A 57,671-nucleotide genomic window follows, 5' to 3' on the forward strand; every position below is an offset into this window, starting at 1 on the left:
AGTCGAACAGACGCACGAGGCTCCATTCATGGCGACGGGCGTCTGCGACCTCCAGCTCGTTTCTCGAGATATAGAAAGGCGTGCGCTCCCATCCATTCGTCGTTTTCACCTCGATCAGTCGTGGCAATCCATCGGGTGCGAAACTGGCAATATCATAGCCTGCGCCATCACCGTCTTCCTGGGACACCCAGCGGACCTTCGCCGCCAGATCTCTCCGCCCCGAGGCCGCAAGATGGGCGCGTTCGTGATGGAAAACGCGCTCTTCGCCGGCTTTGCCAAGCGACCGGTTTCGCTCATCCCTTCCCGCCACGTCAAATCTGCGCGCGATCGCTTCGATCTGTGACAGTTCGGCCGGAGGCGGCGCATTCTGCATCGTCGGCGGCACGCCGAAAAACAGGGGCGGGGCTTCAGCGAAACCTGGATGCATTTTCGCCGCGCTCGCCGTTTCGAACGACGGGTTCCTGGCAAGCCATCGCGAAACGGCCTCCGCCAGTGCCATCTGAAAATTGAACCTGGGTCGGTAACCGTTGACGTAGGGCAGACCGAACCCGATCAGCGCTGCCGAGATGTTGCAGTTCTTGAACTCGATCGAGCCTTTGGACCGGCCAAGGGACTGCTGCAGGCTTCGGTTGTTCATCGCCTTGTTATAGGCGCGACCCGCCAGCTCATCCTTCAGCATGTCGAAGTAGACGGCGACGATCGCGTCGTTTTCCGGATCGGACCAATGCTCAGCGTTCATAGCGCCAGGCTATGATGGCAAAATTGCTTTGTCACGGGAAACCCGTCAGCCGAGCATCTGCAGCCCATGCTTCTGTACCAGCGACAGGAGCTTGAGCGCCGGCCCGCTTGGCCGTTTGGCGCCGGTTTCCCATTTCTGCACCGTCGACGGGCTCGTGTTGAGATAACGCGCGAAGACCGGTTGGCTGACGTGATTGTGTTCGCGCAGAGCCTTGATCGCGTCAGGCGTCAGTTCCTGCGGGATTACAAGGCAGTCTTCATCGAATGTCCGCATTGTTTCCTTGTCGATGGTCCCGGCTGCATGCATACCTTCAACCGCACTATGGATCGCCTCGAAGGCGTCGCTCTTGAACCTGCGCTTAGTCGCCATGATCTATCTCCAGCAGGGCGCCGATCCCAAGTTCCGCCTCGAGGTCGGCAGTCGTCTTGCGACGGTAAAGCTCCGCGAGCTTCCGGAAGGCCGCAAGCTCGTCGTCGTCAATGTTCGCCCGGTCCTTCTTGGCGAAGAGATAGGCGAATACGTGAGAACTCACCGGCCTTTGCCAGAACGATGGACCGATGCATGTTTTCGTTGAGCCGCTTCTTGAAGACGCCGCCGCCGAGATCATCGGCTTGACCAAGGGCAACCTGATGGATTGCCTTCGACAGAGCCTTGTCGGATATCCGCGCCTTCTTTGCCGCTTTTGCGAACCACGCTGTTTTGAACACGCGTTCTGACATTTATCTATATAGCACTAAGTGCTATATTCCTCAAGGTTGAAAAGGGCGTTATGCCGCCTCCCATACCTGATTCAGAATCCGGGCGGCAAGTGCCGCCTTGTCCTGCGGCAGGAAGCGGCCATAGTGCTCTTGAACGACATCCGGCGTGTCCTGGATCGCGTAGCTTGCCTGTTCGTAAGACCCGGTCTGCTTGAGGATATGGGTTGCCAGAATGTCGCGAAGATTGTGAGGGCCGTGCGGCAGCAGACCCTTGATGGCGCCACGACCGGTATAGGGATTGTAGATCCCATAGCGTTGTATCACCGTGCGCCAGGCTTCATAGAACGTTGTGGAGCCGTATGCTGCCTGCTTGCTGGTCTCCTTCACCGTTTTGACGAACAGGGTACCGGGATCGTCTGCCGGTCCGAACAATACGCCGCGGTGACGATCGATATAGGCCTCGAGGTATTTGCAGAGATCGAGCAGGTCCGGCAGGATCAGGCGGAATGGCTTTTGCCCGAAGAAGGACGAACCGGAGTTCTTGAAGGCTACGGAGGGGATGAGCACTTCCCATCCGCGATCACGCTCGCTCCAGCGTAGCTCGCCGCATTTCATGTCTTCCAGCCGCCGTTCGGATGTCGGGAACTGGCCGCGCGGGCAGACGCGAAGCTGGCGAAGGTTCTTCTGCCGAAGCCCCAGATGCAGACCGAGCCGAAGCAGCAGGAACGACCGCACCGCCTCTGCCGCCGCGCGCGGATAGCGGTCTTCGTCCGGCATGCGATTCAATATCTCGTCGGTGATCTCGGCGCGTTCCGTCCGCATCTGGCCATTGCCGGGAAAGGCTGAAGCAGGGCCGGAGGAGAATTCTCGCATCCAACGCCGCAAAACGCTCTCCGCAACATCCAGGTCGCGAGCAGCCTGCCCAACCGCAACGCCCCTTACCGTCACCAGCCGCACCGCTTCCGTTTTGAATTCCCGGCTGAACTTACGTCTCGTCATTTCCATGCTCCAGTTTCTTGGTCACGATCTTATCTTCATGTCCACGAAACCAGCAGCAGCTCACATCTGCCGAAAGCTCTGACGCCTGCCGGAACGCAAGCTGGCACATAAGCTCGGCGGATGCGTGCGAAACGTTGAAGGATTGGAGTAAGCTCCAAGCGAAGATGGTTGTATTTCGGCGATCGGATAAAGCGTCCCGATCGCGTTGCGCAATTCCGGCGGCGCTGTCAGTCCCAAGCGAAAAGGTTGCTCAAGTCCGCTGCAGCACAATCAGAGCATCCGCCGCGACGATGTCGCTGCCATTGCAGATAACGGGATTAATATCCAGTTCCGCGATCTTGTCAGCGTGGTCGGTGGCAAATTCAGAGACGCGGACGATGATCCGCGCCAATGCATCGCGATCCACCCGCGGCATGTTGCGAAAGCCGTCGAGCAATGGCGCGGCGCGTAGTTTTGAAAGCATATCGAGCGCTTGGGACTGACTGACAGGGGCCGGCGCGGTAACACTATCGGCCATCAGCTCGACAAGCACGCCGCCGAGACCAACCAGGACGAGCGGTCCGAAGGCGGGGTCAATGCGCGCGCCAATGACGATCTCGAGGCCTTCGGGCACCATGCGCTGGATGATGACCCCATTGATTCGGGCATCAGGAGCGGCTTTGGCGACCGCGTCGATCATCCGCTCATAGGCGGAAACGGCAGCGTCGGGTGTTTCAAGGCCAAGGGCGATGCCGCCGACTTCGGTCTTGTGGGCGATGTCGGGGCTGTCGATCTTCATCACCAGCCGGCCGCCCATCTCGCTCGCGCAATGACGCACTGCCTCGCTGGTCGCCGCGCGTCGATCTTCGGTCACCGGCACGCCATAGGTTGCGAGCAGCGCCTTGGCCTCCCGTTCGGCAACTACGGCGCCGTCTGACTTCGACAGGACATCCGCCGCCCGGCTGCGGACACGCGCGTCTGTAAGGGGGATGGGGGGATCCTGTTCGATAGCAGCGCGGCGGCGATCCCAGTCGATCCATGTGGAGATCGCGCTGAAGCAGCCGTCCATCGAACGGAACATCGCCAGATTGCGGGCCGTTTCGATCTCGCTAGAGCCGGGGCCTTCGAGCCATCCGGAAAGCCAGACCATGGAGATGACCTTCCCGGCCTCGCCGGCCAGCCGGTCAAGCAGGGCAATGCGCGGATAGGCGGTGTCATAGGCGAGCGGATGCGGAATAACCAGCGCAGCGAAGTCATCTCTGGCGAGCACGGCCTCCACGCAGGCGGTAAGCGACTCGATATTGTTCACGACTTCCGCGGTCACATCGGCAGGATTCCGGACGCTGCCGAAGGCGGGGATATGCGCCCCGAGCGTTTCCAGCACGGAGCCGTCAGGCTGGGGTAGGGGAACGTGCTGGGCTTCGGCGGCGTCGGCCGCGAGAATAGCCGCGCCGCCGGAGGTGGCGATCACCATGGCGCCGTTGCCGCTAGGCTTCCCGGCCTTTGAGAGAAAGGTGGCGGTTTCGATCAACTCCTCGAACCGCTCGATCACGATGCCGCCCGCGCGTTCGATCATGGTTTTGTAGGCGGCATGCGAACCGGCGAGGCTGCCTGTGTGGGAGGCGGCCGCCTGCGCGCCATGGTCGCCGCGGGCCATCTTGCACAGAATGATCGGTTTGCCGGCAAGGGTTGCGCGACGCGCGACCTGCTCCAGGCGGCGCGGATCACGCAGCCCTTCCAGCAGACAGACGATCACCCGGCAATGCGGGTCGTCAACGAGGTAGTTGGCGCAATCCGCCAGATCGATATCGGCGGAATTTCCGCAGGACAGGACATGGCTGAAATAGACTTCGCGGTTCATCGATTGCGCCAGCGAAAGGCCAAGCGCGCCGGACTGGCTGACCAGGCCGATCGTGCGGCGCTCGGCCAAGCAATCGTAACCGCGTTCAAGGTCGAGACCGGTGAGGAATGTGGCGCCGGCGCGCGTTGCAAAATTCACAAAGCCGATCGTGTTCGGGCCGACCAGCGGCACGCCGCTCTCTTTCGCCCGCGCGGCAAGCCTGTCTTGAACTGCAGCTGTTTCACTGTCGCCGGTTTCGGCGAAGCCGGACGCAATCAGGACAACCCCGCCGGCGCCGAGCGCAACCGCCTCCTCGAAGATGGCCTCTACGGTTTTTAGGCCGCTGGCCACCAACACGCAATCGGGCACTTCTGGCAGGGCCGAAAGCGATGGTGCGCAGGGTTTCCCCTCAATCTCCTCATAGCGCGGGTTCACGAAGTATATCTTCCCCTCGAAACCAGCAAGATTTGTCATGAACCGGCCGCCGAAGGAGTTCGGATTGGCGGAAGCGCCTACAATTGCGATGGAGCGCGGGTTGAATAGCCTCGCCAGCTCATCTGCCGGACGCGGTGCGTGCATGCTCGTCATGGGATGTCCTGTGAAATGCGCGATCAGGTGCTGCCCGGCATGAGAGGAGAAGCATGCCGGGCAGGACGTCGTGTTACTGGGAGATCACGATGCCGGCAGCATCGATCGTCTCGGCCGCCGTGGCGGTTTCCTGTTCGATTTCAGCACGGAACTGTTCCGGCGTCGGCACGACCGGCCGCCCCTGAAGCTCGAGCTTGGCGCGGGTTGCCGGATCTTCAGTTGCGGCAACGATGGCCTCGTAGAATGTATCCACGATCTCTGGATCGGTGCCCGCGGGCATGAACACACCGGTCCAGAAGGTAACGTCGAACGCTTCAATGCCCGCTTCCATCATCGTCGGCGTATCGGGCAGGGCTGGCCAGCGCTCGGCGCCGGAAACCGCAAGGGCCGTCAATTTGCCGGCCTCGATCTGAGGCATGCCGGACGGGGTATCGAAGGCAAGGTCGATCTCGCCGCTCAGCAGGCCCACTTCCATGGGCGCCGCTCCCTTGTAGGGAATATGGGTCATTTCCACGTCGGTCTTCTGGGACAGAAGCTCCGTTGCGATATGGATGAGGTTGCCGATCCCGGCGGAACCATACGACAGATCGCCCGGGTTCGCGCGCGCAACCTCGATAAGCGAGGCGACATCCGTCACGTTTTCGGTTCGCTCGTTGTCGGGGTTGGTTACCAGAATGAACGGCGTGGCGACGACCTTGGTGATCGGGGCGAAGTCCTCAAGCGGCTGATACTGGATATCCTTGAACAGGGTCGGATTGACCGTGATCGAACTCGAGTTCGAGAAAAGGACGGTGTAGCCGTTCGGATCAGCCTGCGCGACTGCGGTTGCTGCCAGCATGCCGTTCGCGCCGGTGCGATTTTCAACGATCACGGGTTGGCCCAGCGATTTGGTCAAATTCTCCGATATGATCCGCGCCACGGTGTCGATCGAGCTTCCTGCGCTGAAGCCGACGATGATCTTGATCGGTTCGCTCGGATAGTCCGCTGCGCTTGCGAGTGGTCCCATGGCCAGACCCATAGCTACGCCCACCGCCAGCGATTTAGCATTGATCATTCTCTGTCCTCCCAAAGATTCGGCTGCCGTTCGGTCTGTTCAGCAGTCCATAAGTTCTATTTTTACGGAAGATTGTTATCTTGGCAAGCCTTTCTTGGTGGCCGGCGCCCTCGCCTGGTCCGCCGCAAGCGTGGGATTGTAAAAAAAGTCCTTGATTAATAATCAGAACATATGTTCTATCAAGAAGAACAGTCGAGGAGGGCTGACATGACCAAAAATACGTTCCCCTGGCCCGAAGAGCGGTGGGGCGCGCAGTGATCAGCGCATTTGCAGAGCATAAGCTTCTCATCGCCAATCGCGGTGAGATATCGATACGCATTGCCCGCGCTTGCGCAGAACTGGGCCTGACATCAGTCGCGATCTATCCCGATGACGATGTGTCTGGCCGTCATGTCGTGAGCGCGAGCGAGGCGCTGGAAATTCCCGGTCGTGGTCCGGCGGCCTATCTTGACATCGAGGCGGTGCTGACGGCAGCCAAATCGGCTGGCTGTTCAATGATACATCCTGGCTATGGGTTCCTGTCGGAAAACGCTGCCTTTGCGGCGCGATGCGCGGAACAAGGGATCCTCTTTATAGGGCCTGACGCCGACGCATTGACCACGCTTGGCGACAAGGCGCGCGCTCGCTCGCTCGCAAAGAAGCTCGGCGTTCCCGTTGTCGAGGGACTTGAGGAACTGACTTCAGATGCGGCGGCACAGGCGTTTTTCGAGGCGCAGCCTGCGGGCGCGGCAGTCATGGTGAAGGCTGTAGCGGGCGGCGGCGGGCGCGGCATCCGCATCGTGCGCGGCGTGGACGAACTGCCGGCTGCGATCGAAAGCTGCCGCAACGAGGCGCGCGCCGCCTTCGGCGATGACGCGCTTTATATCGAGCGGATGATCGAGCGTGCCCGGCATGTGGAAGTGCAGGTGCTGGGCGACGGACAGGGCGGCGTCATTCACCTCTGGAACCGGGAGTGCACGCTTCAACGGCGCAATCAGAAATTGATCGAAATCGCGCCAAGCCCGTGGATCGACGACGCGTTGCGCGATGCCATGCTTGCCGATGCGATCGCCCTTGCCGCCGATGTCGGCTATCGCGGTCTGGCGACGATGGAGTTTTTGGTCGACATCGATCGCGGCGATTATGCCTTTATCGAGGTCAACCCACGCGTTCAGGTCGAGCATACTGTCACCGAGGAGGTCACTGGCATTGATCTCGTCGCGACACAGATCAGGCTCTGCGCGGGAGAAACGCTTGCCGAACTGGGGCTTTCTCAGGAGAAGATACCGTCGCCCGCCGGCTTTGCTGTGCAGGCGCGCGTCAATGCCGAGATCATGGAGGCCGACGGCAGCGCGCGTATGGCGTCAGGCCGGATCACTGCCTACGAGGTGCCGACCGGGCCGCGTTTGCGCGTGGATGGCGCCGGCTATGCGGGGCTCACTCTGTCCCCTTATTATGATTCGCTGCTGGCGAAGGTCATTTTGCGCGGCGATGGCGGGTGGCCGAAACTGTGTGAAGGGCTTGATCGCGCGCTCTCGGAGTTTAGAATTGACGGCCCGGCGACAAATATCGGGTTCCTTCGAAAGCTGCTTGGCCGCGACGAAGTCAAGCGGGGCGAGATCACGACGCGCTTTGTCGATCAGCATATCAGCGCTCTTGTTGAGGCAGAGGCGCCGGCGCAGCGTTATGCCGCTGACGGAGGGTCGCAGGAGGCCGCTGCCGGCGGAGGCGCGGATATTGCCGAGGGCATGATGGCCGTTGCCGCGCCCATGAGTGGCGTGTTGATCAAGCTCCTCGTTTGCAAGGGCGATGCCGTGGCCGAGGGCGCGGCGGTCGCGATACTGGAGGCCATGAAGATGGAGCATGTGGTCAAGGCGGAAACCGCCGGCCATGTGCGCGCCATTGCCGAGGAAGGCTCTGTCGTGGGCGAGGGAGACGCGCTTGTCGTTCTCGAGCCCGCAGAAATCGCGGCCCGGGCGGACACCGAAGAAGACGTGTTCGACCCTGATCGTATTCGCCCCGATCTTGCCGAAGCGCTTGAAAGACGCAATGAAGGTCTCGATGCGGCCAGACCCGATGCGGTGGCGCGCCGACACGCTAAAGGCAAACGAACGGCGCGTGAAAATATCGCTGACCTCTGCGACCCAGACAGTTTCGTCGAATACGGCGCGCTTGGCGTTGCTGCCCAGCGCAGCCGTCACCCGGAGGAGCATCTGCGCAAGATCAGCCCGGCCGATGGTCTGGTCGCCGGACTTGGCAGCATAAACGGCGCGGAGTTCGGCCCGGACAAGGCCCGCGCAGCGGTGATGTCTTATGACTACACCGTCTTTGCCGGCACGCAGGGCAATATCGGCCACCGCAAGACCGACAGGCTTCTCAGGGTCGCGGAGCGCGCAAGCCTGCCTGTCGTTATCTATGCTGAAGGCGGCGGCGGCCGGCCCGGCGATACCGACAACCGACCCGGCGTGAACCTTGCCAATCCGACCTTCTGGCAGCTTGCGCGCATGTCGGGCGTCGCCCCGATGGTGGGCATTGTCTCAGGGCGTTGTTTCGCCGGAAACGCGGCCGTTCTCGGCGTTTGCGATGTCGTGATCGCAACCGAGGATGCCAATATCGGAATGGGCGGGCCCGCGATGATTGAGGGGGCCGGTCTCGGCGTGTTTCGCCCCGAGGATGTCGGGCCGACTTCAGTGCAGGGCCGCAACGGCGTCATCGACGTTCTCGTCGCTAATGAGACCGAGGCGACCAGGGCCGCGCGCAAATACCTGTCCTATTTCCAGGGCACGACCAGCGCGTGGAAAGCGCCCGATCAGAGAGCATTGCGTGGGTGTGTGCCGGAAGACCGCAAGCGCGCCTATGACGTTCGGCCCCTGATCGAAACGCTTGCCGACGAGGACAGCGTGCTGGAACTGCGGGCCGGCTTTGGACCGGCGCTGGTGACGGCGTTGATCCGCCTTGAGGGTCGCGCCTGCGGCGTGATGGCCAATGTTGCGGCGGTCAACGGCGGCGCGCTTGATCGCGATGAGGCCGACAAGGCCGCCCGCTTCATGCAATTGTGCGATGCCTACGATCTGCCGATCATAAGCCTGATCGACACGCCCGGCTTCATGGTCGGGCCGGATGCAGAAACGCGCGCGAACGTCCGCCATTTCAGCCGGATGTTTCTTGTCGGTGCGAGCCTCACCACGCCCTATCTCTCAGTGATCCTGCGCAAGGCCTACGGGCTGGGCGCGATGGCGATGGCTGGTGGAAGCTTCCATGAAAGTAGCCAGATGACGCTGAGTTGGCCTTCGGGCGAATTCGGTGCCATGGGACTTGAAGGCGCGGCGCGTCTGGGCTTTCGAAAGGAGCTAGAGGCGATCGAGGATCTGGACGCGCGTGAGGTGCGCTACCGCGAGATCGTCGACGGCATGTATGAGGCGGGCAAGGCGGTCAATATCGCGCCGTACCTGAGCATCGATTCCGTGATCGATCCGGCCGAGACCCGGGCCATGCTCGTTGCGGGACTTTCCGCAATCCCGCAGGCGCATCTTCCGAAGAGTTCAAAGCGACCGATGATAGACGCCTGGTAACGTTGAAATCGCAGGGGAGGGCGATATGGAATCCAGAGAAATAAATCGGGCCGAAACCTGTGCGGCCCTGGCGGTAATGGCCGTCGGTGCATTCCTCGCCTTTGAGGGCAGCGATTATCCGATGGGGTCGCTGCGCCGAATGGGCGCGGGATTCATGCCCGTCGCTATCGGGGTCATCCTGATGCTGTTTTCGGTGGGACTGCTGTTTGAGAACATGTTTGCGGAGCGCGAAGCGCTTCCGCTGCGGTTGCGCCCGATCCTCGCTGTCAGCGCTTCGATCCTGTTCTTCGCCGTCACCGTGCGCTCTGCGGGTCTGATCCCGTCGACGGTGGGAACGATCATGCTCGCCGCCATCGCGGATGCGCCGTTTCGTCCCCTGCGCGCCGCGATTACCGGCGTGGTGATCGGCGTACTTGGCTATCTGGTGTTCGTGTCGGGTCTCGGGCTGTCGCTCGACCCGTTCTGGTGGTGACGCGTGGACATGCTTTCCAATCTTGCAAACGGTTTCTCGGCGGCGCTGAGCCTACAAGCCCTGATGTTCTGCTTCATCGGCGTTTCGGTTGGCACCTTTGTCGGCGTTCTGCCGGGCATCGGTGCCCTTGCGGCAATCTCGATGCTACTGCCTTTGACATATTATCTCGACCCGATGGTCGGGCTGATCATGCTGGCGGGTATCTTCTACGGCGCGCAATATGGCAGTTCCACCGCAGCGATCCTCTTGAACATTCCCGGCACAGCAACGGCCGCGGTCACCTGCCTCGATGGCTATCCGATGGCAAAGAACGGCCGGGCGGGCGTTGCCCTGTTCATGACCTCGATCGCAAGCTTCGCCGGCGGCATCTTCGCAATCTGCATGCTGATGTTCTTCACGCCGGCGCTGGCAAGCCTTGCCCTGAGCTTCAATTCGGCGGAGTATTTTTCGGCAATGTTCCTTGGGCTGATTGCCGCCTCGACGCTGAGCGTCGGCTCGCCTCTCAAGGGTATGGCCATGGTCGTTCTTGGCCTCGCCCTCGCCATCCCCGGCACGGATATCAATTCCGGCCTGATGCGCTTTACCTATGGTCATTACGAGATGGCGGAAGGGTTTCAGCTTGTTGCAATTGCCATGGGCCTGTTCGGGATATCGGAGATCCTGACGATGCTGGTGCGGCGCGAGACGCCGCGCGTGCTGGCGCGTGACATCACCTTCCGCTCCATGCTGCCGACGCGCGATGACTGGAGCCGGTTTTCATGGCCCGCCGCGCGCGGTGCGGTGATCGGCTCGATTGTCGGCGCGCTGCCTGGTTCCGGCCCCTCGATGGCGACCTTCGTTTCCTACGCTGTCGAGCGCCGGGTGGCCAAAGACCCTTCCCGCTTTGGCAAAGGCGCTGTCGAAGGGATCGTAGCACCGGAATCGGCAAATAACGCATCGGTCCAGGCGGCGTTCATTCCGACATTGAGCCTCGGTGTGCCCGGCGATGCGGTGATGGCGATCCTGCTTGGTGCGCTGATGATCCATGGCATCATCCCGGGACCGGAATTCATCCAGCAGCAGCCGACCCTGTTCTGGGGGCTGGTGGCCAGTTTCTGGATCGGCAATGTCGTTCTGCTGATCCTGAACGTGCCGCTGATCGGGCTTTGGGTGCGGCTGCTGACGGTGCCATACCGGGTGCTCTATCCGACCATGCTGTTCCTGATCTGCATCGGCGTCTATTCGGTGCGCTCCAACGGTTTCGATGTCGGCGTTGCCCTGGCGTTCGGCCTGCTCGGCATGTTGATGAACCTGTTGCGCTATCCGACCGCGCCGGTACTGCTCGGCTTCATCCTCGGGCCGCTCATCGAAGAGCATTTCAAGCGCGCGTTGCTGGTGTCGCGCGGGGACATGATGATCTTCATCGACCGGCCAATCAGCGCCGGCCTGCTCGGCGTCGCGGGCCTGCTGCTCCTTCTGTCGATCTGGCAAACGATGCACACGCGGCGCAAGGCGCGTCGCGAAGCAGCTGCAGGTGAAACGGCTGCGACCCAGGAGTTACTTGATGAATAGTACCACCGTTACTTTAACGCGAGACGGCGAAGTCGCCGTTCTCGTGATCGACAATCCTCCGGTCAATGCGCTGAGCGAGCATATGCGTGTTGCCCTCAAGGATTGCCTGGACCGTGCGGATAGCGACGACACCATCCGCGCCGTGGTGCTGGCCGGCGAGGGACGCACGCTTTGCGCTGGTGCCGATATTCGACAATTCGGCGCCCCGCCGAAGGGTCCCTTGTCGCCCGACATTTTCATGCAGATCGCCGCTATGAAAAAGCCCGTGGTTGCCGCAATCCATGGCCCGACGCTCGGCGGCGGTTTCGAAATGACGCTTGCCTGTCACGCACGCGTGGCTTCTCCGGACGCGGAGATGGGCCTGCCGGAACTCAAGCTTGGTCTGATACCAGGCGCGGGCGGCACCTACCGTCTGCCGCGTCTGATCGGCGCTGTCCCCGCGCTGGACCTTATAGCGTCATCGCAGCGACTGAGCGCCGCTGAGGCGCTGGAACTCGGCGTCATCGATGCCGTCGCCGAAGACGTCCGCGCCAAGGCTGTCGATCTGGCCCGCGAACTGGCTGATCGAGAGCAGGCGAGATCGGGAGCTGGTCTGGGCGCATGGGCGGATTTCGATGCCGCCGCGAAGAAGCGGCTTCGCCGCGCGCGCGGTGCCCAGGCCCCGCGCGTCCTCGTGAAGGCAATCGGCAATGCCTTCGATATGGAAGATACTGAAGCGCAGCGCGCCGAGCAGGCGATGTTCCAGGAACTGCGCACCGGCCCGCAATCGGCGGCAATGCGGCATCTCTTCTTTGCTGAACGTGCGGCCGGACGTCTGGCCGATGGTCTGGCGGGCACCGCCCGTCCGCTTCGCCGTGCCGCTGTCATCGGGGCGGGAACGATGGGCGGAGGCATCGCCATGTGCTTTGCCGATGCCGGTCTGCCGGTGACATTGATTGATGCCAGTGCTGACGGGCTTGAAGCGGGGTTGGCGCGCATCCGCAAGAACTACGAGATCTCGGTGTCCCGCGGCCGGATCGATGCGGCAGAGCTGGAACAACGGATGGCGCTGATCACCCCGGCGACGGCGCTTTCCGCCGCATCCGGCGCGGATATCGCGATCGAGGCGGTCTTCGAGGACATGGCGCTCAAGCGCAAGCTCTTTGCCGAACTGGATCAGCTTTTGCCTCATCATACGGTGCTCGCCACCAACACATCCTCGCTCGATATCGACGAGATGGCGGCGGCAACGAAGCGGCCGTCCCAGGTGGTCGGTCTGCATTTCTTCTCACCCGCGAACGTGATGAAGCTTCTGGAGATCGTCCGCGGCGCTGAGACAGACGGCGACACGCTTGCGACCGCACTGATGCTTTCGAAATGTCTTGGAAAACAGCCTGCGATCGTGGGCAATTGTCCCGGTTTTGTCGGAAACCGCATTCTGCGGCAACGTCACCACCAGGCGGAACTGCTTCTCGAACAGGGCGCAAGTCCGCAGGATGTCGATCGCGCGGTCACGGATTTCGGGATGGCGATGGGACCGTTCCAGATGAACGATCTGGCCGGGCTGGATGTTTCCGCGCTGGTGCGCAAGAGCCAGGGCTATCAGCTACCGGTCGCCGATGCGCTTTGCGCGATGGGCCGCCTCGGTCAAAAGACCGGCAAGGGCTATTATCGCTATGAAGACGGACGCACGCCGATCCCGGATCCGGCGGTCGATGCCGTGATTGCAAACGTTGCGGAAAGGCTTGGCGTGCGTCAGCGCAGCTTCAGCCAGGACGAAATTCGCGAGCGCCTGTTCTATCCGATGGTCAACGAAGGCGCGCGTATTCTTGAAGAGGGCATTGCCGGCCGCTCTTCGGATATCGACGTCATCTATGTGCATGGCTACGGTTTTCCGGCCTGGCGCGGCGGGTTGATGTACTGGGCCGACGCCGAGGGGCTCGGCCGGATCGTTGCCGCGCTCAAGGGTTTTGCGGATGAAACCGGCGAAAGCCGCCTGGAGCCTGCGCCATTGCTGCGGCGACTGGCAGAGGCCGGAGAGAGCTTCGCCGACCTTCAATCGAACGGAAAAACGGAGGGCTGACCAAGGTGAAAGCCAATTTCAGAGATGCGGTGGCGATTGCGGGGGTCGCCGAAAGCGAAGTCGGCATATTGCCGCATCGCACCGAAATGCAATTGCATGCACAGGCAGCCAAACGGGCTCTGGACGATGCCGGCATCGCTCTGGCTGAAGTTGACGGCGTTTTGTCGATCGGCTCCTCACGGGGCACGCGCATGCCGTCTGTTCAGGTCGCGGAATATCTCGGTATCATGCCGAGCTACAGCGACTCCACCTCGTTGGGCGGTTGCTCATTCGAGGCCTATGTGCAGCATGCAGCACTCGCGATTGATGCGGGGCTTTGCAACACCTGCCTGATTACCTACGGCTCGACCCAGCGCAGCGGCGGCGCCGGATTTGGCGGCGGCACTGATCCGTGGCTTGCCGCCTCGCAGTTCGAGACACCCTTCGGGCTGCCGATGATGACGGGTGCCTATGCGCTTGCGGCTTCGCGGCACATGCATCTTTACGGCACAACGCGCGCGCAACTGGCCGAGATCGCCGTGGCAGCGCGCAAATGGGCGCAACTGAACCCCGCCGCGCCGCGGCACGAGGACCTCACCGTCGAGGACGTTCTGTCCGCCCCGCTGATCGCGAGCCCTCTCGGCAAGTTCGATTGCTGCCTCGTGACCGATGGCGGCGGCGCGGTTGTCGTCACGCGGGCCGACCGGGCGCGCGATGCCCGAAAGCCGCCAGTCTGGCTGTGGGGGTCGGCGGAGACCCATACCCATTCATCCATCGCCAATATGCCCGATCTTACTGTAACGCCCGCTGCCCGCACGGGGCCGGCCGCGTTGAAAAGCGCGGGGCTCAAGCCCAGCGACATGGATCTGGCCATGATCTATGACAGCTTCACCATCACAGCCTTGATGACGCTCGAGGATCTCGGCTTTTGCGCCAAGGGCGAAGGTGGGGATTTCGTGTCGGGCGGGCGCATAGCGCCGAAGGGCGATTTCCCGATGAATACGCAAGGCGGCGGCCTCAGCTATACCCATCCCGGCATGTACGGCATATTCCTGATCGTCGAGGCCGTCCGGCAGCTTCGGGGCGAGGCGGATGCGCGTCAGGTGAGCGCCGATCTGGCGCTTGTGCACGGAACCGGCGGGGCGCTCTCTGCCGGGTCGACCTTAATCCTTGGAAAGGAGCCGCGTCGATGAGCAGCAAGCCAGTCCCCACCCCCGACGCCGAAACCGCTCCCTTCTGGGACGCGGCCGCCAAGGGCGTTCTGAAAATCCAGAAATGCGCCGGATGCAACGAGCACGTCTTCTATCCGCGCCTGATCTGTCCGCATTGCATGTCGGACGAACTTGACTGGGTCTGCGTTTCCGGTCGTGCGCGCATTCATGCATTGACCGTCGTCCATCGCTCGACCGCGCCATTTCGCGACGACCTGCCGTTCGCGGTTGCCATCGTGGAGCTGGAGGAGGGCCCCCGCATGATGACGCGGGTGCTGACAGATGCGCCGGAGGCCTTGCGGATCGATGATCCGGTCAAGGTGCACTTCGCACAGCAGGCAGACGGCCCGCCCTTGCCGTTCTTTCAGCCGGAATAGTCTTCCTTGAGAAGGAAATTCAGCAGGGACGGGCTTTGCCCGCCCCTGTTTTTTGTTGTCTTCAGCCGAGACCGATTTCCCGCTTGTCGCGCGCGAAGCGCGAAAGCGCGAGATAGCGGTAGAGCCCGTGGACGAATTTGCCATAGGGCATTGTCAGGAAGAAGGTCAGCACCGCACCGAGATGAAGGGCCAGTAGCACGCCGAGAAGTGGCGTTTCTCCAAGGAACCTGAGCGCGAGCCCTGTTGCGCCGGTCACTAGGAGGATGACGATGAAGCCGTATTCCATGCTCTTGAAGCCGGGCGTGCGCAGTGCCTCCAGCCGGGTCAGCTTGGCATGGATCAGGCCGATCGGCCCGATCATCAGGCCAATGCCGCCGGCAATGCCGAGCAGGGCAGGGATGTCGTACCAGACATAGGGCGCCTCGCGGCCCAGCAGGTAATGATAGAGCGTCGCTAGCGAGGTAGAGGCAAAACACAGCAGGAAGCCGTAAAAAGTGAAATGATGCCAGAGCCTGCGGCGATCGGTTGGTTGGTCGTCCTCGTTGAAGCAGCCCTGTCCGCCGCCATCGAGATATGTGAGCCTTGCCGCGTTCACAGACGCTTCCAGATGATCACCGGCATGAAGTTCAGGCGCTCCGGCATCGCGCCAGAAGGCCCGCGCGCCCATGAAGACTGCGAACAGCATGTACACGAAGGCCGCGCCGAACAGCGCGACCATCGCATTATGCGGCATCAGCGCATAAAAGCGACTGTCTTCCAGATGGGCCGTCCACAGTGCGCCCGGATTGTTGGCGGCGACGAAGCCGAGGAGGAACAAGGCAAAGCTCAGCGTAAGCCCCAACGCCAGCGCCAGTCCATGGCGCTCAAACAGCGGTCGGGCTGCGGGTGGCCAAGCGTAATGGGCATAGCTTTCGGTGCGCACCTGCGCCAGCACCTTCGGAACATTGACATCGAATTCGTGCGGCGGAGAGAACTGGCAATCATGAAAGCAGGCGCCGCAGCCATGGCACAGATTGGCCAGATGGTTGAGGTCGCCATCACTGAAGGCGCGCTTCATTTCCATCGCCGGAAAAACCGCACATAGCCCCTCGCAATAGCGGCAGGAATTGCAGACGGTCATCAGCCTGTCGGCTTCAGTGAGCGCAGGGGTTTCATGCGACATGTGATGCGGCCTCCTCGCCCGCAATGCGTCCGAAGACCGAGCCGATGGTCATGCCAATACCTGCGGCATAGCCCTGGCCGAGCACATTGCCCGCCATGATTTCGCCGGCGGCAAACAGGTTGTCGGAAGGCACGCCATCGGCCATCAGCATGCGCGCGTCATGGCCAACCTTCACGCCGAGATAGGTGAAGGTAATGCCCGGGCGCACCGGATAGGCATAATAGGGCGGGGTCTCGATCCGCTGCGCCCAGTTGGTCTTGTTGATCGCCAGCCCTTGGGTGGTATTGCCATCCTTGGCGTTGGTATCAAAGGGTTTGCCGCCGACGACGGCGCTGTTGAAATCGGTGATGGTCCGCTCGAAGACATCCGGATCGAGCTCAAGCTTCGAGGCCAGTTCCCGAAGTGTCGGCGCTGAAATCGGCGGATAGAGCGAAGGCATGAACCTTGGGATGTTCGGCGCATCGAAGATGATGAACGCCTTCTGGTCTGGCTGGTTGGCCACCAATCGGCCCCAGATCGCGTAGCGCTTCGGCCAGATATCCTCGCCCTCGTCGTAGAAGCGCTCGGCGGCCGTGTTGACCACGACCCCGAGCACCACGCAATCGAGCCGGGTGATGATGCCGCCATCATAGCGAGGCGCGCGCGCATCAATGGCAACGGCATGGCACTGGCTGGCATCGCCGATCTGCATCACCCCGTTGTCGATCAGCATCCGCGTGACCGTGCCGCGATTATAGGGCGTGCCGCGAATGAGAAAATTCTCTGCCTTTTCGCCCCAGCCCTGCTTGAGCCAGTCGATATCGGCCTGAAACCCGCCACAGGCTGCAATGAAGGCTTGAGCGCCAATGGTTTCTTCGCCATCGGGGGTGCGAACGGTTGCCGCATGAAAGCGCCGGTCGCGGATGTCGAGAGCGATGACCTCGTGCTCGTACCGGATCTCGACGCCCAGACCTTCGGCAGTGCGATAGAGCGCATTCAGCATCGACCGGCCGCCGCCCAGAAAGAACGAATTGGTGCGCCCAAGGCTGATGGTTCCGCCAAGTGATGGCTGGAACCGGACGCCCTGCTGCTGGATCCAGTCGAGCATGGGCTTCGACTTTGCGATCATCATCCGTGACAACGCTTCATCGGTGTTGCCATCGGTCACCCGCATCAGGTCTTCGAAGAATTCGTCTTCGGTATAGGGGCCCGTCAGCGTGCTGGTCGCCTCGTCATGGGCGCAGCGCATGTTTCGGGTGTGGCGCGTGTTGCCGCCACGGTAAAATTTCGGGGCGGCCTCCACCACCAGCACGCGGCGGCCTTGCCTTGCCGCAGCGATAGCCGCACAAAGCGCAGCATTGCCGCCGCCCACGACAAGGATATCCCAGTCTTCCATCGTCTCAGACCTTGTCCGTCAGGCGCGAAAGGACGGGGAAATATTCCTGCGCGAAACCGGCGTCGCGGGCCTTTTCCATCCGCGTCTGCGCCAGTTCCGCGCCATGGGCCCGAAAGCCGGTTAACGCGGCGAGATCGAGTGCGTAGCTGACGTCCTTCAAAGCATAGTCGGTCGGGAATGCGCCCTTGGGAAAGGCGTCCTTCAGCATCGCCTTCATGCCGTGATTGCGCAGAGCAAAACTGTCCGCGGAGCCTTTTGACATGGTGTCGAACAGAAGGTCCGGATCGACACCGGCGGCCTTTCCGAGGGAGAGCGCTTCGGAAAGGGCGACGACGGTTTCGAACAGTACCATGTTGTTGAGGATCTTCACCACCTGCCCGCAGCCCACGGGGCCGCAATGGGTGATGTCGGTGGCGGCGTGGGCGAGAAGCGGGCGTATTCTCTCGAACACAGCGTCGCTGCCGCCGACCATGATCGAAAGCGTTCCGTCTACCGCCGCCTGGCGCGTGCGGGCGACCGGCGCATCGGCGAAATCAATCCCGCGCTCGGCAAGCTTGCTGTCGATCGTTCGTGTCAGGCTCACCGGCGCGGTCGACATGTCAACGACCGTCAGACCCTTTCGGCCGTTTGCCAGAACACCGTCCTTGCCCAGAATGACCGATTCGACCTGCGGGCCGCCGGGAAGAGAGAGAAACAGGATATCCACTTCGCGGGCCAGTGCCGCCACGCTTTCCGACTTTTTGGCGCCAAGTGCGACAAGCCTTTCAACAGGCTCGGCGGAGAGGTCGAAGACTTGGACCTCCGCGCCGGATTTTTGAAGCATGTTGCGGCAGATGGGTTCACCCATCACGCCGAGCCCGGCGAAGCCGATCAGGGGCGCAGTCATTATCGGGATCCTTGTCTTGTCGGTATTGAAATGATCGATGTTCCGCAAAGCGAACCGAGATAGGCGGTGTCGCCATCGGCGGAAAAATCGATGCTGGCAATATTGCCGAGACGGCTGTTGCCGGCCTCGTAGAAGTGTTCGCGGCCCATCCGGCCTTCCGAAAGCGCGGTCTCGACGGTATCGACCCAATCCGCATCGCAGTCTTCGAGAACAAGCGTCTTCTGCCCATCCGGCGCGATCTTCCAAAGGCGGTTGCTGACGATGCATGTGACCCAGAGATTGCCTGCCGAATCGAAGCGGATGCCATCGGGAAAATCGCCGCGTCCGAACGTGGCGAAGGTTCTGCGGTTGCTCAGCCCGTCAGGCCCGAGATCGAATTGCGTAATCGTCCGGGAGAAGGTTTCCGACACCATCAGGCCGCTGCCGTCGGGCGTCAGCCGGCATTCATTGGAAAAACAGATATCGTCGGCGAGAATTCGGGCGCCGTGTTCGTCTTTGATGATGACGAGTCCGTCGCGCACCTTGTCGGTATAGGCGGCGAAGCGCGGGCGGCTGACCGTACTGACGGTGATGAAGCATCGGCCCTTTTCGTCCGTCATCACAAAATTTGCGGCCGCGAGAAAAACACCATCGACCTCCGTCAGATATGGGGTCAATTCGCCATTATCGGACAGCTTCCAGATGCCGCCGCCCTCGCCGATATTGGCGATCAGGAAACTGCCATCTGACTGGGGAGCAATGCCGTTGGGAATCAGCTCCTCGCCGCCAGCCAGCGCAGGCTCGGGACCGCGCGTGGCGACCTGTCCATCCGGGTTGATGAAGCTGACGCCCCTGCCGCGATGCGAAACAGCAAGGCGTCCATCATCAAGCATGTGAACCGATTCCGGACGGTTGAGCCCGCTGCCGATATGGCGGACGTCATTGAAGGTCAGTTGCGGCGAATAGGCAGGGTCCATTGTTATCTCCTCTTTCTCAATAAAATAGACCGAAAGTTCTGTCCAGCGCAACAAAAATGTCTTGACAATCGGTCTCTCTAATGGACTTATCGGTCTGTCCAGTGGAATTTGGAGGAGGCATGGGCAATATCGCTGACATCATCGAGAGGCTTCCGGCGCTGTTTGCAGCCGAACCAGATCTGGTTCGGCGCGCGGCGCGGGCCGAGATCACAATCCTGCTGCAGGCGGGCGATCAGGCGCGCCGTCTGATCCTGGATCGCGGAACGCTGCTCGTGGCGTCGGCTGACGGCCCAATGGCTGGCTGGGATATCGGGTTCAAGGGCGCGGCGGCTGTCTTTTGGGATCACTGGCAGAAAGTGCCCGGTCCCGATGCCGCCGATATATTCGGCATGCGGCGTCACGGACGTCTGGTCATCGAGGGAAATTTCCTGCCGCTGATGCGGCATCTGCAGGTGGTGAAAGACATTCTGGCGCTGCCGAGGAGCGTCTCGTGACGGCCGCTTTCGATCCCATCACCGGGCGTTATCTCCGGCTCGAAATCGGCGGGCGCTCGCACCGCGTCTATATCGAAGAGGCGGGGGAGGGCATTCCGTTGCTCTGCCTGCATACGGCAGGCGCCGATGGACGCCAGTACCGCGACATGCTGCTCGACAGGAAAGTGACCGACAGGTTCCGCGTCATCGCCTTCGACATGCCTTGGCATGGCAAATCAAGCCCGCCCGAAGGCTTCCAGAATGAGGAATACCAGCTTTCCACCCGTGCCTATGTCGAACTCATCCTCGCCGTTTCCGAAGCGCTCGAACTCGACCAACCGGTCGTGCTCGGTTGCTCGATCGGCGGGCGGATCGTGCTGCAGCTTGCGGCCGAGTGTCCGGAGCGGTTTCGTGGTCTGATCGGCGCGCAGGGCGCGGCTTGGCAGGACCCCTGGTATGACACCGACTGGCTCCACCGCGCCGATGTGCATGGCGGCGAAGTCTGCGCCGCGCTGATTTCGGGGCTGATCGCGGCCGGCGGGCCGGAAGCCGCCCGGCATGAGACCTTGTGGCACTACATGCAGGGTGGGCCGGGCGTCTTCAAGGGCGACCTGTGGTTCTACCGGGTCGATGGCGATCTGCGCGACACGATCGCGAAGATCGATACCGAAAAATGCCCGCTATGGCTGCTGTCGGGCGAGTACGACTATTCCTGCCGTCCCGAGGATACACTTGCCACCGCCGACGCCATTCCCGGCTGCAAGGCCGTGGTGATGGAGCGGCTGGGGCATTTTCCGATGAGCGAGAATTACGAGCAGTTCGCCGCCTATCTGCGGCCTGTTCTGGATGAGATTGCAATGCCGGCAAGCCGGTAATGACCACGGGATGATTAACAGGGAGGTTCAATCATGAGACTGACAGGAATTCTGGCCACCGTATCGGTGCTTGCCATGGTCGCATCACCGGCGATGGCTGAGGAGCAGACGCTGAAGATCGGCGCGCTGGTGACTCAGTCGGGCGCGGGCGCAAGCTGGGGCAACGGCATGCTGCGCGCGGCCGAACTGGCTGCCGAGGACGTCAACAAGGATGGCGGGCTCGATGTCGGCGGCACAAGATATCATGTCGAGGTGATCGCCTATGACGACGCCTACAAGGCGAACGAAGCCGTCACCGCCGCAAACCGTCTCGTGTTCGAAGACAAGGTGAAATACATCATCGGCACGGTCGGTTCCGCGCCGATCCTGGCGATCCAGCCGATCACCGAGGAAAACAAGGTCATCACCATGACGCTTGGCTTCACGGCCCAGGCCCTGTCGCCCGAAAAGCCCTATACATTCCGGCCGAACCCGACGACGGCCGAAGTCGCACAGCCGCAGATCGACTGGCTGGTCGAAAACCAGAACATCAAGACCGTTGGCGCACTGTTCCCGAACGATGAGACCGGCGAGGCGATCGCCGAGGATATCGCCGAAGCCTATAAGAAGGCGGGCGCCGAACTGACGGCCAAGGAATTCTTCGAGCGCGACCGCGTGGACTTCATTCCGCTTCTGACCCGCATCGTCGCCCAGGGCGTGGATGCGATCGAACTGGATGGCAACTCGCCGGTGACCGCCGGCCAGATCGTGCAGCAGGCCCGCGATATCGGCTTTGACGGCGTGATCATCCGCACCGGCGGTCCCGCGACGCAGGAGATCGTGAATGTTGCCGGCGTGGCTGCCACCAACGGCATGTTCGTGCACTCGGCCTTCAATCCGGCAATCGAGACCGCCACCGCCTATCAGCAGCGCTACGTCGATACCTATGGCGATCAAATGAACGGCTTCTCGCCATTCTTCTATGACGGCACGAAAATGCTGTTCAAGGCGATGCAGGATGCAGGCACCGTCGAAGACACCGAGGCCGTCAAAACCGCGCTCGAGAACATCTCCGACTATGAGGGCGTGCTCGGCACGATGAACTGGACCGGCGAGGACAGCTACGGCATCGCCCACCAGCTCGATTCGCCCTTCTATATCGCGCGCGTCGAGAATGGCAACGAAGAGATCGTTGCCTCCTGCACCACGTCCGGTTGCGAATAGCAAAAGCGTTCCGTGCGGCGGGATCGCCGCACGGATTTCTTGACGAAAGGCCGCTTCCTTGAGCTTTCTTATTGCGCAATCGCTGATCAACGGCATCATCCTGGGTACGCTTTACCTAATGATGGCCATCGGCTTTACACTGGTTTTCGGTGTGATGCGGGTCGTGAATTTCGCCCATGGCGAATTCTACATGATCGGCGCCTTCATGGCGTTGATCGGAGTAACCTGGCTCGGTCTGCCCTATGCCGTGACCCTCGCCCTGACGGTCGGGTTCGCCATTCTCCTTGGCGCGCTCACCGAGCGGCTGGTGTTCCGGCCGTTCCGTTCCGACGAATTGTCGGGCATGATCGCCTCGCTCGGGCTTGCCATGATCCTTCAGAACGGTGCGCTTCTGTTCTTTGGTCCGGACCCGCAGGCCTTTCCGTCGATGGTGTCGGGCGTGTTCCGCTGGGGCGCGCTGATTGTTCCGAAATCGCGCGCTCTGACCCTTGGCGTCGGCGTGGTGATCCTGATCGGATTCTATTTCCTGCTGATGCACACAAGGTTCGGTCGCGGTCTGAGGGCGCTGGTCCAGGACCAGCAGGTGGCAACCCTTTACGGCGTGCGGCTGGAACTGATGTATCCGCTCGGCCTCGGTCTCGGCGTGGCGCTTGCCGCCGTTGCCGGCGGGCTTATGGCGCCGCTCTTCGGCGTGTCGCCCTTCATCGGGGCAACGCCGCTCCTGAAGGCCTTCATTGTCGTCATTCTGGGCGGCCTCGGCTCGATCCCGGGCGCTGCACTCGCCGCCATGCTGCTGGGCCTGATCGAAAGCTTCGTCAGTTCATTCATCAGCGCGTCCGCCGCCGACATCGTGACATTCGCGCTTGTGGTCGGCGTCCTGCTGCTGCGCCCCTCGGGCATTCTCGGACGGGGTGAAGCGTGATGGATATTGCTACTTCAAAACCCCAGGCAGCATGGGATGCGCGCGGCATCGCCTTTGCTGTTGCCGTGATCGCGCTGGCGTTGATCCCGTGGTTCACGGGCAGCGTTTTCCACTTCCACATCGCCATCATGATCTGTCTCGGCGCCATGGCTGCAGCGGGTCTTGGAACCATCGCGTGGGTGGGGCAGCTTTCGCTTGCGCATGGTGCTTTCGTCGGCATCGGCGCCTATAGCTGCGTGCTGATGGTCATGCGGCTTGGCGTGCCCTTCGTGGTCGGCCTGCCGCTTGCGGCGCTGGTCACGGGCGCAATCGCCTATGTCATCGGAACCCCGCTGCTGCGTCTGCGCGGCGTCTATTTCGTCCTGATCACCTTCGCCTTGAACGAGCTTTTCCGCCTGGTGATGCTGGAATTCCCGTCCGTCTCGGGCGGCTCGAGCGGCATTGCCGCCATTCCGAAGATCTCGCTTTTCGGCCTGGTCCTGCGCGATCAGCAGTCCGTCTATGTCTTCACGCTCGCCATGCTGGCGCTGGTGATGGCGTTTGTGTGGAGCATCAGGCGCGGGCCGCTCGGACGGCGCTTCGCCGCCGTCGAGGAAAATCTCGAACTTGCGGAGGCTTCCGGCATTCCAACCGCGCGCACCCAGAATACCGCCTTCGTCATCGGCAGCGCGATTGCCGGCTTCACCGGCGCGATCATGGCGCATTATATCGGCTTCATTTCGCCCGAAAGCTTCGGCTTTCAGCTGTCGGTCTCCTACGTGATCATTCTGGTGACCGGCGGACGGCTGGCGCTTGCCGGCCCGCTTGTCGGCGCGATCTTCCTCACGCCCTTGCCGGAATTTCTGCGCAGCGCCCAGGAATACCAGCACATCATCTATGGCGTTGTCCTGATCGTCGTGCTGCGCTTCCTGCCTGAAGGGCTTGCAGGCCTGCCCAAGAGGCTCGCGGGAAAGGGGAGGAGCCAGTCATGACTCCGATCCTGAAACTTGAAAACCTGTCCAAGCGCTTCGGCGGCCTGGCCGCGCTCACCGACGTTAATTTCGAGGCGGCGAAAGGCGAGATCACCGGACTGATCGGCCCCAATGGCGCGGGCAAGACAACCTGCTTCAACCTGATCACCGGTACGTTTCCCGCGACCTCCGGCGCGGTGCTGTTCGAGGGCAAGAATGTCACCGGTCTGGCACCGCACAAGCTGGTCGAACTGGGCCTTGCGCGAACATTCCAGTCGGCCACCACCTTTCCGAAGGCGACGGTGCGCGAGAACATTCTTCGAAGCGCCCTGCTTCGCTATCCGCTCGGCGTCGTGCCGATGCTGTTTGGCGGCGCGCCGGCGCGCCGTGCGCTGGAATCCGCCGAGGCGGTCGTAACAGACGTCATGGACGCGCTCGAACTCAGCCCGCATGCCGATCGCATTGCCGGCACGCTGGCCTACGGTCATCAAAAGCGGCTCGGCGTAGCGATCGGGCTTGCGACCCGCCCGGCGCTGCTGCTGCTGGATGAGCCGGCCGCGGGCCTCAACCCCGAGGAGGTTGACCGTTTCGGCGGTATGCTCGGCACGCTCACCGAGCGCTTCGGGGTCTCGGTTCTGATCGTGGAGCATCACATGCGCCTGATCATGCGGGTCTGCAACCACATCGTCGTGCTGGATCACGGCGAGAAGATTGCGGAGGGCGCGCCGAACGCGGTGCAGAACGATCCGCGCGTCATCGAAGCATATCTGGGGGCTGAAGAACATGTCGGGTGAGCTCTCCATCAAGGGTCTCAATGTCAGCTACGGACCGGTCGAGGCCCTGCACGACGTCAGTTTCGATGTGCCTGGCGGGCAGATCGCAGCACTTGTCGGCTCCAATGGCGCTGGCAAGAGCACCGTTCTGAAATCGATCTGTGGTCTTGTGACACCAACGGATGGAACTATCCGTGTTGGCGGCGAGACCGTCGGCCCGCGTCCCGGTGACGCGCTCAGGCGCGGCGTTGCCATGTCGCCCGAGGGGCGTCGGCTGTTTCCACGTCTGAGCGTTGAGGAAAACCTGCAAATGGGCGCCTACACGATCTCGGATTCCAAGGCGAGCCGCGAGATGCTTGAGCGTGTCTATGGCTATTTCCCACGGCTTCGCGAGCGTCATCGCCAGATGGCGGGTTCGCTTTCGGGCGGGGAACAGCAGATGGCGGCGATCGGCCGGGCGCTGATGGCGCAGCCGAAACTGCTGCTGCTCGACGAGCCCTCGCTCGGGATCGCGCCGATCATCGTTGCCGAACTCGGCAAGATCATCACCGAAATCAACCGCGATCTCGGCATGACTGTGCTGCTGGTCGAACAAAACGCCAATATGGCGCTGTCGCTCGCAGAAACCGGAATTGTTCTGGAAACCGGTCAGGTGACCATGACCGGAACCGGGCGCGAACTGCTCGACAGTCCTGCCATCCGCTCTGCCTATCTGGGCATCTGAGAAAGGGAAAACCTCATGCCGTTGCTGGATACCCCGGCCCGCCTGCCGATCACCGATAAAATCGAACCCCTGCTGATTGGCGGCAAGGCCGTGATGGGAGACGGGCCTGTGCTGGACGTGATCAACCCGGCCGATGGCAGTGTCATCGGGCGCGTTGCGACATCAAGTCCCGCACAGGTGCGCCAGACTGTCGCAGATGCGCAAGACGCGCTCCGCGCCAGCGGCTGGGGGGGGCGGATGCCGCATGAACGCGCGCGGATCCTGTCGCGCGCCGCGGACGAGATCGAACGTCAGGCCGATCATCTGGCCGAACTGCAGATGATGGAAAACGGCAAGACTCGCAGCGAAAGCCGGGGCCAGGCGATAATGGCGGCAGGCATCTTCCGCTATTTCGCGGCCGTCTGCGAATGTAGCGAAGACACGATGCCACCGGCGAGGGGCGACTATTTCACGATGACGGTGCAGGAGCCGGTCGGCGTGGTCGCGGCCCTGACGCCGTGGAACTCGCCGCTGACCATGGGCGCGCAGAAGATCGCGCCCGCGCTTGCGGCCGGCAATGCCGTGGTGCTGAAGGCGGCCGAGACCACCTCTTTCGTCTCGCTGGCGCTTGGCCAGTGCGTGATCGCCGCAGGGCTTCCTGACGGGCTTTTGTCGGTGATTGCCGGCAAGGTCGAAACCGCCGTCGCGCTGGTCGAGGATCCCGGCATCGGGCTCATCTCGTTTACCGGCGGTACATCCACGGGACAGAGCATCGCCCGCGGCGCGGCCGACCGCCTCGTGCCGCTGATCCTGGAACTTGGCGGAAAATCGCCGCATATCGTCTTTGCCGATTCCGATCTGAAGGCTGCCGCCAAGTCTGTCGCATCTGGCATTTTCGGCGGGACCGGACAATCCTGCGTGGCGGGGTCGCGGCTGTTCGTGGAAAGCAGCGTGGCCGATGAGTTCAAACAGATTCTGATCGCCGAAGCCGCGACGATGCGGGTCGGACGGCCATCCGACCCCGACAGCGTTCTCGGGCCGCTGGCCTCGTTCCCGCACCGCGAGCGGGTGGAAAGTTTCGTCAGGCGAGGGGTCGAGGCCGGCGGCGAAATCCTCCTCGGCGGAGCCCGCCCGGAAGGCGAAGCCTTTGAAAGCGGCGCCTACTACCTGCCGACGATCATCGGCGGCATCGACAACAGCGCGGCCATCGCGCAGGAGGAAATCTTCGGCCCGGTGCTCTGCTTCATGATCTTCGAGGATGAGGCAGCCCTGATCGCTGCCGCCAATGACAGTGTCTACGGGCTGGCGGCCGGCATCTGGACTGGCGATTACAAGCGCGCCTGGCGCGTGGCGCGGGCGCTTGAAGCCGGAACTGTCTGGATCAATACCTACAAGCAGCTTTCCGTCGCAGCGCCATTCGGCGGCTACAAGCTGTCGGGGCTGGGTCGCGAGAAGGGCCTTCAGGGCATGCGCGCCTATCAGCAGAGCAAAAGCCTTTACTGGGCAGCCTGAGGCGGCAAGCACAAACCCGCCGTCAGTCGGCGGGAGCCAGCTTATGTCTCCTCGAATGTGGCAAGGTAAAGAGATAGAGCCGATCTGTTTCCCTGAAACGAGGAACGGTTCCAAGCCACCTGGCCCGCTTCTGAATGTGTCGAGCCGGTCGCTGAAAGATGAGCGGACCCTGCGTTCAGGAAATCGTTCTTATGCCGGGTAATGACCGCCGAGCGCTTCGGAGATTTCCCGGGCGGCGTCCAGCATCTGCGGACGCATGCGGGCGATGTCGTCCTCCTGAAACCGCTCCTTCGGCCCTGAAAACGAGAGCGCCCCGATCATGCGGTTCGACCCGGTGAACACCGGCGCGGCGACACCGGCACAGAGCTTGTCGCGCTCGCCCAGCGATACGGCGAAGCATTCCGCGCGCACCTTGTCCATCTCAGCGCCCGGCTCTGGGGGATCACCGAAGGCGCGCAGCACCTTGCCCGCCGCGCCGCGGGTCAGGGGAAGGCGATCGCCGGTATTGACGCGATCGAGCGTTGAGTGGTTGGAGTTCAGCCTGAACAGACAAAGGCGCTCCTCAGCCGTCTGGCGCACGTGAAAGGACGGGCTTTCCGTACCCATGGCAACAAGCCGCTCGAACACCGGCAGGATTTGATGGCGCAAGGGATTGGTCTGCTCATAGGCGATGCCGAGCTGCATGATCGTCGGGCCGAGGGCATATTTGGAATCGTCCACCCGCACGACATAGCCGGCGTCCTGGAGGGATTCGAGAAGGCGAAGGATGGTGCTTTTGTAAAGCCCAGTCGCGCGCGAAATCTCGGACAGGTTTCGCGGCATCGTACTTGCTTCCAGCGCCGCCACAATCTTCAGAGCACGGTCTACGGCGGCAACGCCGCGCGAGGTTTTTTGCTTTTCTCCGTCAACGTCGCTATGCGTTTCCAACGAGACCTCTATTTCATGCACCCAATCAGATAAGCCGCCCGTTCCGGCAACCGGAGCAAACGTTCTATATTCCTAATCTAATCAATCTCGGGAGATATTAAAAGCGGATATTTGTCTCTAACGCTCATACGAAGACTCTTGAAGCATGAACTGGAGTAGAATCTGTTTGCCAGCGGTGAAGCCCGAACGCTGATCCGAAGGCGATGTCGCGAGAGGGAACGCGGTCCTGATCCATATCCCGCTCGGGACCGAGCGCACGCCTTATGGTGGACATCTGCGTTTGCAGGTTGTTCTCTTCGACGACGACGCCGGACCAGACTGTTTTCAGGATATAGTCTTTCGGGACAAGCTCGACGCTCGCCTTCACGAGGAGCCACGAAATATCGATCGCTCGCGCACCGATCTCGATCCTGGTCCCGTTGCGCGTCAGCATGCGCGGAAAGATCCTGTAGCGACCAAAATCAGTGCCCTCGTCATCCCGGCCAATGCCCTGCGTATAACGGGGTTCCTTTGCGTTCATAGGCTTTCCTCCTGCGCCGATCGCGACATCCCTGTTGCCACCGCCCATCCCTTCCTGTTGGTAATCCACCCGAAAGGGGTCGGAACAAGAGGAGTTCAAAATCCTGCGCTAAGTGCGAACGAAATGTGAATTTTATGCAGCAAGCGCGCGACCGTTCGGAAGTCGCAAGGGTCTGAACTCTCCTGGCATGTGCTGTTCAGAGTCCCAGGAGTATATACCGGTGAGATTTATGTGCTCCCAACTGAGTGGCGAGACGTGCCTCAACAGTTCATCGGGAATGTAGCGCCCCCTTTGACGCAGATGAGCAACCGCGCAGCTGAGATAAACTGTGTTCCACTGAACAATGGCGCTGACAACAAGATTGAGACCGGATGCTCGGAGGAACGATCGCGGATTTCACCGCGTTCATGGAAAAAGACTGCGCGCTTCAGTTTGTGAGCAGCCTCCCCTTTGTTCAGGCCAGCTTGGCAGCGTCTACGCAACGAAGGGCTCGAATACCATTCAATCATGAGCAGCGTTCGCTCAATGCGGCCGATTTCTCGTAATGCTTTGGCCAGGTTGCTTGATTTCGAAGAAGCCGAAAACCTCTTGAGGATCATCGAGGGTGCGACTCTAACAATCGATACTTTCTTATCTCGTTCTTAGGCACGAAGGCGTCTGCAATTCGTGGGGCTATTCATGCCGCGCCAGTTCGGAACTAATCCGAAGAAGCCGAAACTTAAACCGATCGCCAGGCGCAGAGGGTAGCTTGATCTACGCCAGATCCTGCCCCGCAATCGGGGAGTGGCTCAATGTCGCTGAACCCCGGCTGCGTCCTCAATCGCTGCCCGGTGGAATTCTGGCGACCAGTCGCGTCAGGACATCGCCGGGTCCAGCCTCGATGAATTCCTTGGCACCCTCCGCCTTCAGGCGGGCGATGCCCGGCGCCCACAGCACTCTGGACGACAACTGATCCACCAGCAGGCTGCGGACCGAAGGTCCCGGATCGCTCGTGGCGGGATAGGCTCGGGCGGTCACGTTCGCCACCACCGGCAGACGTGCTTGCCGGAACGCGATGGTTTTGAGATGCTCCTGGAAACCGGCCGCCGCAGGCCTCATGAAGCGAGAGTGAAAGGCCGCTCCCACGGTCAGGGGAATGAAGGCGCGCGCGCCCGCCTTCATCATTTCCGCTTCCGCAGCGTCGATGGCCTGGAGCGAACCGGAGATCACCAACTGGTCGGGCGCGTTGACATTCGCGATGTCCACGTCCGCGATGGCCGCGAGGCATTGCGTAACCGTCGCTTCATCGAGGCCGATCACGGCGGCCATGCCGCCCTCGCGCTGGCGCGCCATCAACTGGCCGCGATGCGTCACCATGGAGAGCCCGGTGAGGAGGTCGAAGGCGCCGGCGGCCTGCAACGCATTGTATTCGCCGAGACTGTGGCCGATGAACCGGCTCGGCCGCTTTCCCGTTGCCAGAAGCTGCTCGCAGGTGAGAGCGTTGACGATATAGAGGCACGGCTGGGTGATGTCGGTCCGTCGCAGGGTTTCCTCATCGCCATTGAGGCAGGTTTCCCGGACGCTGAAACCGGCGATCCGGTCTATCCGGCTTTCGAGCGGACCGAACATCCGGCTTGTGTCGAACAGTTCCTTGCCCATTCCGGGAAATTGTGATCCTTGTCCTGGAAACATGAATACGAGCATGGATTGGCTCTTTCTTGGATGGAATTGTTATGTCCGACCCCGTAGAGAAGGAAGCGGGCCGCCTGCTGCCAGCGGCTTCCGGCACGGGGCCTGCAGCGGATACCGTCGATGTCTGGTGGATGGACCTCGGCCAATTCGGCCCTGAGAGGCAAGTGGCGGCGCTCAGCCTTCTCGACCCTGCGGAACGTGTCCGTCACGCCGCCTTTATATCCGAGCCGGCGCGCCAGCAGTTTCTCGCCGGCCGGACGCTGGTGCGCACCTGCCTTTCCCGCTACGGCGGCATGTCTCCGCACGAGTGGCGCTTTCGCGCGAACCGCTATGGGCGGCCCTTTGTCGATGAGCGCTGCGGGCCAAGCGGGCTCTATTTCAATCTTTCGCATACCGAGGGCATGGCGGTCTGCGCCATTGCGGGATTTGGCGAAATCGGCGTCGACGTTGAACGTTGCGACCGCCATGCGGCGATCGAGGAGCTCGGCGAAACCGTGCTCGCACCTGCGGAACTGGCGCAGCTGTCGGCCCTGACGGGGGCCGAGCGACAAGAGCGGTTCTATCGGTTCTGGACCCTCAAGGAAGCCTATCTGAAGGCCCGCGGTATCGGCCTGTCGCTGCCGATGAATGACATAAGGTTCGATCTTTCCGGGATGCTGCCTTCGGTCGCCTTTGCCGGGGTCGTTGACGATGCTGCGGCACGCTGGAGCTTTCGGATGATTGCTCCCGGCGCCGGACACATGGTGGCCGTGGCCGCTGCGGTGCAGGATGCGGCGCTGACGCTGCGCGTGTTCGAGGCCGCATTGCCTTGAGGGAGCGCCCTCGAAGCGCGCTCCGGCAAGGAGAATCGGCCGTCCTGCGCGCATCAGCGGTCACTCGCGGTCGACGTCGCGCCGGCGATAGGACCGGGCGAGCGGTCGCGCCGGTTGCCGGCCGCCTCCATGGCATCCGCCTTATCCTTTTGCTCCATAACCTGTGCAATGCGGCGCGCGATCGCTTCGATGCAGGGTTGGCGCATGATCGAATAGTGATCGCCGTCGAGGCCGACGATTTCCATTTGCGGCATCAGTTCGCGCCATTCCCGACAGACGCGGTCGAAGCCCTCCTGAAGGCGAGCGGCAAACAGCAGGGCGGGAGCGCTGGAATGCGACGGGCGGTGGCGCTCCAGGGCTGTGCTCCCGGCCTCGAAGACGCGGTAGACGGTCTCGAGCCGGGCTGCCTCGGAGGCGACTCCGGCCTCCTCCAGCCGGTCCGATAGAACAGCGATACGGTCGCCGAGCGGAAAGGCGATCTCGCTTTCGTTCCATCGGTGCGGGCTCAGACCGGCGATCGCCTCGATATCGGCGGCGAAATGGAGAAAGCGCTTCCGATCGCAGACTGGCGCGGTGTCCGGGACGACGCTGTCGATCATGGCCAAAAGACCGGGCGACCCGTCGAGGCGACGCGCCATCTCCTGCGCGACCAGTCCGCCGAGCGACCAGCCGGCCAGATGAAAGCGACCATCGGGCCGGATCGCTCTGATCTCATCGAGATAGCGTTCGGCCATGGCAGCGATCGAGGAGAGCGGCGTTTCTTCCCTGGATGTGAGACCCGGCGCGCGCACGCCGTAGATCGCGCGCTCGCCCGGCAGAAATTGCGCGAGCAGGGCATAGCACATCACATTGCCGCCGATCGGGTGGATGCAGAACAGCGGCGGGATAGCATCGTTTCCACTGCGGATCGGAACGATCAACGCGTCGTCCGCCGCGCCGCCGTCGCCGGTGGCGATCGCGCCGGCGAGGGCCGCGATGGTCGGGTGGCTCATCAGCATCGCGAAAGAAACGGGCGTGCCGCACCGCTTTTCCAGCCGCGCCATCAGGCGCATTCCTGCAAACGAGGAGCCGCCGAGCGCGAAGAAATTGTCGTCCCTGCCGATCGGTCCGGCAATCGCCAGCAGGTCCTGCCACAGGGCGGCAATTTCGGTCTCGAGCCCCGCGTGCGGGGCCGCGTATGGGCGCGTGTTGCGGATGGTCGCGGCGAAATCGGGCGCGGGCAGGGCGGTTCGAATGACCTTGCCGTTGTCGCTCAGCGGCAGCCTGTCGAGGATCATAAAAAATGCGGGGACCATATAGGCCGGCAAGGTCGCGCGCAGTCTTTCCCTCAGGGCTTTGATGTCGGGCGTTGCGCTGCGGGCCACGATATAGGCCACGAGGTGGCGGGTTCCGGTACTGTCGCTGGCAGCCGAGACGATCGCGCCTGCAACCTCCGGCATGGCAAGCAGGGCGGCCTCGACCTCTGCGCATTCCACGCGATAGCCCTGGATCTTGACCTGGAAATCGGTCCTGCCGAGAAACTCGATTTCGCCATCGGCGAGATAGCGGCCCATGTCGCCGGTGCGGTAGAGGCGTTCCCCGGTTCTTGGATGGATAATAAAATTCGCTGCGGTTTTTTCCGGATCCTGCCAGTAGCCGAGCGCCACGCCGATGCCGCCTATGTAGAGATCGCCGGAAACCCAGGGTGGGCAGAGCCGCAGCTCCTTGTCCAGCACATGAATCGACTGGTAGTCCATGGCATGTCCATAAGGGATCGACCGCCATTCCGGGTCCATGTTTGTGATCGGGTAGAGCACAGACCAGATCGATGCTTCCGTCGCGCCGCCAAGGCTGCAGATGTCCGCGGCGGGCGCGGCGATCCGGATCTGCGGCGGCAGCGAAAGCGGAATCCAGTCGCCGCTCAGCATGACGAGCCGCAACGAGGAAAGGGCTGGTTCGCGGGCGTCCTCGCCGGCCAGCTGCATCAGGGCGGGAACGGAATTCCAGATCGTCACGGCGTGGTCGCGCACGAGCTTTTGCCAGTGCGCCGGGTCGCGGGTGCCGTCCCGATCGGGCATGACGATCGTCGCCCCGGCCGCAAGCGTGCCGAAGATGTCGTAAACGGAAAGATCGAAGCTGAGCGAGGAGAGGGCCAGCACCCGGTCGCTTGCCTTCAGCGCGAAGCGGTCGTTGAGATCGATGATCGTGTTCCAGGCGCCGCGATGGTCGATCATGACGCCCTTCGGTATGCCGGTGGAGCCGGATGTGAAGATGACATAGGCGAGGTCCGTCGCCTTGAAGGCCGTCGTTGTTTGGACCGGGGCTGCTTCGGCAGGCTCATCGAGCCCGTCGACCGGGATCGTCTGAAGGGCCTCCGGCCAAAGCAGGCGGGCCTCCAGTTCCTTGCGGGTGAGGGCGATCCGGGCGCCGCTACTCTTCATGAGAAGCGCGCGCCTTTCATCGGGCAGGTCGGGATCGACCGGCACATAGGCGGCGCCGGCATAAAGAATGCCCAGCACGGCCGCGACCTGTTCCCACCCCTTGTCGAGCACCACGGCAACGAGCGTCCCCGGCGCGGTTCGACTGTCACTCAGTGCACGGGCGACCGCCAGCGCGCGGCCGCGTAACCTCGCGTAGCTGATGCTGCCTGTCGGCGAGATGATTGCGGTCTTCTCGGGATGGGAAACGGCCTGATGCTCGAACATCGCTTCCAGACGTTGTGGCTCCAGGGCGGGTGGTGCCGCCGGCGCGGGGTCGGGGCGGGTCCTGGCCAGGGGATCGTCCTGGTCCCAGAGCGCCTCATCTTCAGCAAGAGCCGTCATCAGTGCGAGATGGGCTTCGCTCAGTTTTTCGACAAAGCCGGTGGGGAAGATTTCCGCCGCATAGTCCCAATTGAAGATCGCCGAACCGTCGGGACCGAAATGGAGCTGATGGTCCAGATGGACCTGCGGCACCTGCAGGTGCGACACCTGGTGGCGGATTGCGGCGGGTGCCGGTTCGGTTGCGGAAGGGCGGGGGGCGCTGACAGCCGTGAACGTGACGGGAACGCCGATGGTTGCCCCTGCGCCGGATCGTTGCTGCAGCGCCCGGGTTATGTCAATGCCGCTAACTTCCATATGTTCGACATCGCGCAGGAATTGCGACTGGAGCGCCCGCGCCCGGCCGGCGAAGCCCGCGTCGGCGGACCGATCCACTTCAAGCAGGATCGTCGTGCCGAAATTGCCGATCGTGCGCTCGGCATCGGGAAGACACTGGAACCGGCCGGAATGCAGCAGGGTGATCGCGAAATCCTCGCTTCCCGAGGCGCGCGCAAGCACTTCGGAATAAGCCGCGCAGGCGAGCAGGCTTGGCGTGAGCCGGCGGGCCGCGCAGATGCGCATCAGCTTTTGCCACTGAGCCTTCGGAAGGGTGTGGGCGATATGGCGGAATGTCGGCCGTGCACCCGGCTGAAGCCGAGGGCTCAGTGGCAAAGCGGGCGGGCCGGGGAAGGTTTGAAGGCGCTGATGCCAGTAGGACCATGCGCGTTCCCGGCGCGCGCCGGCGCGCCGTTCGCGCTGATCTTCGACATAGGCGGGAAAGCGCAGCGCGATCTCCGGCAGGTCCGTCTCGGGTTCACGGATCAGCGCGGTCAGTTCCTGCAGCAGGATGTGAAAGCTCCACCCGTCCATCATCCACAGCGCGAATGAAATATGCAGGCGCAGGCCGGCGTCGTCGCGGGTGGCGCGGATATCGAATTGCGGCCAGCGGTCCGGTGGCAGATCGCGCGCCTGCATCGCCGCGCGAAGTTGGCCGCGTCGCGCTTCGGCCTGTTCGGCGCCAAGGCCGCGCAGATCGATGCATTCGGGCCGATAGAAGGGTACGCTCGCCAGAATGCGCTGTTCGCCATTGTCGCAGATGACCGCGCGCAGCATTTCATGGCGCCTGATCAGGGCGTTGAGCGCAGTTTCGAGGGCCTGTGGGTCGTCGCCGGGCAGATCTGCTTCGCCGCAATAGCGCGCTGGTACGCTTAGTTCGAGCGAGCCGGATTGCCCGACCCAGTAGGCCTGCTGAATGCCCTCAAGCAGGAACTGCGCATCGACCCGTTCCCTCATGTTTTCGCGCTGGCCCATGCGTCCTCCCCATGTGCGCCCGCCCTGGCTTGCCGGATCGGAGCCTAGACTTGCCTTGTATTAATATACTAGTGTAATTTAGCTTTCAAGTTTAAGCGAGTTTGCCGTTCAACGGGAGGATAGGCGGATGAACGACGATATCGGCAATGACGGCTGGAGTGCCGGGCCGGCCTCCTCGCGACAGGGTGCGCAGGCCCATGATGCGGCGGTGCGGTCAGCGCTGGCGCTTCGGGGCGGGTTTCCGGATGACTGGGTCGTACCCCGGAAAGGCATCGATCACGACGTCGTCATCGTCGGGGGCGGCCAATCGGGCGTGGCGATCGCCCTTGCGCTCAAGCGGGCGGGGATCACACGCGTGAGCGTCATCGACGCCGCGCGCAGCGGCGAGGAGGGGATTTGGCGCACGACGGCGCGCATGAAATCTCTCCGCTCTCCCAAGCAGCTCCCCGGGCCGGAACTGGATGTGCCTGAAATGAGCTTCCGTGCCTGGTACGCCGCCCGCACCGGCGATGAGGCCTATGATGCGCTGCAATCCATACCGCGGCTGGTATGGGCGCAGTATCTCGACTGGTTCAGGATTATCGCGGGCGTGACGGTGCGTTATCAAACGCGGCTTGATAGGGTCGAAAGCAGCGAAAACGGCCTGCGTCTCGCCTTGTCGGTTGAAGGCGAAGAACGCATCGAGACGTGCCGAAAAGTGGTCCTCGCCACCGGCTTTCTGGGCGGCGGTTGCGCGCGCATTCCCGACTGGATCAAAAATGAGCTTTCGCCCGAACGGTATGCCCATGCCGATAATGTGATCGATTTCACTGCTTTGAAAGGGCGCAGGCTGGCCGTTTTCGGCGCCGCCTCTTCGGCCTTCGACGCCGCTGCGGTAGCGCTTGAGACCGGCGTCCATTCGGTGCACATGTTCTGCCGGCAGGATGATCTGGAGCGCTATTCGCGCATGCGGGTTCTCTATTATCCAGGATCGGTCGAGCACTTTCCGCGCCTGCCCGACCGACACCGGTGGCACATCATGAATGCGCTCTGCTGCCGTGCCCAAGGCCCGGTACCAGAAACGGTGCGCCGCGCCGCGCAGTTTCAGAATTTTCATCTCCATCTGGGCGCTCGCGATGCCGTGCCGGTGTTTGACGGCCGTTCAATCGCGATCGGGGACCTCACATTCGACTATGTCATTGCGGGCACGGGTTATGGCGTTGATCTCGCCGCGCGACCGGAACTCGCCAGCGTTTCTGACGGGATTGCCTTGTGGGGGGATCGCTATCAGCCGCCCAAGGAGGAACGGAACGAGGAGCTCGCGCGGTATCCTTATCTCACGCCGGGATTCGGCCTGACGGCGAAAGGGCCGGACCGGCGCGTCGAGGACATTCACCTCTTCAACGCGGCGGCGATGCTGAGCAACGGCCGCAATCCCGCGGAGGTCAGCGGGTTCCGGCACGGGATACCGCAATTGGTGTCGGCGATCGGCGCTGATCTTTACACGACCGACGCCGAAATGCACGTGAAGCGGGCGTTGACGCCGGTCGAGCCTATCCTGAGCGCAGACGAATACAGGCACAGCATCTGGACCGAGCGCGCGCCGGCGGTCTCGCGGAAAGACCGCGCCATGCAGCCCGTCCGGCAAGATGACGCCTGTTGATATCGGAAGTCCGGAAAGGACGCGCGCCGGTTGTTCTCGGACGGGTGAACCAGGGCTGGGTTTTGTTTTAGATTCAAGAAAGGGAGACTATGATGAGCGAACCAACGGTGATTGACGAGGCCGGCCTTCAGGCGCGGATACGCGACATCGCCGGCGTTCTTCTGCGGGCCGAAACGCCTGCCGCCGAAGACCATTTTCTGGCGCTTGGGGGCGATTCCCTGCTCGCGACGGTCTTTGCCCGCAAGGTCGAGGTCGAATGCGGGCCGCGCCCGTCGCTTGAGGAGATATTCACGCTGTCCTTTGCCGAAATGGCCGAGGCGCTTGCGGGGCGCCAGGACGGCGCCGCGCGGCCGTAGCGGCCCGGCAGCAGCCGGGCCTCGGTAACTGGCGGTCTTTATCAGGTGTCGGCGCGCACCTGCTGGCGCTGGCCGCCGAGGCCCTCGATGCCGAGTTCGACCGTGTCGCCGGCTTTCAGATAGCGCGGCGGCTTCAGTCCCTGACCCACGCCGGGCGGAGTGCCGGTCGAAATGATGTCGCCCGGGTGCAGCGTCATGAAGTCGGACAGATAGCTCACCACATGGGCGACGCCGTAGACCATCGTGGCCGACGAGCCATCCTGCATCGTCTCGCCATTGACCTTCAGCCACATCTTCAGGTTCTGCGGGTCGGCAATCTCGTCGCGCGTGACCAGCCAGGGACCGACAGGGCCGAACGTGTCGCAGGACTTGCCCTTGGTCCACTGGCCGGACCGCCGGGTCTGGAAGTCGCGCTCGGAGACGTCGTTGATCACGCAGTAGCCGGCAACGTGTTCGAGCGCCTCATCGCGGGAGACGTGCTTGGCGCGCTTGCCGATGACGACGCCGAGTTCGACCTCCCAATCCGTCGCGGTGGCGTTGCGCGGGATGACGATGTCATCATCGGGCCCGACGATCGCCGAGGTGGCCTTCATAAAGATCACCGGCTCCGGCGGTACCTCCATGCCGGATTCGGCGGCGTGGTCGGCGAAATTAAGGCCGATGCAGATGAATTTGCCGGTGCCCGAAACACAGGGGCCGAGGCGTGATGCTGCCTCCGCCATGGGCAGCGCCTCGGGATCAAGGTCTTTCGTCCATGAAAGGTCTTCAAGCCATTTGCCGGCAATGTCATCGACGATCCCCGAAAGGTCGCGAATGTTTCCGTCCTTGTCGAGCAGCCCGGGGCGTTCCTCGCCAGCGGGTCCATAACGCAGCAGTTTCAATAGAGTATCTCCGCAAATCAGTAGGTGGTTCGACCGCCGGAAAGATCGAAGGCGGCGGCAGTGGTGAAGCTGTTTTCGCGCGAAACCAGCCATGCGACCATCGCTGCGGCCTCGTCGACCTCCAACAGGCGGCCACGGGGGATGCGCGAGCGCATATATTCGATATGCTCTTCGGTGAGCTGTTCGAGAATGCGGGTCTGTGCCGTCGCCGGCGTAATGCAGTTGACCGCAATATCGTATTGCGCAAGCTCCTTGCCGAGCGACTTCGTCATCCCCATTACCGCGGCTTTCGAGGCGGAATAGGCGGCAGCGTTGGGGTTGCCTTCCTTGCCAGCGACGGAGGCGATATTGACGATCCGTCCGTAATTGCGTGCCTTCATGCCCGGTACCACCGCGCGGTTGACGTAGAAGGTGCCGTTGACATTGATGTCGATGACTTTCTTCCACATCTCGATGTCATAATTGTCGAGAGGTGCGGCGGCGCCCGCGATGCCTGCGGAATTGACGAGGATCGATATCTTGCCGCTTGCCTTCTCAGTGGCGGCAGCAGCGGCTTCCACCGATGACCAGTCCGAAATGTCCGCGATCTGGACGGTTGCCGCCTCGCCTATTTCGGCGCGAGCCTGTTCCAGCCTGTCTTTATCGATATCCCACAGGGTGACCGTCGCACCGGATGCGACGATGCGTCGGGCCATGGCGAAGCCCAATCCCTGGGCGCCTCCGGTGACGACGGCGTGTTCGCCTTCAAGGTCGATCTTGTTCATAGGTTCGCTTCCTCCTCATTGTGTGCGCGACCGCCTCGAGACGCCATGTCCCGGCATTTTCCTGCATGGCGGATACGCTGATATATCCCTTGAATAGTCTAATTATATTAGTGTAACAGTTTGGGCAAGGCCTGGTTTCACCGGGCGAATTTCGCAAGGGAGGCGGCTTTGAAGGCGACTGACGAACGGAAGGTGGGACGGACGGATCTTAACATGACCAGGCTCGGCATGGGGTGCGCCTCGCTCGGCGGGCTGTTCGCCCCGGTGGATGCGCCGACATGTCTTGCGACGCTGCAGGCCGCCTGGGATTGCGGCATTCGTTATTTCGATGCCGCTCCGATGTACGGGCTCGGCCGGGCGGAACATATGCTCGGCTATTTCCTGCGCGAGCAAATCGGCGCGCGCCCGAGCATCGTCAGCACCAAGGTCGGGCGCCTGATGGCGCGGGACCGCCCTGGCCGGGAACTGCCGCCCGAGGCCGACAAGAACCCCCTCGATCCGGGCTGGTGGAACGGGCTGCCCCTTCGGGAAGTGTTCGACTATTCCTATGACGGCCTGATGCGCAGTTTCGACGACAGCCTCCAGCGCATGGGGCGCGCGGGCGTTGATATCCTTTACGTGCACGATATCGGCAAGCTGACCCATGCCGAGCTTGCGGAGCATCACTGGAGCGCATTGACCAAGGGCGGCGGCTTCCGTGCATTGTCCGATCTGCGTGACGCCGGCATCATCAAGGGCTTCGGTCTCGGCGTCAACGAGGCCGAGGTCGTGATGGCGGCCATGGATGAGGCGGAGCTGGATTGCACCCTGCTTGCAGGTCGCCATACCCTGCTCGACCAGAGCGCCGATGCTCTGCTCGAACGCGCCGCCCGCGAGAATATGGCAATCGTGATCGGCGGCGTATTCAACTCGGGCATTCTCGCCTCGGCAGCCGGCGGCAATCTCAAATTCGATTATCAGGATGCGCCCGAGGCGATCGTCAGAAAGGTCGGCGAGTTGCGGGCGGTGTGCGACGAGTTCGACGTCCCGCTTGCCGCCGCGGCCATACAGTATCCGTTCCGCCATGAAGCCGTAACCTCGGTGCTGATCGGCGCCAAGCACCCCGACAGGGTGAAGCAGAATGTCGACTGGTTCGAAATGGCATTGCCGGAGGAGCTGTGGCAGACGCTCGCGGCGCACGGATTGGCAGGGTAGGGGCGGCTGAGGCGCCCCTACATGGTGGCGCCCAGGCTCCAAGGCACGAATTCATTGTCGCCATAACCGAGCGTTTCCGATTTCGTCCTGCCGCCTGAGGCCACTCTGAGAATCTCGTTGAAGATCTCCTCGCCCTTGGCAGCGAGCGAGACGCCTTCCAGCACATCGCCGCAATTGACGTCCATATCGTCGTTCATCTGTTCGTAGATGAAGGAGTTGGAGGCGAGCTTGATCGACGGCGTCGGCTTGCAGCCAAAGGCGGAGCCCCGGCCGGTGGTGAAGCAGAGCACATTGGCGCCGCCGGCCACCTGGCCGGTCGCCGAAACCGGATCGTATCCGGGGGTGTCCATGAACACCAGCCCGCGCTCGAGGATCGGCTCGGCATATTCGAGAACAGCGCGAAGATTGGTGCTGCCGCCCTTGGCCGCGGCGCCGAGCGATTTCTCGAGGATCGTGGTCAGGCCGCCGAGCTTGTTTCCGGGCGATGGATTGTTGTTCATTTCCATATCGTGGCGGGCCGTGTAGTCTTCCCACCAGCGGATCCGCTCGATCAGCTTTTCCCCGACCTCGCGGTTTTCCGCGCGCCGGGTCAAAAGGTGTTCCGCACCGTAAATTTCGGGCGTTTCGGAAAGAACGGCCGTACCGCCATGGGCAACCAGCATGTCGACCGCCGCGCCCAGTGCCGGGTTTGCGCTGATGCCGGAATAGCCATCCGAGCCGCCGCATTGCAGCGCCAGAACGAGTTCGGAAACCGGTTGGGTAGTCCGCCGGGCGGCATTGACGGTCGGCAGCATGTCGATGATCGCCTTGACGCCGGCATCGACGGTTTTGCGCGTGCCTCCGGTTTCCTGGATGGTCATGGTGCGGAAGGTCTCGCTCTCCGTGATATCGTAGGATTTCATCCAGCGCGGAATCTGGAACGCCTCGCAGCCCAGTCCCACCATCAGCACGCCGCCGACATTCGGGTTGGTTGCAAAGCCCCATTGGGTGCGCTTGAGCACGTCGTAGGCCGGACCCTTCACATCGATGCCACAGCCCGTGCCGTGGACGAGTGAGATCACGCCGTCGACATTGGGATATTCATCGAGCACGCCGGACCGGTTGATTTCATCGGCTATGAAACGGGCGACGCTCGCCGAACAGTTCACCGAGGTCAGCGTCGCAATGTAATTGCGGGTGCCGACCCTGCCGTTGGCCCTCTGAAATCCCTCGAAGGTCGCGCGGGCGCTGTCATCGACAAAGCGTGTGGGATGCGTATTGGTGCCGAACTCATAACTGCGCTCGAAGGAATGGAGGTAGACATTGTGCTCGTGAACCCATGCGCCGGGGAGGATATCCTCGCGTGCAAAGCCGATGGTCTGGCCGTATTTCACGATCGGTTCGTCCTTGCCGATCTTGCGTATGGCCATCTTGTGGCCGCGGGGAATATTGGCCAGCGCCGTAACGGCATGGGCCTCCTCTCCCTTCTTGAGCGGGTCCACGACCAGCAGGATATTGTCTGTGTCGGATAGTTTTATGAAACGTGTCATTTGCCAACTCTGAAAGACCGCGGATTCGTCATCCGGTAAAATCGAATTTGTATACTAATATAACAATGGCATCCTAAGCAAGTGCGAGCCTTGTCGCATCAGCAAATCACGCCGAGATACAACGGAGAGGAGCGGATGCGGAGTCCGCTGGCGCGGTGGGCGCAATGGCGCGCCGGAGCATTCTCCGCTGATGTGGAGGTTATCTATCTGTTTGTTTTTGCGCCTTTAGCGGAGGGTGGCGTTTCGGCCTGACCGCTGAAAGCCTGCGTGGCTGGATCGGTTCAGGAGAGGTGGAAGACTTCTTCCATGGACGCCCACCACTCGCCGGAGGCGCGGGTAGCAAGCGGCGCCTGCATCGGGTCGCACAGTTCCCACCATTTCTTCATGGCGGCCGATTCGGCCATTCGGGCCGCATCGGCGGCGAAGTCGTTGCCATGATATTCCCAGTAGGCGAACAGAAGGTTCTCGGGCTCGCGCAGGAAGATCGAATAGTTGCGGATATTGGCCTTGCCGAGCAAGTCGAGAATTTCCGGCCAGACGGCGGCGTGAACGCGCTTGTATTCCGCGATCGCCTCGGGTTTCACGCCGATGCAGTGAGCCATTCTTTGCATACGGTCGCTCCTCTTCGCTGTAGGAATCAGTCGGTAAGATCGCCCGCGACTTCCAGCGTATTGAGGAGCGATGTGTTGAGGTGGCTCTCCATGGCGCGCGCCGCGCCCTCCGCATCGTTACGGGAGAGCGCCTCCAGAATGGCCTCGTGCTGCTCGATCGTCTGGGCGCCATAGCCCGGTCTCGGGATCGCCAGATAGCGGCCGCGGTCCATCTGGGCCTTGGAAATATCCACCGCGCGCCAGATCGACGGGAAACCGCTGATTTCGGTAATGGTGCGGTGAAAAACATCGTCGAGCTGGATAGCGTTGGCATATCGGCCGCGGGAAATCGCCAGCCGGTGGGCGGCGATATTGTCTTCCAGCAGTTCGGCGGTGGCGGGCGTGAAATTGGCTGCGGCGTGGCGCGCGCTTTCCATCTCGAGCGCGCGGCGGATCACATAGGCCTCTTCTAAGTCCTTGCGACTGATCGGCGCGACATAGGTGCCGGTCTGGGCGAGGATCTTCACCATCCCTTCATCGCTGATGCGCTTCACCGCTTCGCGAACGGGTGTGCGCGATACGCCGAGCGCTTCGGCAATCGCGATCTCGTTGATCGGCTCGCCCGGTTTCAGCTTTCCGCCCACGATCATGGTGCGGATCATCTGGTAAATCTGGTCCCTCAAAGGCAGGGATCTGTTCAATGTCGAGGGATCGAAATCCATAGGTTCGTTCCAGTTTGCGGCTCGCCTACGGCCATTATTATATTAGCATGTCAAACACTTAAGGGCATGTCAAATATTATCTGGATTGTCAAAACCCGGTATCCCACATGCTGTCCTCATTTCCGGCAGAATGGCCTCAAACCGCGCTTGTCAGCATTATTATATTAGTGTAATAGACATTGAAGACGGCTTCTCCCAGTCGTTTGCTGGCTTCCTTTCCGGGAAGGGATCGGTGCGGGAGAGGGCTTCGAGCGTGCGAAATCTCGCTTGAATAAACTGTTATACTAACATAACATGGAGGTGGACATTGTTTGGAGGCGATGTCCCTTTCCGGAGGAGGACGCAGGCCGATATGACCGAAGCTCAGTTCGCGCTGGACATGAGGGGCATCACCAAGACGTTCCCGGGCGTCAAGGCGCTTTCCAATGTCAATTTCAGGGTCAAGTTCGGTACCGTTCACGCGGTCGTCGGCGAAAACGGCGCGGGCAAGTCCACGTTGATGAAGGTGCTGAACGGGTCCTACGCCCCCACCAGCGGTACGATCCGCGTTGCCGACAAGGAGGTGCGGATGCGCCGTCCGGCCGATGCGCAGGCGCTCGGTATCCGCATGGTTCATCAGGAAATCAATCTGGTGCCGGATCTCAGCGTGGCGGAAAACGTGTTTCTTGGGCGCATGCCCGGGCGCTGGGGCTATCTGCGCCGCGGCGAACTGGTCTCGCGCACCCAGGCGATCCTTGCCGAACTCGGCGCCATCGTGAACCCGCGCGATCGACTGGGCGATCTTTCGATCAGCCAGCAGCAGCTTGTCGAAATCGCCAAGGCTTATGCCGCCAACCCGCGCATCATCGTTCTGGACGAACCGACGTCCAGTCTGAGCGAACACGAAACGGCGGCGCTGTTCAGGATCCTGCGCAAGATGCGCGATGACGGCATCGCGATCGTCTATATCAGCCACCGTGTCAAGGAAGTCCTGCAGATCGCCGATGAGGTGACGGTTCTGCGCGACGGCGCCATGATCGAGACCCGGCCGATCTCCGGCATTACCGCCGGCGAGATGATCCGCCTTATGGTCGGACGGGAAGTCGGCAATGTCTTTCCCAAAAGTCCGGCGACGATCGGCGCGCCGGTTCTCAGCGTCGAAAATATCGGCGACGGCACCCATTTCCACAATGTCAGCTTCGAGGTGCGGGCCGGTGAAATTCTTGGTCTAACGGGGCTTGTCGGCGCCGGGCGGACGGAGTTGGCTCAAGCGATCTTCGGTCTCTCTCGCCTTGTCGAGGGCACGGTGACGCTGAACGGCCGGCCGCTTTTGATCGAGACGCCGGCCGATGCGGTGCGCGCCGGCATTGCCTATGTGCCGGAAGACCGCAAGGGCGACGGCATCATTCCCGAAATGTGCATCCGGGAAAACATCAGCCTGCCGGTCTTGAGGAAGCTCAGCCGGATGGGGCGCATCAGCCGCAGCGCGGACCGCGCGCTGGCCAGCGAATATGTGAGGCAGTTCGCCATCTCACCACCTGACGGGGAACGGCGCATCAACCTGCTTTCCGGCGGCAATCAGCAAAAGGCGGTTATCGCGAAATGGCTGGCGGCAAAGCCTAGCGTGCTGATTCTGGACGAGCCGACGCGCGGCGTCGATGTCGGCGCCAAGGCGGAAATTCATAACATCATCGGCAGGCTTGTCGGAGAGGGCATGGCGGTGGTGATGATCTCTTCCGAACTCCCTGAAGTCCTGGGCGTGTGCGACCGCGTCGTAGTCATGCGGGGCGGTCGCGCATCGGCGCCGCTCCTCAGGGAAGAACTGAGCGAGGAACGGATCATGACACTGGCGACGGACGAGGAGGCGGCATGAGCGATCTGACCGCTGGCAGCATGAAAAAGACCGAACGATTTACACGCGCCCACTGGCTTGTCGAGATTGCCTCGCGCGCCGGGCTGCTGTTCGCAATTCTGGCAGTGATCCTCTACGGCTCGTTCGCCAGCCCCGCATTCTTTTCCACGGGCAACTTCGTCAATGTCCTGACCTCGATGTCGATCGTGGGTATTGTCGTGGTCGGCATGACATTTGTGCTCGTCGTTGGCGGGCTTGCCGATCTTTCGGTACCGGCGACGATTGCCTGCGGGGCCATCCTGTCGCTCGGGCTGCAGCCAATGATCGGGCCGGTTCCGGCCTTCGTCGTGGCGATCGCGCTTGCGGGCGTCATCGGCTCTCTCAACGGAGCGTTGGTCGGCTATGCCGGCATCAATCCCATCATCGCGACGCTCGGCGTCGGCACAGTCGGTCTCGGCATCGTCCAGGCGGCGGTCGGCGGCGTCATCGTCTATGGGACCAATCCGGCTTCAGCCGAACTGGTCAAGGGCCGTTTGTTCGGCATACCGGTCGTGGTCATCATCTTCGCCGTCATTGCCGTGATTGGCCATCTCATCTTGTCCCGTTCCTATTGGGGGCGCTGGACCACGGCAACCGGCGGGAATTACTCCGCCGCCAGGGCAAGCGCGGTTCCCGTGCGCGCGGTCAAGGCCGGAGCCTTCGTCATCACCGGCGTTGCCGCGGGAATCAGCGGCGGGCTTCTCGGGCTGACGCTGCAGAGCGCGCGACCACTGGTGGGCACTGGCTATGAGTTCAGCGCGATCACGGCCGTCGTGGTCGGCGGGGTTTCGATCATGGGCGGATTCGGTTCTGTTCCGCGCGCGATTGCCGGCCTCGTCTTCGTGCAATTGCTGACCAATGTCATGGTGCTCGAGGGCGTGCGCACGCCGGTTCAGGGCTTCGTTCTAGGCATTCTGATCGCGGGCGCCGTCGGCATGGATGCCGCGTTGCGCAGAAGAGGAGGCGTCTGATGCGCATGCTCGCACTGGCTCTTCAATACCGGGTCACAATCATTCTCGGCCTGACGCTTCTGGTGTCCGCGCTCGTCGTTCCGGGGTTTCTCAACCTGACGACGCTCAGCCTCGGCTTCGACCGCGCCGCGACCATCGGTCTGATTGCGATCGGGCTGACGGTGCTGTTGATCGCCGGCCAGATCGACCTTTCGGCCGGGTCCGTGTTTGCCTTGTCCGGCATCGTTTCGGTGATGCTGCAGCCGCAGCTGGGCATTCTGCCCGCCGCGGTGGTGGGGATCGTGGTCGGCATGCTCTGCGGCGCCATCAACGGACTTCTGGTTGTCGGGCTGAAGGTCAATGCGCTCGTGCTGACGCTGGCGACAATGCTGATCTTCCGTTCCGTCGCGCACTGGCTCACCAACAGCCAGCCGGTCAGCGGCGTCGACATCATGTTCTCGCTGAAGATGTCACAGCTCTATTTCGATATCTTCACCATCCGCAGCGCATTGTTCCTGCTCGCGATTCTGGTTCTCCATTTCTGGCTGACCCGCACCATTCCGGGGCGCAACCTTTTCGCCGTAGGCTCGAATGCGGTCGCTGCGAAGGAGAGTGGTATCGCTTCCGGACGCATCATCTTCATGAGCTTCGTCTTTGCCGGCGCCATGGCCGGAATTGCCGGCGTCCTGCAGAGCCTCGTGACCAATACCGGCTCGCCGGTGTTCGGATCAGAGCTGATTGTCGTGGTGATTGCGGCGGTCGTCGTCGGCGGAACGCGGCTCGAGGGCGGCAAGGGATCGGCGCTCGGCACGCTTGGCGGGGTGCTGACCATAGGCGCTCTTACGATCGCAATGGAGTTCCAGTCGGTGCCCGCCTACATCCAGCAGGTCGTCTCAGGTTGCATCCTGATCCTGCTGGTCGTGCTGGACCGCACCGTGAGCATAAGGCGCCCTGCGGCGCCGTTTATCGAAGGCAAGTTTATCACTGAAGGAGGAAACGCATGACTGGGAAGAAAACGATATTGGGCTTGGCCGTTGCGGGCATGCTGGCCTCGGCCGGCTTCGCGCACGCCAAGACCGTCTGTTACGTAAACGCTGCGGATTCGCACGCTTATGCTACGCCGGCCAACGAGGCGCTCTTGGCGAGTGCCAAGGAACAGGGGCTCGAAATCCTGAGCCTGAGCCAGGACTTCGACGTCCAGAAGGGGACGGAGCAGCTGAACACCTGCGTGGCGCGCGGCGTCGACGCCATCATCCTGTGGCCTCTTGATCCGCAGGCCTATATTCCGGGTCTTGCCCGCGCGCAGCAGGCCAATATTCCGGCGATCATAATCAACTCGCCGATGAGCGATGACGCCAAGCCGTTCCTCAAGTCCTTCACCGGGCCCGACGTCTATGAGGAAGGTGAAATGGCTGCCGATGCGCTGAACGAAGCGCTGGGGGGAGAGGGCGCCGTGGTCGTGATCGCCGGCCAGGCCGGCAACGGCACCACGCTCGGCCGTGTCGGCGGCTTCACGGACCGTCTTGCCGAGATCGGTTCCAATATCGAGGTTCTCGATACGGTGAATGCCGACTTCGACCAGCAGAAGGCGCTGGTGATGAGCCGCGACTTGATCACCCGTTTCGGTGACAAGATCCAGGGCGTCTACGCCAATGACGACACCATGGCCCGCGGCTTCATTGATGCATGGAAGGAAGCGAAGCCTTCTGAGGACATGCCACCGATCGTTGGCATCAACGGCCAGAAGGACGCCTTCGAATCCATCCGCAGCGGCGACATGTACGCGACGATCGTCCAGTCGCCGGCCGAAGATGGCCGTCTGGCGGCCGAAACCGTCGGCAAGATCCTCAATGGCGAGGATGTCGCGGATCGCCTGCCCATTCCGCTGACCGTGGTCACGATCGACAATGTCGATTCCGTCGAACCGGCGTTCTGATAATGACCGCCGGCCCGGATTAATCCGGGCCGGCTTCCCCTTGATGGGGCGGTGCCCATTCAATTGGGAGGCCTGACGATCGATTGCGCAGCTCCGCTGGAGGGCAACGATGAAATTCAGCCTTATCTTCTTTTCCAATTCCTACCCGGATGATGCCGGCGGAGCCTATGGCGCAATCTCCGAATTCGCGCGATTTGGCGACGATCACGGCTTCGAGGCGGTCTGGGTTCCCGAACGACATTTCCACAGCATGGGCGGAATCTACCCCAACCCGGCCGTGATGGCGGCCTATCTTGCCGCGATCACGAAAAAAATCCGCCTCAGGGCCGGCAGCATCGTCGTGCCTCTGCATCATCCGGCCAGCATCGTTGAATCTTGGTCGATGGTCGACAACATGTCACATGGGCGGGTCGACCTCGCGCTTGCCAGTGGCTGGAACGTCAATGACTTCGTGCTCGCCCCGGAGGCCTATGGCGATCTTCGCGGCATATGGCTCGCGCGTGTCGCGGAAATCCGCGCCTTATGGGCCGGCCGGCCGCAGACCTATCGCAACGGCGCTGGCAAGGATATTCAGATCACCACCCATCCGCGACCGGTGCAGCCTGAGCCCGATCTCTGGCTGACGGCAACGAAGCAGCCCGAAACCTTTCGCACGGCCGGCGAAATGGGCATGAACGTGCTGACCATGCTCGCCGGAATTTCGCTGGAGCAATTGGCGGAAAAAACCAGACTTTACAGGGCAGGGCGGGCCTCGGTAGGTCTCGATCCGGACGGCGGTACAGTATCGCTGATGCTGCATACCTATGTGCATGAAGACCCGGAAAGCGTCCATAACGCCGTGCGCGCGCCGTTCCTGCAATACATCCGGACCAGCCTGCTCAGCCATCTCCAGGGCGGCGCGGTCGATGCCGGCCGCAGCCTATCCGATGAAGAGATCGACGAGATGGCGGAATACTCGTTCGAGCGCTATTTCGAAACGGCGGCATTGTTCGGCACGGTCGATCAGACGCGGCGGTTCGCGCTGGAAGCGCAGCGGGCCGGTGTTGACGAGATCGCCTGTCTTCTGGATTACGGTCCCTCGTTGAGCGACATCCGCGCCAACCTTCCCTATCTCGTCCAACTCAAGAAGAGCTTTGAAACAGCCGATGCCGGATATCAGTAAAGCCGCATCCCCGCGCGAAAATGCGGAAGGGATAGCGATCGTCGGCATGTCCTGCCGGTTTCCCGGCAGCATGGGGTGCGAGGCCTATTATCAATCGCTGCTGGGCGGGGCAGACCTGTTCGCACCGCCCCCGCGCGAGCGCTGGTCCTGGTGCGCCGATGATGCGGTCGTGGTTCGCAGGATGGGTGTGCTTGAAGATGTCTTCGGTTTTGACAACGCGCTTTTCCGCCTCTCTCCGCGCGAGGCCGAAACCATGGATCCGCACCAGCGGCTGTTGCTGGAGGAGGTCTGGCTGGCGATCGAGGATGCCGGCTACCATCCGGAAATCTTTGCGCGACGGAGCACGGGCGTGTTCGCGGCGATGTATAATCAGGACTTTCAGTTCTACACGCGGGCGGGCGATTGGGACGAAATCTCGCGCATGTATCTCGCCATGGGGGGCGCGCATTCGATTGTGCCGAACCGGGTCTCCTACGTCTTTGATCTTCACGGGCCGAGCGAGGTGGTCGATACCGCCTGTTCGAGCGCACTCGTCGCGCTCCACCGCGCCGTCGAGGCGATCCGCAACGGCGAGTGCGAACAGGCCGTGGTCGGCGGCGCCAGCCTGCTCCTGGAGCCGAGCCGGCTGGTGATGCTGCAGGATCTCGGTCTTCTGGCTGTTGACGGCGATTGTGCGCCTTTCGACAGGGATTCCGGCGGTCAGGTTCTGGGCGAAGGGGTCGCTGCGATCATCGTCAAGCCGCTGGCGCGCGCGCGGGAGGACCGGGATTTCGTCTATGCGGTCATCGACGGCACGGGCCTCAATCATCAGGGCGCGCGTTCGGGCGGTCTGACGAGGCCGAGCGCCGCCGCCCAGGCCGATCTCATGCGCCGGTCCTATGCCCGCCATCGGATCGATCCGAAAACGATTCGCTACGTCGAGGCGCACGGCAATGGTGGTGGCGGCGACGTCAGCGAACTGCTCGCCTTTCAGGATGTGCTGCCTGCCGGCACGCCGGTCGGTTCCGTCAAGGGCAATATCGGTTTTCTGGAAGCTGCGGGCGGTCTTTCGCAGGTCATCAAGGTGGCGATGGCCATGCGCCATGGCGTGCTGCCCGGCACGCGCTCCCACCGGCACCTGCTGGAGGACGAGGCGCTCAGCGATGAGGCCTGCCGGATCCTGCAAGCCGATACCGCGCTGGATGCGCTTCGCGGAGAGGGGAACCAGCCGTTCACGGCCGCCGTTCATGCCTATGGCCTCGGAGGATGCAACGCCCATGCGGTGCTGACGGAGCCGTGCTCAAGCGGGCGTACCGGCATGACCGAGGCAGCCTTGCCGCTCCTGTTTTCAGGCGAGGACGTCACGCAGACGGCAGAACTGGTCGAACGATTTCTGCTCTGGCTTGTCGAAGATCCCGCCGTGTCGCTTTCAGATATGGCCTTCACGCTTGCAACAGGTCGCCCGGCGCGCCGGCATCGGTTGGCGATCATGGCGTCAACGCCTGCTGAGGCTGCGACGCGCTGCCGGGCATGGCTCGCATCCGACCGGGCGGAGAGCGCCGAAGGTCGTCCCCTCGATGACATCGTGCGCCACTGGCTCGCCGGCGGCGCGCCGGACTGGAACCTGCGCCTTTCCGGATCGAGGATTGGCATTCCGCTCACTGCCTGGCGGCGCCGGCGCTATCCGCTGCCGCCCCTGAAAGGCGTCGCCTCTGGCGAAGTCCCGGCTTGACCGGGCGAGACTGACCCGCCCGGTCGGCCTCAAACCTTGGCAGCCCTCTGGCTTTCAATCTCCTCGGCCATGCTTTCGATGGTCGGATGGCGGATAAACCAGCGCGGGGTGATCCCGACGCCGAACAGGCGGTTGAGTTGCGAGGAAAGCTTGACGGCCATGATCGAATCCACCCCCATGCTTGCAAATCGGGCCGTCCGGTCGACCTCGTCCGAACGCAGCATGGACGCAATCTCAGCGGTCAGAATGTCGGCGACGGTTTCCTGCTGCGATTGAGCGGTCGGGCCGGCATCAACCGCGACGTCCTGCGCCATGAATGCCGCGAGTTCCGCAATGGACTGGTGGCGCAGCAGTTCCTTCGGGGTCAGCCGCCGCCCGAGCGCCTTGTCAACGAGGACGATCAGCCGGACCGCCATCACGGAATCAAGACCGATCGCAGAGAAGCGCGTCTGTGGGTCGAGGTCGTTGATCTTCAGAAGGTCGCCGATGATGGCGGTCAATGTGGTTTCCAGCGGGGCGGATCGTTCCGAAACCGAAATTTCCGGACGCGCGCGAGGCGTATCGCCAGTATCCGGCTGTGTCGTGCTCCCGGCTTTTGCCGGAGGTCTCTTGGTGTCGGCTTCGGGCATGCTTGCCGGTGCGATGGCTGGTCCCCGGAGGAGCGCGTTTTCACGGTCAAGTGCAGTCCAGATCTCGTTACTCCGGCCGTAGAGCATGATCGTTTCCGGCGAGTCCTCAGCCATCGCGGACCGGAACGCCTGGAGGCCGATGTCAAGGTCGAGGAAGGCAAAGCCGAGGGATGCAAACCATGTGTCGAATTCCGGGGTGACGTATTTGTCCCATTTCCAGCGCGACCAGCAGATCGCCTTGCTCAGGCCGCGACGGCGGCCCGCCGCGACTTCGCCGGCACGCCATGCGGCGAAACTGTTCTGGAACGCGCAGCCATAGGCATAGTCCGATCCTCCGGCAAGCCCGAGCGAAGCCAGCGAGGAGAAGGCCACGAAGAAATCGAGATCGAGCGCCGCCGTCGCCCGGTCGAGATTGATCGTTCCCTGAACCTTCGTGGCCGAAACTTTGTCGAAAGTGTCCCAGTTCTTGCGGAAAATATAGGCGTCGTCATGGGCGGTGACCAGATTGACGATTCCGTCGATCTTCCCATGTTCTGTAAGGATCTGCCCGATGAGCTCGTCCGTCCGGGCGCTGTCGGTGATGTCGCACTGCCGGTAGAGCGCACGCCCGCGCATCGCGGAGGAGAGGGGCGCGATCGCGGTGTTTTGGTCGGCTTTGGCCAGCGATCGGCCGCAGGCGATGAAAGTCGCGTCAATGTCCTGGCCGAGCCTTGCGATGAGACGCCGTCCAAGCTCGCCGGCGCCACCGGGAACAAGATAGACCCCGCCATCGCGGAACCAGACCGGGGCCGGTGTCCTTTCCGCTTCGCCCTCGCCGAGAACGCGCGTCGTCCGGTCCGGATTGAAGCGCAGACAGGCCGGCACGGCGGGCGGTTTGGACGTGACCTCGGCAAGCGTCAGCGACTGCCAGTCAGACGCCGCCTCCGGCCCGAAGAACAGGGTGTGGAACCGCAGATGCGCATTCTCGAGAAAGGCGGATTTCGCAAAGGCGGTGATCGCGTCGATGGCCGGCCGTCGCGCAAAGTCTTCCACGGCCACATGGAATATATCGATCTCGCGGCCGAACGCGTCTTCCATCAGAGCGTTGGCGAGGCAGAAGGCCAGTTCCGGCTCCGTGCGAGACGGGTCCGGCGCGTCCGATGACGGAAGCACGATCACCGCCTCGGGTTCGGCGCCCGAGCATTGCCAGACGTCGAGCGACGGCCGGAAGCAATGTTCCTCTTCCGAGAAGACCGACGAGATGACCGTCGCCGTTCCAGCCAATGCTCTTTCGAAGGCGGGCATATGGGCGGCAATCTGTTTCTCGCTCCGGCCGATTACCCAGAGGCATCTGCTGCTCCAGATGCGCGGCTCCGCCTGGGCGGGCCTCGTGCGCCAGCCGGGTCGCAGGCCGATGAGCTCGGGCTCGAAAGCGCTGGCGACCTCTTCGAGGCGTGGCTCGAACCAGCAGCTTCTGCTCCGCCATGGAACGATTGGCAGGGAAACGCGGCGTGCCTGATCGATCGCCGGCCAGTTGACATGCCCGCCCTCAAGCCAGACTGCGACGTGGTCGGGAAGCGACAATCTTCGAGCGGTCGCCGCGTCGGCTATGATGGTGTCGTCAGTCGCGATGCCCGATATGATGGTGTTGAGCCGATCGACAAGGGTCTCGGTATAGGCAACCTTGATGACCACGCGCACCGGCCGGCTTTCTCCGCGCTGCTGCAGCGTGAAGGCGATGTCCTTCAGAAGGTGCGCCGGGCCGGTTTGCACCTTCAGTGCAAGAATGGCTTCGGCGATGGCTGCCGCATGGTCCTGAAGATCGGTCTCGGTAGAGGCCGTCAGCGGAATGAACACGGGATCGACGCCGACAGGTGAACGGTCGGATGGCAGGTGTTGCGCCAGCGCGACCGATGCATTGGCCCCTCCGAAGCCGAACGAATTCACAAGCGCGGCGAGCGGGGTATCGGGCGTCTGCCACGGCCCGGTCTCGGCCTGAAGGCTGAGCCCGTCCTCGAAAACGATATGGGGATTAAGCGTTTTGAAATTTGAGAGACCCGGCAGCCTGCGGTCCCGTATCGCCATGGCCACGTTGATGACGCCCGCGACGCCCGCCGCCGGCTCCAGATGACCGATATTGGTCTTGACCGATCCGACGGTGCAGGGGGAAGGCGGCAGATGCCGATCCGCGCGAACCTGCCGGAAGGCGCTCTTCACCGCCTCGATTTCGATCGGGTCGCCGAGTTCCGTGCCGGTTCCGTGCATTTCGATGTAGGAAATATCGTTCGGCGTCAGCCCCGCATCTTCCATGACGCTGATCATCAGCCTCGCCTGCGCGCGGCTGTTGGGCGCTGTGAGCGATGCGGCCTTGCCGCCGTGATTGACGGCGCTACCCTTGATCACGGCGTAGACGTGGTCGCGGTCGCGCTCGGCATCGGCGAGCGTCTTGAGCAGCAGCACGCCGACGCCTTCTCCCCGCACATAGCCGTCGGCCGCGGCATCAAAGGTGCGGCATTGGCCCGTTGGCGAAAGGACGCCCAACTGTCGGCCCATGATGAACATGTCAGGAGTCAGCAGCAGGTTGACCCCGCCGGCCACAGCCATCGTGCATTCGCCGCGACGTATGGCCTGCACGGCGCTGTGAATGGCAACCAGGCTGCTCGAGCAGGCCGTGTCGATGGCCGCGCTCGGGCCATGGACGTCCAGCAAAAACGAGACGCGATTGGCGATCATGGCATGGGCATTGCCGGTGCAGGCCTGTGCGCTGGTCAGGCCGCGCTGATCGATAAGCCTCTGATAATCCTGAAACTGGACACCGGCGAAGACGCCGACCGATTGACCGGTGAGCGCACGGGGATCGTGGCCAGCATCCCATATTGCTTCCCAGGCACCGGTCAGAAACAGGCGGTGCTGGGGATCCATGGATTCCGCCTCGTATTGCGAAATTCCGAAGAAATCAGGCGCGAACTGGTCCTCGCCCTCGATGAAGGCCCCCCATTTGACATCCGTGCGACCGCTTTCGCTGAAAGGGTCGCCCTCGATGCTTTTCCAGTTCCACCGCCGACGCGGAATTTCCGTGACGCCGTTCCGTGCTGCGATCTGGTTTTTCCAAAACTGTTCCTTTGAGCGCGCGCCGGGCAAGCGGCATGAAATCCCCACAATGGCAATGTCGTCGCCTTCGTGGTCGCCGTGGTGCCACGTGTCTTTTTCAGGAGTCGGGGTCTCGGAGGGGCTACCGCTCGCTGCCCAGTGCTCGTCGAGATGCTCAGCAAGCTCGTTCAGGGTCGGGAAGGTGAAGAGCGTGATGGTGTCGACGGGGTGGCCGAAACTGTCGGAGAGCCGGGCGGCGAAGAGTTTGAGCGATGCCGAATCGAAACCCAGATTGCCCAGGGTCTCATCGGCATCGATCACGGTTTCGCTGATTTCGAGGATTGCGGCGGCGAGACCCTTCAGGGTCGGGAGGGTCGGGGTCGCGGATCTCATGAAGGCTCTCCTGTTCCAGGTTGCACAGGGCCGGATGGCGCGGTCATCCCGTGCCGTGGTTCGGTTTTGCGGGCGACCCGCGCTTCGGCCGTCTCGAACCAGACGTGCTTGCGGGAAAACGGATAGACTGGCGCCGAAACGCGCCGGGCGCGGCTTTCGCCATAAAGCGCGGCGAAGTCAGGCTTTCCGTCGGCGATCCATTGCCTTGCGAATGCGACCGCCAGTTCGACCAGTTCATCGCCCGACCCCGGCAAGGCCGCGTCCGCGGCCGATGAAAGGATGCGGGCGTCGCCGCGGCCTTCGAGCCAGTTATCGAGGGTTTCCGAAAGCGAGGGCCAGCTCTCTGCAAGGAAGGCGATCCGTTGCGGCAGGCAGACGCGTCCGCACTGGAATGTGTAGAGGAAGTCCGAAAGTGCCGGGGCATCGCCGCTGCCGGCGAAGCCGGCGAGGGCGCGAACATAGCGATCGAGCCCTGCTTGCGTCTTCGCCGAGACCGGGAGTATGGGGAGCACGTGGTCGTTTCCGATGCGGGTGGATGCCGCGCTCACCGGCGGCGGTTCCTCCAGCACGACATGGCCCAGGGCCCCGCCGAAGCCGAAGGCGCTGACGCCGGCGCGGCGCGGCAATATCGCGCCGGAAGCATTCGTCGGTCTCGTCCAGTCTCCCGTCTGTCTTGCGAGGCGCAACCGCGTGCCGGTCGTCTTGCACATCGTGTTCGGGTCGGCGAGTGTCGGATGTCCAGGAATTTGGCCGTGGCGCATGGCCAGCAGAACCTTGATGACGCCGGCCAGTCCGGAGACCGCTTCGAGGTGGCCGATATTGGGCTTCAGGGAACCGACAGAACAGGGCGGACCACCTTCGCTCCCTCCGGCTTCCGCCGCCATCGCCTCGTCCGCCTTGCGCAAGGCATTGAATTCGATCGGATCGCCGAGCGGCGTTCCCGTTCCGTGGGCCTCGACATAGGTTATCGACCGGGGGTCGACTTGGGCGCGTCGCCATGCCTTGATGATCAGGTCCTTCTGGGCTGCAGGGTTCGGCGCGGTCAGCCAGTTGGCGCGGCCACCGTGACAGATTGCCGAACCAAGCATGAGGCCGTGGATGTGATCGCCATCGGCTTTTGCGCGCCGAAGCGGCTTCAGCAGCAAGAAGGCCGCGCCTTCGCCGCGGGCATAGCCGTTTGCGGCGGAATCGAAGCTTCGGGTCCGTCCGTCCGGGCTGAGGGCGCCTTCTTCGGCCAGCTCCTCGGAAAGGGTCGAATTCAAGATGACATTGACGGCACCCACCAGCGCTGCCTCGCAGTCGCCGGCGCGGATGGCCTGGGCGGCAAGGTGCAGCGCGGTCAGCCCACCGGAGCAAGCGGTATCGACCGCGATGCTGGGACCCGTAAGGCCAAGGCTGAACGAGATCCGGTTGGCGACGAGCGCACTGGCGACGCCGGTCGGCAGATGGCCCGTGGGTGCCAGTTCGGCCTTCTGCATGCACTCCTCATAGTCGGATTTTCCGGTGGCGACAAAGACGCCGGTGTCCAGTTTCGCAAGATCAGCAGGCCGCCAGCCGGCTTCCTCGACGCAGTGCCAGGCCGATTCCAGCGCGAGCCGCTGGATCGGGTCCATCAGGCGGGCTTCTTCGTCCGAGATCGCGAAGAAGTCGGCGTCGAAACCTGAAACGTCCTCAAGATAGCCGGCGGGCCCCAGGCCGGATGCTTCCGGCCGGGTATCGGGCGGCGGGCCGACGCTCTCTTTGCAGGCGGTCAGATTCTGCCAGAAAAGCGCGAGGCTGCCCGCCCCTGGAAGCCGCGCGTCGAGGCCGATGATCGCGATCGGCTCCGCGCGGTCTGCGCCAAAGCGGGACTGACTGTCTTCCATTGCGCCCGTCATCACCATCAGCTTTGGCTTTCCCGGCTGTTCGCGCCGAGCGCGGCCCTCAGGCTCGCGATCATGTCCTGGCGCGACGTGCCGGCGGGCTGTGGGTCCGGCGGGGCCTCGGCGGGTGCGGCCAGATGGGCGGCGAGCCGGGCAGGTGTCGGATGTTCCCAGATGACGGTCGGATCGAGCGAGAGCGAAAACCTCCGGTTCAGCGCCGCCACGAACTGCGCCGCCAGAACCGAATCCAGGCCGATCGCGCCGAAACTCTCGCCAGTGCGCAGCACCTTTTCTCCGACCAGCTTTTGCAACTCCTCCATCAGGCTTTGCAGTAGTTCACCCGCCTGCAGGCTGGCGTAGCTTTCTGTTCTGGGACGGCGTCCCGTCTCCAGCGGCTTGATATCGCCAGCCAGATAAAGGTCGCGGGTCAGGCGGCGCTGGACCTTTCCGCTTGTGGTCTTTGGAAGGGAAGCGGGCGGGATGAACACAACGTCCGCCAGCGTGATATCATGCTCCTGATAGACCGCTTCGCGCATGATGCTTTCGAGTTCGGCGAAATCCGTCGAGTGGCGGGCGGTGCGCTCGACCTCGTGCACCACCACGACCGCATCGCCGTTTTCGGTGTCGATTGCGAAGGCCGCGCCATTCACGGTGCGGAAGGCTGGGTGGCAATCCTTGGTGGTCAATTCGATATCCTGCGGATAGATGTTGCGCCCCCTGAGGATGATGACATCCTTCAGCCGTCCGGCAATGAACAGCTCGCGGGCGTGCAGCACGCCGAGGTCGCCGGTGCGCAGGAAGCCGGAGCGGTTTGTCCCGCTCGGGCCCTGGCCGAATGCGTTGCCGCTTTCTCCGGGCGCCTGCCAGTAGCCTGATGTGATGCTGCCGCCGCGAACCCAGACCTCGCCGATCTCGCCTTCTGCGCAGGGGGAAAGGGTCTCGGGGTCGACAATCGCGATTTCCATGTCGTCGGCCGGGCGGCCCGAACTGACCAGCTCGACGGCGTCGCCGCCGTCCTGCGCCCTGGCAAACCGGCCGGCGGCGAGGGCGCGCCTGTCGACGGACACGATGACGGGCGGCTCGCCGACCCGCGACGTGGTGCTGAGCAGTGTCGCTTCCGCCAGCCCATAGGCCGGGAAGAAGGCATCCGCGGCAAAGCCGTAGGGACCGAAGCGTTCCTCGAAGCTGCGCAGCGTCGAGGCGTGGATCGGTTCCGCGGCATTGAGGGCATTGCGCCACGCCCGCAGATCAACGCCGTCCATCTGGTCGTCGCGGATCGCCTTGACGCAGAGCCTGTACCCGAAATCAGAGGACATGCTGGTTGTGGCCCGATAGCGGCTGATGGCCTGAAGCCAGAGCGCCGGATTGCCACTGAATGAGGCCGGGCTCATCATATAGCAGGTGGCGCCGACAAAAAGGGTCTGGATGACGATGCCGATCAGGCCGAGATCGTGAAACAGCGGCAGCCAGCTCACGATCACGGTATCTTCATCATGGCCCATA

At 62.5% G+C, this 57,671-nt stretch carries 44 protein-coding genes and 3 pseudogenes (1 of these 47 running past the window's edge); 24 read left to right on the forward strand and 23 right to left on the reverse strand.

Annotation, left to right across the window (positions count from 1 at the left end):
- From HPQ62_RS12015 to HPQ62_RS12040, 6 genes and pseudogenes are all read right to left on the reverse strand, one after another.
- Positions 1–739 (reverse strand): protein NO VEIN domain-containing protein (locus HPQ62_RS12015; protein ID WP_174802807.1); only part of this gene is annotated, 739 nt, incomplete at its 3' end.
- 45 nt (positions 740–784) lie between these two features.
- Complete coding sequence (locus HPQ62_RS12020; protein WP_174802808.1) at positions 785–1,108, reverse strand: helix-turn-helix domain-containing protein; 324 nt, start codon at positions 1,106–1,108, stop codon at positions 785–787.
- Positions 1,098–1,458: pseudogene (locus HPQ62_RS21235) on the reverse strand (type II toxin-antitoxin system RelE/ParE family toxin). The gene HPQ62_RS12020 and the pseudogene HPQ62_RS21235 overlap by 11 nt, the downstream one beginning before the upstream one ends.
- 777 nt (positions 1,459–2,235) lie before the next feature.
- A pseudogene (locus tag HPQ62_RS21090) lies at positions 2,236–2,436 on the reverse strand (transposase); the annotation flags it as partial.
- A 250-nt stretch (positions 2,437–2,686) separates the two neighbouring features.
- On the reverse strand, positions 2,687–4,843 hold the full coding sequence (locus HPQ62_RS12035) for an acetate--CoA ligase family protein (RefSeq protein ID WP_174802810.1): 2,157 nt from the start codon (positions 4,841–4,843) through the stop codon (positions 2,687–2,689).
- Positions 4,844–4,916: 73 nt separating this feature from the next.
- A complete protein-coding gene (locus HPQ62_RS12040) occupies positions 4,917–5,897 on the reverse strand; it encodes a Bug family tripartite tricarboxylate transporter substrate binding protein (protein WP_174802811.1) in 981 nt (326 codons plus the stop codon).
- 254 nt (positions 5,898–6,151) lie between these two features.
- On the opposite strand from HPQ62_RS12040, the gene HPQ62_RS12045 reads away from it, so the two are divergent.
- Genes HPQ62_RS12045 through HPQ62_RS12070 form a run of 6 tightly spaced genes read left to right on the forward strand, consistent with a single transcriptional unit; the run spans position 6,152 to position 15,100 of the window.
- Positions 6,152–9,448, forward strand: coding sequence for an acetyl-CoA carboxylase family protein (locus HPQ62_RS12045; RefSeq protein WP_342343706.1), 3,297 nt, complete (start codon positions 6,152–6,154; stop codon positions 9,446–9,448).
- A 25-nt stretch (positions 9,449–9,473) separates the two neighbouring features.
- The gene (locus HPQ62_RS12050; protein ID WP_174802812.1) at positions 9,474–9,920 is read left to right on the forward strand and encodes a tripartite tricarboxylate transporter TctB family protein; all 447 of its coding nucleotides are present in this window, start codon (positions 9,474–9,476) and stop codon (positions 9,918–9,920) included.
- 9 nt (positions 9,921–9,929) lie between these two features.
- Complete coding sequence (locus HPQ62_RS12055; protein WP_194246340.1) at positions 9,930–11,471, forward strand: tripartite tricarboxylate transporter permease; 1,542 nt, start codon at positions 9,930–9,932, stop codon at positions 11,469–11,471.
- Positions 11,464–13,533 (forward strand): 3-hydroxyacyl-CoA dehydrogenase NAD-binding domain-containing protein, encoded by a 2,070-nt coding sequence (locus tag HPQ62_RS12060; protein ID WP_174802814.1) that lies wholly within the window; start codon positions 11,464–11,466, stop codon positions 13,531–13,533. Before HPQ62_RS12055 ends, HPQ62_RS12060 begins: the two co-directional genes overlap by 8 nt.
- A gap of 5 nt (positions 13,534–13,538) precedes the next feature.
- Entirely contained in the window at positions 13,539–14,705 is a 1,167-nt protein-coding gene (locus HPQ62_RS12065) for an acetyl-CoA acetyltransferase (RefSeq protein WP_174802815.1), read from the forward strand.
- On the forward strand, positions 14,702–15,100 hold the full coding sequence (locus HPQ62_RS12070; protein WP_174802816.1) for a Zn-ribbon domain-containing OB-fold protein: 399 nt from the start codon (positions 14,702–14,704) through the stop codon (positions 15,098–15,100). The genes HPQ62_RS12065 and HPQ62_RS12070 overlap by 4 nt, the downstream gene beginning before the upstream one ends.
- 61 nt (positions 15,101–15,161) lie before the next feature.
- On the opposite strand, the gene tcuB is transcribed toward HPQ62_RS12070, so the two are convergent.
- The 4 genes from tcuB to HPQ62_RS12090 are packed head-to-tail and all read right to left on the reverse strand — an operon-like array spanning position 15,162 to position 19,479.
- Entirely contained in the window at positions 15,162–16,262 is a 1,101-nt protein-coding gene (gene tcuB, locus HPQ62_RS12075) for a tricarballylate utilization 4Fe-4S protein TcuB (protein WP_174802817.1), read from the reverse strand.
- Positions 16,252–17,637: an FAD-dependent tricarballylate dehydrogenase TcuA gene (gene tcuA, locus HPQ62_RS12080; RefSeq protein WP_174802818.1), complete on the reverse strand. Its 1,386-nt coding sequence runs from the start codon at positions 17,635–17,637 to the stop codon at positions 16,252–16,254. Before tcuA ends, tcuB begins: the two co-directional genes overlap by 11 nt.
- Before the next feature lie 4 nt (positions 17,638–17,641).
- Positions 17,642–18,523: an NAD(P)-dependent oxidoreductase gene (locus tag HPQ62_RS12085; RefSeq protein ID WP_174802819.1), complete on the reverse strand. Its 882-nt coding sequence runs from the start codon at positions 18,521–18,523 to the stop codon at positions 17,642–17,644.
- Complete coding sequence (locus tag HPQ62_RS12090) at positions 18,523–19,479, reverse strand: SMP-30/gluconolactonase/LRE family protein (protein ID WP_174802820.1); 957 nt, start codon at positions 19,477–19,479, stop codon at positions 18,523–18,525. The genes HPQ62_RS12085 and HPQ62_RS12090 overlap by 1 nt, the downstream gene beginning before the upstream one ends.
- A gap of 119 nt (positions 19,480–19,598) precedes the next feature.
- On the opposite strand from HPQ62_RS12090, the gene HPQ62_RS12095 reads away from it, so the two are divergent.
- Genes HPQ62_RS12095 through HPQ62_RS12130 form a run of 8 tightly spaced genes read left to right on the forward strand, consistent with a single transcriptional unit; the run spans position 19,599 to position 26,890 of the window.
- Positions 19,599–19,973: a hypothetical protein gene (locus HPQ62_RS12095; RefSeq protein ID WP_174802821.1), complete on the forward strand. Its 375-nt coding sequence runs from the start codon at positions 19,599–19,601 to the stop codon at positions 19,971–19,973.
- Positions 19,970–20,827 carry an alpha/beta fold hydrolase gene (locus HPQ62_RS12100; RefSeq protein ID WP_174802822.1) on the forward strand — a complete coding sequence of 286 codons (858 nt, stop codon included), beginning with the start codon at positions 19,970–19,972 and terminating at the stop codon, positions 20,825–20,827. The genes HPQ62_RS12095 and HPQ62_RS12100 overlap by 4 nt, the downstream gene beginning before the upstream one ends.
- 33 nt (positions 20,828–20,860) lie before the next feature.
- Positions 20,861–22,030 carry an ABC transporter substrate-binding protein gene (locus HPQ62_RS12105; protein ID WP_174802823.1) on the forward strand — a complete coding sequence of 390 codons (1,170 nt, stop codon included), beginning with the start codon at positions 20,861–20,863 and terminating at the stop codon, positions 22,028–22,030.
- 58 nt (positions 22,031–22,088) lie between these two features.
- On the forward strand, positions 22,089–22,952 hold the full coding sequence (locus tag HPQ62_RS12110; protein WP_174802824.1) for a branched-chain amino acid ABC transporter permease: 864 nt from the start codon (positions 22,089–22,091) through the stop codon (positions 22,950–22,952).
- Entirely contained in the window at positions 22,952–23,923 is a 972-nt protein-coding gene (locus tag HPQ62_RS12115) for a branched-chain amino acid ABC transporter permease (protein WP_174802825.1), read from the forward strand. Before HPQ62_RS12110 ends, HPQ62_RS12115 begins: the two co-directional genes overlap by 1 nt.
- Positions 23,920–24,696 (forward strand): ABC transporter ATP-binding protein, encoded by a 777-nt coding sequence (locus tag HPQ62_RS12120; RefSeq protein WP_174802826.1) that lies wholly within the window; start codon positions 23,920–23,922, stop codon positions 24,694–24,696. Before HPQ62_RS12115 ends, HPQ62_RS12120 begins: the two co-directional genes overlap by 4 nt.
- Positions 24,686–25,399 (forward strand): ABC transporter ATP-binding protein, encoded by a 714-nt coding sequence (locus tag HPQ62_RS12125; protein ID WP_174802827.1) that lies wholly within the window; start codon positions 24,686–24,688, stop codon positions 25,397–25,399. The genes HPQ62_RS12120 and HPQ62_RS12125 overlap by 11 nt, the downstream gene beginning before the upstream one ends.
- 15 nt (positions 25,400–25,414) lie before the next feature.
- Positions 25,415–26,890 (forward strand): aldehyde dehydrogenase family protein, encoded by a 1,476-nt coding sequence (locus HPQ62_RS12130; protein WP_174802828.1) that lies wholly within the window; start codon positions 25,415–25,417, stop codon positions 26,888–26,890.
- A 189-nt stretch (positions 26,891–27,079) separates the two neighbouring features.
- On the opposite strand, the gene HPQ62_RS12135 is transcribed toward HPQ62_RS12130, so the two are convergent.
- The 4 genes and pseudogenes from HPQ62_RS12135 to fabD all read right to left on the reverse strand — a co-directional run bounded on the left by HPQ62_RS12135 (position 27,080) and on the right by fabD (position 30,020).
- Positions 27,080–27,838: an IclR family transcriptional regulator gene (locus HPQ62_RS12135; RefSeq protein ID WP_342343707.1), complete on the reverse strand. Its 759-nt coding sequence runs from the start codon at positions 27,836–27,838 to the stop codon at positions 27,080–27,082.
- A gap of 103 nt (positions 27,839–27,941) precedes the next feature.
- Positions 27,942–28,337 carry a winged helix-turn-helix domain-containing protein gene (locus HPQ62_RS12140; protein WP_174802830.1) on the reverse strand — a complete coding sequence of 132 codons (396 nt, stop codon included), beginning with the start codon at positions 28,335–28,337 and terminating at the stop codon, positions 27,942–27,944.
- A gap of 132 nt (positions 28,338–28,469) precedes the next feature.
- Positions 28,470–28,948: pseudogene (locus HPQ62_RS12145) on the reverse strand (Tn3 family transposase); the annotation flags it as partial.
- Between the two features lie 205 nt (positions 28,949–29,153).
- Entirely contained in the window at positions 29,154–30,020 is an 867-nt protein-coding gene (fabD, locus tag HPQ62_RS12150) for an ACP S-malonyltransferase (RefSeq protein WP_174802831.1), read from the reverse strand.
- 29 nt (positions 30,021–30,049) lie between these two features.
- Here fabD and HPQ62_RS12155 point away from each other — a divergent pair, with 29 nt between their 5' ends.
- The gene (locus HPQ62_RS12155; RefSeq protein ID WP_174802832.1) at positions 30,050–30,820 is read left to right on the forward strand and encodes a 4'-phosphopantetheinyl transferase family protein; all 771 of its coding nucleotides are present in this window, start codon (positions 30,050–30,052) and stop codon (positions 30,818–30,820) included.
- Between the two features lie 53 nt (positions 30,821–30,873).
- Here HPQ62_RS12155 and HPQ62_RS12160 read toward each other — a convergent pair whose 3' ends face one another.
- Positions 30,874–34,908: a non-ribosomal peptide synthetase gene (locus HPQ62_RS12160; RefSeq protein ID WP_174802833.1), complete on the reverse strand. Its 4,035-nt coding sequence runs from the start codon at positions 34,906–34,908 to the stop codon at positions 30,874–30,876.
- Positions 34,909–35,035: 127 nt separating this feature from the next.
- Between HPQ62_RS12160 and HPQ62_RS12165 the strand changes: the two genes are divergently transcribed.
- Both HPQ62_RS12165 and HPQ62_RS12170 read left to right on the forward strand, forming a co-directional pair.
- Positions 35,036–36,550 (forward strand): FAD/NAD(P)-binding protein, encoded by a 1,515-nt coding sequence (locus HPQ62_RS12165; RefSeq protein ID WP_244629665.1) that lies wholly within the window; start codon positions 35,036–35,038, stop codon positions 36,548–36,550.
- Positions 36,551–36,642: 92 nt separating this feature from the next.
- On the forward strand, positions 36,643–36,906 hold the full coding sequence (locus HPQ62_RS12170; RefSeq protein WP_206678066.1) for a phosphopantetheine-binding protein: 264 nt from the start codon (positions 36,643–36,645) through the stop codon (positions 36,904–36,906).
- Between the two features lie 41 nt (positions 36,907–36,947).
- On the opposite strand, the gene HPQ62_RS12175 is transcribed toward HPQ62_RS12170, so the two are convergent.
- Positions 36,948–37,787: a fumarylacetoacetate hydrolase family protein gene (locus HPQ62_RS12175; RefSeq protein WP_174802836.1), complete on the reverse strand. Its 840-nt coding sequence runs from the start codon at positions 37,785–37,787 to the stop codon at positions 36,948–36,950.
- Between the two features lie 17 nt (positions 37,788–37,804).
- Positions 37,805–38,551: an SDR family NAD(P)-dependent oxidoreductase gene (locus HPQ62_RS12180; protein WP_018067004.1), complete on the reverse strand. Its 747-nt coding sequence runs from the start codon at positions 38,549–38,551 to the stop codon at positions 37,805–37,807.
- A 213-nt stretch (positions 38,552–38,764) separates the two neighbouring features.
- On the opposite strand from HPQ62_RS12180, the gene HPQ62_RS12185 reads away from it, so the two are divergent.
- Positions 38,765–39,745, forward strand: coding sequence for an aldo/keto reductase (locus tag HPQ62_RS12185; protein ID WP_174802837.1), 981 nt, complete (start codon positions 38,765–38,767; stop codon positions 39,743–39,745).
- A gap of 17 nt (positions 39,746–39,762) precedes the next feature.
- Here the strand turns inward: HPQ62_RS12185 and HPQ62_RS12190 are convergent, their stop codons facing one another.
- From HPQ62_RS12190 to HPQ62_RS12200, 3 genes are all read right to left on the reverse strand, one after another.
- On the reverse strand, positions 39,763–41,274 hold the full coding sequence (locus HPQ62_RS12190; RefSeq protein WP_174802838.1) for a UxaA family hydrolase: 1,512 nt from the start codon (positions 41,272–41,274) through the stop codon (positions 39,763–39,765).
- Positions 41,275–41,555: 281 nt separating this feature from the next.
- Positions 41,556–41,885, reverse strand: a complete 330-nt coding sequence (locus HPQ62_RS12195; RefSeq protein ID WP_174802839.1) for an L-rhamnose mutarotase — start codon at positions 41,883–41,885, stop codon at positions 41,556–41,558.
- Between the two features lie 26 nt (positions 41,886–41,911).
- Positions 41,912–42,586: a GntR family transcriptional regulator gene (locus tag HPQ62_RS12200; protein WP_174802840.1), complete on the reverse strand. Its 675-nt coding sequence runs from the start codon at positions 42,584–42,586 to the stop codon at positions 41,912–41,914.
- Between the two features lie 352 nt (positions 42,587–42,938).
- Between HPQ62_RS12200 and HPQ62_RS12205 the strand changes: the two genes are divergently transcribed.
- The 6 genes from HPQ62_RS12205 to HPQ62_RS12230 all read left to right on the forward strand — a co-directional run bounded on the left by HPQ62_RS12205 (position 42,939) and on the right by HPQ62_RS12230 (position 50,215).
- Positions 42,939–44,438 (forward strand): sugar ABC transporter ATP-binding protein, encoded by a 1,500-nt coding sequence (locus HPQ62_RS12205; protein ID WP_174802841.1) that lies wholly within the window; start codon positions 42,939–42,941, stop codon positions 44,436–44,438.
- Positions 44,435–45,427: an ABC transporter permease gene (locus tag HPQ62_RS12210; protein WP_174802842.1), complete on the forward strand. Its 993-nt coding sequence runs from the start codon at positions 44,435–44,437 to the stop codon at positions 45,425–45,427. The genes HPQ62_RS12205 and HPQ62_RS12210 overlap by 4 nt, the downstream gene beginning before the upstream one ends.
- Positions 45,427–46,410: an ABC transporter permease gene (locus HPQ62_RS12215; protein ID WP_174802843.1), complete on the forward strand. Its 984-nt coding sequence runs from the start codon at positions 45,427–45,429 to the stop codon at positions 46,408–46,410. Before HPQ62_RS12210 ends, HPQ62_RS12215 begins: the two co-directional genes overlap by 1 nt.
- Positions 46,407–47,342, forward strand: a complete 936-nt coding sequence (locus tag HPQ62_RS12220; RefSeq protein WP_174802844.1) for a sugar ABC transporter substrate-binding protein — start codon at positions 46,407–46,409, stop codon at positions 47,340–47,342. Before HPQ62_RS12215 ends, HPQ62_RS12220 begins: the two co-directional genes overlap by 4 nt.
- A gap of 109 nt (positions 47,343–47,451) precedes the next feature.
- A complete protein-coding gene (locus tag HPQ62_RS12225) occupies positions 47,452–48,504 on the forward strand; it encodes a MupA/Atu3671 family FMN-dependent luciferase-like monooxygenase (RefSeq protein ID WP_174802845.1) in 1,053 nt (350 codons plus the stop codon).
- A complete protein-coding gene (locus HPQ62_RS12230) occupies positions 48,488–50,215 on the forward strand; it encodes a beta-ketoacyl synthase N-terminal-like domain-containing protein (protein ID WP_174802846.1) in 1,728 nt (575 codons plus the stop codon). Before HPQ62_RS12225 ends, HPQ62_RS12230 begins: the two co-directional genes overlap by 17 nt.
- Positions 50,216–50,244: 29 nt before the next feature.
- Here the strand turns inward: HPQ62_RS12230 and HPQ62_RS12235 are convergent, their stop codons facing one another.
- The 3 genes in view from HPQ62_RS12235 to HPQ62_RS12245 are tightly spaced (each overlapping or abutting the next) and all read right to left on the reverse strand, a layout consistent with a single transcriptional unit that may run on beyond the window.
- Positions 50,245–54,306, reverse strand: coding sequence for an SDR family NAD(P)-dependent oxidoreductase (locus HPQ62_RS12235; RefSeq protein ID WP_174802847.1), 4,062 nt, complete (start codon positions 54,304–54,306; stop codon positions 50,245–50,247).
- Positions 54,303–56,189: a beta-ketoacyl [acyl carrier protein] synthase domain-containing protein gene (locus HPQ62_RS12240; RefSeq protein ID WP_174802848.1), complete on the reverse strand. Its 1,887-nt coding sequence runs from the start codon at positions 56,187–56,189 to the stop codon at positions 54,303–54,305. Before HPQ62_RS12240 ends, HPQ62_RS12235 begins: the two co-directional genes overlap by 4 nt.
- Positions 56,189–57,671, reverse strand: the 3' portion of a protein-coding gene (locus HPQ62_RS12245; protein WP_174802849.1) for an AMP-binding protein. Its footprint extends 599 nt past the window's final position; only the last 1,483 of its 2,082 coding nucleotides appear in the window; the start codon falls outside the window, past its right edge; it ends in the stop codon at positions 56,189–56,191. The genes HPQ62_RS12240 and HPQ62_RS12245 overlap by 1 nt, the downstream gene beginning before the upstream one ends.

The sequence above is a fragment of the Martelella limonii genome, assembly GCF_013344475.1.
Taxonomy (GTDB): domain Bacteria; phylum Pseudomonadota; class Alphaproteobacteria; order Rhizobiales; family Rhizobiaceae; genus Martelella; species Martelella limonii.

Bases quoted from the DNA above. Each gene is read 5' to 3' on its own strand.
- HPQ62_RS12020 (WP_174802808.1), bottom strand. From the start codon at position 1,108: ATGGCGACTAAGCGCAGGTTCAAGAGCGACGCCTTCGAGGCGATCCAT.
- HPQ62_RS12035 (WP_174802810.1), bottom strand. From the start codon at position 4,843: ATGACGAGCATGCACGCACCGCGTCCGGCAGATGAGCTGGCGAGGCTA.
- HPQ62_RS12040 (WP_174802811.1), bottom strand. From the start codon at position 5,897: ATGATCAATGCTAAATCGCTGGCGGTGGGCGTAGCTATGGGTCTGGCC.
- HPQ62_RS12050 (WP_174802812.1), top strand. From the start codon at position 9,474: ATGGAATCCAGAGAAATAAATCGGGCCGAAACCTGTGCGGCCCTGGCG.
- HPQ62_RS12055 (WP_194246340.1), top strand. From the start codon at position 9,930: ATGCTTTCCAATCTTGCAAACGGTTTCTCGGCGGCGCTGAGCCTACAA.
- HPQ62_RS12060 (WP_174802814.1), top strand. From the start codon at position 11,464: ATGAATAGTACCACCGTTACTTTAACGCGAGACGGCGAAGTCGCCGTT.
- HPQ62_RS12070 (WP_174802816.1), top strand. From the start codon at position 14,702: ATGAGCAGCAAGCCAGTCCCCACCCCCGACGCCGAAACCGCTCCCTTC.
- tcuB (WP_174802817.1), bottom strand. From the start codon at position 16,262: ATGTCGCATGAAACCCCTGCGCTCACTGAAGCCGACAGGCTGATGACC.
- tcuA (WP_174802818.1), bottom strand. From the start codon at position 17,637: ATGGAAGACTGGGATATCCTTGTCGTGGGCGGCGGCAATGCTGCGCTT.
- HPQ62_RS12085 (WP_174802819.1), bottom strand. From the start codon at position 18,523: ATGACTGCGCCCCTGATCGGCTTCGCCGGGCTCGGCGTGATGGGTGAA.
- HPQ62_RS12090 (WP_174802820.1), bottom strand. From the start codon at position 19,479: ATGGACCCTGCCTATTCGCCGCAACTGACCTTCAATGACGTCCGCCAT.
- HPQ62_RS12095 (WP_174802821.1), top strand. From the start codon at position 19,599: ATGGGCAATATCGCTGACATCATCGAGAGGCTTCCGGCGCTGTTTGCA.
- HPQ62_RS12105 (WP_174802823.1), top strand. From the start codon at position 20,861: ATGAGACTGACAGGAATTCTGGCCACCGTATCGGTGCTTGCCATGGTC.
- HPQ62_RS12115 (WP_174802825.1), top strand. From the start codon at position 22,952: ATGGATATTGCTACTTCAAAACCCCAGGCAGCATGGGATGCGCGCGGC.
- HPQ62_RS12120 (WP_174802826.1), top strand. From the start codon at position 23,920: ATGACTCCGATCCTGAAACTTGAAAACCTGTCCAAGCGCTTCGGCGGC.
- HPQ62_RS12125 (WP_174802827.1), top strand. From the start codon at position 24,686: ATGTCGGGTGAGCTCTCCATCAAGGGTCTCAATGTCAGCTACGGACCG.
- HPQ62_RS12130 (WP_174802828.1), top strand. From the start codon at position 25,415: ATGCCGTTGCTGGATACCCCGGCCCGCCTGCCGATCACCGATAAAATC.
- HPQ62_RS12140 (WP_174802830.1), bottom strand. From the start codon at position 28,337: ATGAACGCAAAGGAACCCCGTTATACGCAGGGCATTGGCCGGGATGAC.
- fabD (WP_174802831.1), bottom strand. From the start codon at position 30,020: ATGCTCGTATTCATGTTTCCAGGACAAGGATCACAATTTCCCGGAATG.
- HPQ62_RS12155 (WP_174802832.1), top strand. From the start codon at position 30,050: ATGTCCGACCCCGTAGAGAAGGAAGCGGGCCGCCTGCTGCCAGCGGCT.
- HPQ62_RS12160 (WP_174802833.1), bottom strand. From the start codon at position 34,908: ATGGGCCAGCGCGAAAACATGAGGGAACGGGTCGATGCGCAGTTCCTG.
- HPQ62_RS12165 (WP_244629665.1), top strand. From the start codon at position 35,036: ATGAACGACGATATCGGCAATGACGGCTGGAGTGCCGGGCCGGCCTCC.
- HPQ62_RS12170 (WP_206678066.1), top strand. From the start codon at position 36,643: ATGAGCGAACCAACGGTGATTGACGAGGCCGGCCTTCAGGCGCGGATA.
- HPQ62_RS12180 (WP_018067004.1), bottom strand. From the start codon at position 38,551: ATGAACAAGATCGACCTTGAAGGCGAACACGCCGTCGTCACCGGAGGC.
- HPQ62_RS12185 (WP_174802837.1), top strand. From the start codon at position 38,765: ATGACCAGGCTCGGCATGGGGTGCGCCTCGCTCGGCGGGCTGTTCGCC.
- HPQ62_RS12190 (WP_174802838.1), bottom strand. From the start codon at position 41,274: ATGACACGTTTCATAAAACTATCCGACACAGACAATATCCTGCTGGTC.
- HPQ62_RS12195 (WP_174802839.1), bottom strand. From the start codon at position 41,885: ATGCAAAGAATGGCTCACTGCATCGGCGTGAAACCCGAGGCGATCGCG.
- HPQ62_RS12200 (WP_174802840.1), bottom strand. From the start codon at position 42,586: ATGGATTTCGATCCCTCGACATTGAACAGATCCCTGCCTTTGAGGGAC.
- HPQ62_RS12205 (WP_174802841.1), top strand. From the start codon at position 42,939: ATGACCGAAGCTCAGTTCGCGCTGGACATGAGGGGCATCACCAAGACG.
- HPQ62_RS12210 (WP_174802842.1), top strand. From the start codon at position 44,435: ATGAGCGATCTGACCGCTGGCAGCATGAAAAAGACCGAACGATTTACA.
- HPQ62_RS12215 (WP_174802843.1), top strand. From the start codon at position 45,427: ATGCGCATGCTCGCACTGGCTCTTCAATACCGGGTCACAATCATTCTC.
- HPQ62_RS12220 (WP_174802844.1), top strand. From the start codon at position 46,407: ATGACTGGGAAGAAAACGATATTGGGCTTGGCCGTTGCGGGCATGCTG.
- HPQ62_RS12225 (WP_174802845.1), top strand. From the start codon at position 47,452: ATGAAATTCAGCCTTATCTTCTTTTCCAATTCCTACCCGGATGATGCC.
- HPQ62_RS12230 (WP_174802846.1), top strand. From the start codon at position 48,488: ATGCCGGATATCAGTAAAGCCGCATCCCCGCGCGAAAATGCGGAAGGG.
- HPQ62_RS12235 (WP_174802847.1), bottom strand. From the start codon at position 54,306: ATGAGATCCGCGACCCCGACCCTCCCGACCCTGAAGGGTCTCGCCGCC.
- HPQ62_RS12240 (WP_174802848.1), bottom strand. From the start codon at position 56,189: ATGGTGATGACGGGCGCAATGGAAGACAGTCAGTCCCGCTTTGGCGCA.